Source organism: Comamonas sp. FUJ_7 (genome assembly GCF_057369555.1).
The window spans coordinates 1-55,036 of record NZ_JBXXZI010000012.1; the positions used below are offsets into that span (position 1 = coordinate 1).

General features: G+C 59.5%; 60 protein-coding genes and 1 other RNA gene (1 of these 61 cut by a window edge). 38 read left to right on the top strand and 23 right to left on the bottom strand.

Features of this window, described 5'->3' with window-relative positions; translation table 11 throughout:
• Positions 1-54 precede the first annotated feature (54 nt).
• The 4 genes from AC2I9W_RS15545 to AC2I9W_RS15560 all read left to right on the top strand — a co-directional run bounded on the left by AC2I9W_RS15545 (position 55) and on the right by AC2I9W_RS15560 (position 3,046).
• Positions 55-237, top strand: coding sequence for a CsbD family protein (locus tag AC2I9W_RS15545; RefSeq protein ID WP_486410829.1), 183 nt, complete (start codon positions 55-57; stop codon positions 235-237).
• A gap of 755 nt (positions 238-992) precedes the next feature.
• On the top strand, positions 993-1,724 hold the full coding sequence (locus tag AC2I9W_RS15550) for a hypothetical protein (RefSeq protein ID WP_486410830.1): 732 nt from the start codon (positions 993-995) through the stop codon (positions 1,722-1,724).
• Entirely contained in the window at positions 1,721-2,350 is a 630-nt protein-coding gene (locus AC2I9W_RS15555; protein WP_486410831.1) for a hypothetical protein, read from the top strand. The genes AC2I9W_RS15550 and AC2I9W_RS15555 overlap by 4 nt, the downstream gene beginning before the upstream one ends.
• A gap of 3 nt (positions 2,351-2,353) precedes the next feature.
• On the top strand, positions 2,354-3,046 hold the full coding sequence (locus tag AC2I9W_RS15560) for a hypothetical protein (protein WP_486410832.1): 693 nt from the start codon (positions 2,354-2,356) through the stop codon (positions 3,044-3,046).
• 311 nt (positions 3,047-3,357) lie between these two features.
• Here AC2I9W_RS15560 and AC2I9W_RS15565 read toward each other — a convergent pair whose 3' ends face one another.
• The 13 genes from AC2I9W_RS15565 to AC2I9W_RS15625 all read right to left on the bottom strand — a co-directional run bounded on the left by AC2I9W_RS15565 (position 3,358) and on the right by AC2I9W_RS15625 (position 10,649).
• Complete coding sequence (locus AC2I9W_RS15565) at positions 3,358-5,214, bottom strand: DNA cytosine methyltransferase (protein ID WP_486410833.1); 1,857 nt, start codon at positions 5,212-5,214, stop codon at positions 3,358-3,360.
• A 57-nt stretch (positions 5,215-5,271) separates the two neighbouring features.
• A complete protein-coding gene (locus AC2I9W_RS15570) occupies positions 5,272-5,532 on the bottom strand; it encodes a hypothetical protein (protein ID WP_486410834.1) in 261 nt (86 codons plus the stop codon).
• Entirely contained in the window at positions 5,526-6,017 is a 492-nt protein-coding gene (locus AC2I9W_RS15575) for a hypothetical protein (RefSeq protein ID WP_486410835.1), read from the bottom strand. Before AC2I9W_RS15575 ends, AC2I9W_RS15570 begins: the two co-directional genes overlap by 7 nt.
• Positions 6,014-6,178 carry a hypothetical protein gene (locus AC2I9W_RS15580; protein WP_486410836.1) on the bottom strand — a complete coding sequence of 55 codons (165 nt, stop codon included), beginning with the start codon at positions 6,176-6,178 and terminating at the stop codon, positions 6,014-6,016. The genes AC2I9W_RS15575 and AC2I9W_RS15580 overlap by 4 nt, the downstream gene beginning before the upstream one ends.
• A gap of 37 nt (positions 6,179-6,215) precedes the next feature.
• Complete coding sequence (locus AC2I9W_RS15585) at positions 6,216-6,545, bottom strand: hypothetical protein (RefSeq protein WP_486410837.1); 330 nt, start codon at positions 6,543-6,545, stop codon at positions 6,216-6,218.
• A 105-nt stretch (positions 6,546-6,650) separates the two neighbouring features.
• Complete coding sequence (locus tag AC2I9W_RS15590; protein ID WP_486410838.1) at positions 6,651-7,337, bottom strand: BRO-N domain-containing protein; 687 nt, start codon at positions 7,335-7,337, stop codon at positions 6,651-6,653.
• Positions 7,338-7,664: 327 nt separating this feature from the next.
• The gene (locus AC2I9W_RS15595; protein WP_486410839.1) at positions 7,665-8,069 is read right to left on the bottom strand and encodes a hypothetical protein; all 405 of its coding nucleotides are present in this window, start codon (positions 8,067-8,069) and stop codon (positions 7,665-7,667) included.
• Positions 8,066-8,269, bottom strand: coding sequence for a hypothetical protein (locus AC2I9W_RS15600; protein WP_486410840.1), 204 nt, complete (start codon positions 8,267-8,269; stop codon positions 8,066-8,068). Before AC2I9W_RS15600 ends, AC2I9W_RS15595 begins: the two co-directional genes overlap by 4 nt.
• 143 nt (positions 8,270-8,412) lie before the next feature.
• Positions 8,413-9,255: a DUF2303 family protein gene (locus AC2I9W_RS15605; protein WP_486410841.1), complete on the bottom strand. Its 843-nt coding sequence runs from the start codon at positions 9,253-9,255 to the stop codon at positions 8,413-8,415.
• Positions 9,256-9,330: 75 nt separating this feature from the next.
• Positions 9,331-9,684 carry a hypothetical protein gene (locus AC2I9W_RS15610; protein WP_486410842.1) on the bottom strand — a complete coding sequence of 118 codons (354 nt, stop codon included), beginning with the start codon at positions 9,682-9,684 and terminating at the stop codon, positions 9,331-9,333.
• A gap of 192 nt (positions 9,685-9,876) precedes the next feature.
• Positions 9,877-10,011, bottom strand: a complete 135-nt coding sequence (locus AC2I9W_RS15615) for a hypothetical protein (RefSeq protein ID WP_486410843.1) — start codon at positions 10,009-10,011, stop codon at positions 9,877-9,879.
• A gap of 11 nt (positions 10,012-10,022) precedes the next feature.
• Entirely contained in the window at positions 10,023-10,259 is a 237-nt protein-coding gene (locus AC2I9W_RS15620) for a hypothetical protein (RefSeq protein WP_486410844.1), read from the bottom strand.
• Between the two features lie 15 nt (positions 10,260-10,274).
• Positions 10,275-10,649, bottom strand: coding sequence for a DUF7673 family protein (locus tag AC2I9W_RS15625; RefSeq protein WP_486410845.1), 375 nt, complete (start codon positions 10,647-10,649; stop codon positions 10,275-10,277).
• Positions 10,650-10,769: 120 nt separating this feature from the next.
• On the opposite strand from AC2I9W_RS15625, the gene AC2I9W_RS15630 reads away from it, so the two are divergent.
• Positions 10,770-11,000, top strand: coding sequence for a hypothetical protein (locus tag AC2I9W_RS15630; protein WP_486410846.1), 231 nt, complete (start codon positions 10,770-10,772; stop codon positions 10,998-11,000).
• A 394-nt stretch (positions 11,001-11,394) separates the two neighbouring features.
• On the opposite strand, the gene AC2I9W_RS15635 is transcribed toward AC2I9W_RS15630, so the two are convergent.
• The 4 genes from AC2I9W_RS15635 to AC2I9W_RS15650 form a co-directional block, all read right to left on the bottom strand.
• Entirely contained in the window at positions 11,395-12,117 is a 723-nt protein-coding gene (locus tag AC2I9W_RS15635; protein ID WP_486410847.1) for a hypothetical protein, read from the bottom strand.
• 591 nt (positions 12,118-12,708) lie between these two features.
• On the bottom strand, positions 12,709-13,587 hold the full coding sequence (locus tag AC2I9W_RS15640; protein WP_486410848.1) for a hypothetical protein: 879 nt from the start codon (positions 13,585-13,587) through the stop codon (positions 12,709-12,711).
• A gap of 5 nt (positions 13,588-13,592) precedes the next feature.
• The gene (locus AC2I9W_RS15645; RefSeq protein WP_486410849.1) at positions 13,593-14,480 is read right to left on the bottom strand and encodes a hypothetical protein; all 888 of its coding nucleotides are present in this window, start codon (positions 14,478-14,480) and stop codon (positions 13,593-13,595) included.
• Between the two features lie 28 nt (positions 14,481-14,508).
• Positions 14,509-15,138: a LexA family protein gene (locus AC2I9W_RS15650; RefSeq protein ID WP_486410850.1), complete on the bottom strand. Its 630-nt coding sequence runs from the start codon at positions 15,136-15,138 to the stop codon at positions 14,509-14,511.
• Positions 15,139-15,269: 131 nt separating this feature from the next.
• Here AC2I9W_RS15650 and AC2I9W_RS15655 point away from each other — a divergent pair, with 131 nt between their 5' ends.
• The 27 genes from AC2I9W_RS15655 (at position 15,270) to AC2I9W_RS15785 (ending at position 43,273) form a co-directional block, all read left to right on the top strand.
• Positions 15,270-15,509 (top strand): helix-turn-helix domain-containing protein, encoded by a 240-nt coding sequence (locus AC2I9W_RS15655; RefSeq protein ID WP_486410851.1) that lies wholly within the window; start codon positions 15,270-15,272, stop codon positions 15,507-15,509.
• On the top strand, positions 15,502-16,008 hold the full coding sequence (locus AC2I9W_RS15660; protein WP_486410852.1) for a hypothetical protein: 507 nt from the start codon (positions 15,502-15,504) through the stop codon (positions 16,006-16,008). The genes AC2I9W_RS15655 and AC2I9W_RS15660 overlap by 8 nt, the downstream gene beginning before the upstream one ends.
• A gap of 126 nt (positions 16,009-16,134) precedes the next feature.
• Entirely contained in the window at positions 16,135-16,653 is a 519-nt protein-coding gene (locus tag AC2I9W_RS15665; protein ID WP_486410853.1) for a phage regulatory CII family protein, read from the top strand.
• A gap of 417 nt (positions 16,654-17,070) precedes the next feature.
• Entirely contained in the window at positions 17,071-19,542 is a 2,472-nt protein-coding gene (locus tag AC2I9W_RS15670) for a DUF5906 domain-containing protein (RefSeq protein WP_486410854.1), read from the top strand.
• A 311-nt stretch (positions 19,543-19,853) separates the two neighbouring features.
• On the top strand, positions 19,854-20,114 hold the full coding sequence (locus AC2I9W_RS15675) for a hypothetical protein (protein ID WP_486410855.1): 261 nt from the start codon (positions 19,854-19,856) through the stop codon (positions 20,112-20,114).
• On the top strand, positions 20,104-20,922 hold the full coding sequence (locus AC2I9W_RS15680; protein ID WP_486410856.1) for a hypothetical protein: 819 nt from the start codon (positions 20,104-20,106) through the stop codon (positions 20,920-20,922). Before AC2I9W_RS15675 ends, AC2I9W_RS15680 begins: the two co-directional genes overlap by 11 nt.
• The gene (locus AC2I9W_RS15685) at positions 20,919-21,524 is read left to right on the top strand and encodes a hypothetical protein (protein ID WP_486410857.1); all 606 of its coding nucleotides are present in this window, start codon (positions 20,919-20,921) and stop codon (positions 21,522-21,524) included. The genes AC2I9W_RS15680 and AC2I9W_RS15685 overlap by 4 nt, the downstream gene beginning before the upstream one ends.
• A complete protein-coding gene (locus AC2I9W_RS15690; RefSeq protein WP_486410858.1) occupies positions 21,521-23,461 on the top strand; it encodes a phage terminase large subunit family protein in 1,941 nt (646 codons plus the stop codon). Before AC2I9W_RS15685 ends, AC2I9W_RS15690 begins: the two co-directional genes overlap by 4 nt.
• Entirely contained in the window at positions 23,458-23,814 is a 357-nt protein-coding gene (locus tag AC2I9W_RS15695) for a Mor transcription activator family protein (protein WP_486410859.1), read from the top strand. Before AC2I9W_RS15690 ends, AC2I9W_RS15695 begins: the two co-directional genes overlap by 4 nt.
• A gap of 68 nt (positions 23,815-23,882) precedes the next feature.
• On the top strand, positions 23,883-24,101 hold the full coding sequence (locus AC2I9W_RS15700) for a phage head-tail joining protein (protein ID WP_486410860.1): 219 nt from the start codon (positions 23,883-23,885) through the stop codon (positions 24,099-24,101).
• A 10-nt stretch (positions 24,102-24,111) separates the two neighbouring features.
• Positions 24,112-25,647: a phage portal protein gene (locus tag AC2I9W_RS15705; RefSeq protein ID WP_486410861.1), complete on the top strand. Its 1,536-nt coding sequence runs from the start codon at positions 24,112-24,114 to the stop codon at positions 25,645-25,647.
• 101 nt (positions 25,648-25,748) lie between these two features.
• Positions 25,749-27,857 carry a ClpP-like prohead protease/major capsid protein fusion protein gene (locus tag AC2I9W_RS15710; RefSeq protein WP_486410862.1) on the top strand — a complete coding sequence of 703 codons (2,109 nt, stop codon included), beginning with the start codon at positions 25,749-25,751 and terminating at the stop codon, positions 27,855-27,857.
• A gap of 41 nt (positions 27,858-27,898) precedes the next feature.
• On the top strand, positions 27,899-28,264 hold the full coding sequence (locus AC2I9W_RS15715; protein WP_486410863.1) for a capsid cement protein: 366 nt from the start codon (positions 27,899-27,901) through the stop codon (positions 28,262-28,264).
• Positions 28,265-28,268: 4 nt separating this feature from the next.
• Positions 28,269-28,583 carry a hypothetical protein gene (locus AC2I9W_RS15720; protein WP_486410864.1) on the top strand — a complete coding sequence of 105 codons (315 nt, stop codon included), beginning with the start codon at positions 28,269-28,271 and terminating at the stop codon, positions 28,581-28,583.
• Between the two features lie 4 nt (positions 28,584-28,587).
• Positions 28,588-28,998 carry a hypothetical protein gene (locus AC2I9W_RS15725; protein WP_486410865.1) on the top strand — a complete coding sequence of 137 codons (411 nt, stop codon included), beginning with the start codon at positions 28,588-28,590 and terminating at the stop codon, positions 28,996-28,998.
• 21 nt (positions 28,999-29,019) lie between these two features.
• Complete coding sequence (locus tag AC2I9W_RS15730; RefSeq protein ID WP_486410866.1) at positions 29,020-29,811, top strand: phage tail tube protein; 792 nt, start codon at positions 29,020-29,022, stop codon at positions 29,809-29,811.
• A gap of 91 nt (positions 29,812-29,902) precedes the next feature.
• A complete protein-coding gene (locus tag AC2I9W_RS15735; RefSeq protein WP_486410867.1) occupies positions 29,903-32,794 on the top strand; it encodes a phage tail tape measure protein in 2,892 nt (963 codons plus the stop codon).
• Entirely contained in the window at positions 32,794-33,177 is a 384-nt protein-coding gene (locus AC2I9W_RS15740) for a hypothetical protein (protein WP_486410868.1), read from the top strand. The genes AC2I9W_RS15735 and AC2I9W_RS15740 overlap by 1 nt, the downstream gene beginning before the upstream one ends.
• Before the next feature lie 13 nt (positions 33,178-33,190).
• Positions 33,191-36,751, top strand: coding sequence for a hypothetical protein (locus AC2I9W_RS15745; protein WP_486410869.1), 3,561 nt, complete (start codon positions 33,191-33,193; stop codon positions 36,749-36,751).
• 34 nt (positions 36,752-36,785) lie between these two features.
• The gene (locus tag AC2I9W_RS15750; RefSeq protein WP_486410870.1) at positions 36,786-37,964 is read left to right on the top strand and encodes a hypothetical protein; all 1,179 of its coding nucleotides are present in this window, start codon (positions 36,786-36,788) and stop codon (positions 37,962-37,964) included.
• On the top strand, positions 37,964-39,373 hold the full coding sequence (locus tag AC2I9W_RS15755) for a LamG-like jellyroll fold domain-containing protein (RefSeq protein WP_486410871.1): 1,410 nt from the start codon (positions 37,964-37,966) through the stop codon (positions 39,371-39,373). The genes AC2I9W_RS15750 and AC2I9W_RS15755 overlap by 1 nt, the downstream gene beginning before the upstream one ends.
• Complete coding sequence (locus tag AC2I9W_RS15760) at positions 39,370-39,813, top strand: hypothetical protein (RefSeq protein WP_486410872.1); 444 nt, start codon at positions 39,370-39,372, stop codon at positions 39,811-39,813. The genes AC2I9W_RS15755 and AC2I9W_RS15760 overlap by 4 nt, the downstream gene beginning before the upstream one ends.
• A gap of 23 nt (positions 39,814-39,836) precedes the next feature.
• On the top strand, positions 39,837-41,726 hold the full coding sequence (locus AC2I9W_RS15765; protein ID WP_486410873.1) for a hypothetical protein: 1,890 nt from the start codon (positions 39,837-39,839) through the stop codon (positions 41,724-41,726).
• Positions 41,723-41,959 (top strand): hypothetical protein, encoded by a 237-nt coding sequence (locus tag AC2I9W_RS15770; protein WP_486410874.1) that lies wholly within the window; start codon positions 41,723-41,725, stop codon positions 41,957-41,959. The genes AC2I9W_RS15765 and AC2I9W_RS15770 overlap by 4 nt, the downstream gene beginning before the upstream one ends.
• Before the next feature lie 38 nt (positions 41,960-41,997).
• Positions 41,998-42,294, top strand: a complete 297-nt coding sequence (locus AC2I9W_RS15775; RefSeq protein WP_486410875.1) for a hypothetical protein — start codon at positions 41,998-42,000, stop codon at positions 42,292-42,294.
• Positions 42,291-42,761 carry a lysozyme gene (locus AC2I9W_RS15780; protein WP_486410876.1) on the top strand — a complete coding sequence of 157 codons (471 nt, stop codon included), beginning with the start codon at positions 42,291-42,293 and terminating at the stop codon, positions 42,759-42,761. Before AC2I9W_RS15775 ends, AC2I9W_RS15780 begins: the two co-directional genes overlap by 4 nt.
• Entirely contained in the window at positions 42,758-43,273 is a 516-nt protein-coding gene (locus tag AC2I9W_RS15785; protein WP_486410877.1) for a hypothetical protein, read from the top strand. Before AC2I9W_RS15780 ends, AC2I9W_RS15785 begins: the two co-directional genes overlap by 4 nt.
• A gap of 6 nt (positions 43,274-43,279) precedes the next feature.
• On the opposite strand, the gene AC2I9W_RS15790 is transcribed toward AC2I9W_RS15785, so the two are convergent.
• Positions 43,280-44,923 (bottom strand): recombinase family protein, encoded by a 1,644-nt coding sequence (locus tag AC2I9W_RS15790; RefSeq protein WP_486410878.1) that lies wholly within the window; start codon positions 44,921-44,923, stop codon positions 43,280-43,282.
• Here AC2I9W_RS15790 and rimO point away from each other — a divergent pair.
• Positions 44,922-46,319, top strand: a complete 1,398-nt coding sequence (gene rimO, locus AC2I9W_RS15795; RefSeq protein WP_486410879.1) for a 30S ribosomal protein S12 methylthiotransferase RimO — start codon at positions 44,922-44,924, stop codon at positions 46,317-46,319. The two genes, AC2I9W_RS15790 and rimO, sit on opposite strands and share 2 nt — an antisense overlap.
• A 570-nt stretch (positions 46,320-46,889) precedes the next feature.
• Here rimO and ffs read toward each other — a convergent pair.
• Positions 46,890-46,985: signal recognition particle sRNA small type (gene ffs, locus AC2I9W_RS15800), an RNA gene on the bottom strand.
• A 103-nt stretch (positions 46,986-47,088) separates the two neighbouring features.
• Here ffs and dnaX point away from each other — a divergent pair.
• The 3 genes from dnaX (at position 47,089) to recR (ending at position 50,363) form a co-directional block, all read left to right on the top strand.
• Positions 47,089-49,197, top strand: a complete 2,109-nt coding sequence (dnaX, locus tag AC2I9W_RS15805) for a DNA polymerase III subunit gamma/tau (protein ID WP_486410880.1) — start codon at positions 47,089-47,091, stop codon at positions 49,195-49,197.
• A 27-nt stretch (positions 49,198-49,224) separates the two neighbouring features.
• A complete protein-coding gene (locus AC2I9W_RS15810) occupies positions 49,225-49,557 on the top strand; it encodes a YbaB/EbfC family nucleoid-associated protein (RefSeq protein WP_158392060.1) in 333 nt (110 codons plus the stop codon).
• A gap of 215 nt (positions 49,558-49,772) precedes the next feature.
• Positions 49,773-50,363, top strand: a complete 591-nt coding sequence (recR, locus tag AC2I9W_RS15815) for a recombination mediator RecR (protein ID WP_486410881.1) — start codon at positions 49,773-49,775, stop codon at positions 50,361-50,363.
• A 117-nt stretch (positions 50,364-50,480) separates the two neighbouring features.
• Here the strand turns inward: recR and AC2I9W_RS15820 are convergent, their stop codons facing one another.
• Positions 50,481-51,986 carry a transglycosylase SLT domain-containing protein gene (locus tag AC2I9W_RS15820; protein WP_486410882.1) on the bottom strand — a complete coding sequence of 502 codons (1,506 nt, stop codon included), beginning with the start codon at positions 51,984-51,986 and terminating at the stop codon, positions 50,481-50,483.
• The gene (gene gloB, locus AC2I9W_RS15825; RefSeq protein WP_486410883.1) at positions 51,986-52,759 is read right to left on the bottom strand and encodes a hydroxyacylglutathione hydrolase; all 774 of its coding nucleotides are present in this window, start codon (positions 52,757-52,759) and stop codon (positions 51,986-51,988) included. Before gloB ends, AC2I9W_RS15820 begins: the two co-directional genes overlap by 1 nt.
• Positions 52,760-52,778: 19 nt before the next feature.
• On the opposite strand from gloB, the gene AC2I9W_RS15830 reads away from it, so the two are divergent.
• Both AC2I9W_RS15830 and rnhA read left to right on the top strand, forming a co-directional pair.
• Complete coding sequence (locus tag AC2I9W_RS15830; RefSeq protein WP_486410922.1) at positions 52,779-53,615, top strand: class I SAM-dependent methyltransferase; 837 nt, start codon at positions 52,779-52,781, stop codon at positions 53,613-53,615.
• Positions 53,612-54,061: a ribonuclease HI gene (gene rnhA / locus AC2I9W_RS15835; protein WP_486410884.1), complete on the top strand. Its 450-nt coding sequence runs from the start codon at positions 53,612-53,614 to the stop codon at positions 54,059-54,061. The genes AC2I9W_RS15830 and rnhA overlap by 4 nt, the downstream gene beginning before the upstream one ends.
• A 179-nt stretch (positions 54,062-54,240) precedes the next feature.
• On the opposite strand, the gene AC2I9W_RS15840 is transcribed toward rnhA, so the two are convergent.
• The gene (locus AC2I9W_RS15840) at positions 54,241-54,567 is read right to left on the bottom strand and encodes a thioredoxin family protein (protein WP_486410885.1); all 327 of its coding nucleotides are present in this window, start codon (positions 54,565-54,567) and stop codon (positions 54,241-54,243) included.
• Positions 54,568-54,614: 47 nt separating this feature from the next.
• On the bottom strand, positions 54,615-55,036 hold the 3' end of the coding sequence (gene moeA, locus AC2I9W_RS15845; RefSeq protein WP_486410886.1) for a molybdopterin molybdotransferase MoeA. 949 nt of this gene lie beyond the right edge of the window; 422 of the gene's 1,371 nt are visible here — the last part of the coding sequence; its start codon lies off the right edge, out of view; the stop codon is at positions 54,615-54,617.

Consider the following 55,036-nt stretch of genomic DNA (forward strand, 5'->3'; position numbering starts at 1 on the left):
CCTACCTTTAAGGCATGGCTGCATGTCGCAGCTTTTGTTTACTAGGAGGCTCTCATGAATACCGATCAAGTCAAAGGTACGTTGAAAGATGCAGCTGGCAAAGTCCAGGAAAAATTTGGCGAACTGATTGATAGTCCAGAGCAGGAGGCCAAAGGTATTGCCAAGCAGGTTGAGGGCACAGCACAAAAGAAGGCTGGTGACCTGAAAGAGGCGGTCGAAGATGCTCGCAAGAAATAACGCAAGAGCCTAAGCTGCTCGTTGCAGGAGCATCTCTCGCAGATTGCAATACTGTTGTCACAGATCTCTGGAAGGATACACATCGCTGGGCTCTGGTTGTAGCACTGAACGATGGCTTGACCCCTGGCGCCAATCCCGAGCCCCAGTCAGATTGACTGGGGCTTTTTTGTGGCTTGTGCAAGTCGCAGGCGGATTGAGTGCATGTGTGGCTTGGGCCGCTCAGGCGGGCTGCGAAGGCAAATGGTAAAATGCCTCAATCGCTCTGCCTGACCCGCGTTAAGAGAAATGCCTGTGCTTTGTCACTGGTGAGTTTCGGTTTCGCAGGTTTATCGCATGACTGGCGCTGCAGTTTGGATGCTGTAGCGCTTTTTTCGTTTATTTCTGCGTTGCTGCTGATGCCTTGTCAAAGGCAGAGTAATGGAGCACGCCTGCTGATGGAGTGGCCTCGATGCCATCGCCGTTTTGCGCATAGAGGCTACTGCCGCTGGAACATCAAATGACTTCAACCAATTCTGAGAGCACGCCGCAGACAACAACTCCTAAGGTGGGGTTCGTGTCGCTGGGCTGCCCCAAGGTCACTTTATTTAACTAGAAAGCGTAGTGTGTAGGCTCCTTGGGTGTATAGATTTGTTGCTTATTGGTGGAAGCTAGGGCATTCGGACGAGTGAGAAAAGCGCTGCTTGCATTACTATCGTGCGGATAGAGGTGACGTCGTTTGATATCGATGTCCGGCACGCATCAACACTGGAGCATTTATGACTTTTTCCTCCCTCGCCGAATGGCAATTGGAGGCAATTCGACTGGTTTTTCTGAGCAACACTCCCATTGGTGCAGCTCAAAAAAATTGGTGGCAAATGGCGATTGGGAGCCCTCCTTCAGCGATCTCGACCCGCCCTGCGCAGATGGAGCACCAGGAAGTAGGTAATTTTGAAGACGCAGAGCTGGCGATGGCAAACAGATTCAACCATGTTGAATGGATGCTTCGTTCCCAGCCGTCGCCTCCCGTCTCAGGCAAACTGCCGAGTCTTGGCAGCGGAGATGGTGCGTTACACCGGATCGATGAGCCTATGCTGCGATGGGTTCAGGAGAGTGGGCTGACCTTTCAGCGCCTTGCCTTCTGTCCTATTTTTTTTCGTCCTGCGGATAACTTGGTTGAAGCAACTCAGGTTGCTGCGAGGTATTTCCCCGGTTTTAACGGTGCTGAGGTTGAGGATCTTGGGGGGCAGTTCAATATCCCCAAACAATCGGAAGCACTGCCAGACGTCAGAATCAATAGGATTCTGAAAATTGCTACTGGACAAGTTCAAACCTTTACCATTGGACCCAGTCCTATTCCTGTGGTTGAGAGTAAATTCGTGACCCGTGTTGAATTGGATTTCAACACTGCATTCCAGCGTTCTGAGCCGATACCGATAGATGTTTTTCCAGCCTTGCTAGCAGAATTGCAAAGAGAAGCTGTCAAGGCTGTATCTGAGGGATTGCTATGATTGGCCATCATTTATCCATGTCAGGCGTGGAGTACGCTAATTTGGTCCCGGCCTCATTTAGCGTTCCGCGTTCGCCAAACTTAATGGACTGGCTATCGATTTCCACCGATAGTGATTCGAATGATTATGTGATTGATCAGATGTTCGATGAAAAAGAATTCGTAAGCTATGCTGACGAAAATATTTCAGCCATCTCAATGCATAATGTGGTCAGTAGTGCATTTCATAATGCAATATCCCAGTCATATGTCTTTAAAATTAACTTTAACTCAATCCGCTTGTCTGAGCTCCGCCCTATTGAGGGTATTTCCTTGCTTGATGCGGTAGAGGCTGCCGACAAAATTGCGGTGTGGGAAAAATCAGGCCAAGAACGTTTGGCTTCATTTTTTGCCGTGTACTTTGTAGAGCGAAGCCATAAGCATTTGGCGTTTGAAGTCATAAACAAGCTTCTCTTACGTTCAGATGTTGATAAGTTGTCTGCATGGTCGCTTGTCGCATTGCTGAGATCCTCCTTTCCTGCTCGTAAATTTCTCCCAGCATGGGAACCATTGTTGGATGCCGTTCGCCGAAAACTTGATGACTCTGGAGAGAATGCAGCGAAAATTCTTAGAGGTCTAAGGCCCTGATCTATGCCAGTTTCGCTACAGGAAATTGAACTCCAACACAAGCAAGATTTGCACCTCAAGATAGCAATCGGAGGTAGTCACGTTACGAGGGTAGAAGGACAGCGTCATCTTGCTTTCGTTGTAGGAAATAATTCTGGTGAGAATTTTCTATATCATCTAGGCTCGCACAATAAATTCAAGTGTGAATTGCTTGTAGAAGGATATGCGGCTAATGATGAGGATTTTCTAGATCCATATTCTGCGAATGCAATAATCGGATTTCTTGCTACGCTGTACGATGAGTCCAAGGGGCGAATTCCTTACAGTATTGAATATTCAGCTGGAGAATATTTCGCTGACTCTGGTGCTCAGCTTAAAACAGAGCATGGGGACGGGCTAACATGTGCTACGTTTGTTCTCGAGGTTCTTAGTCGTTATGGAAATATTGTTCTTGATCGATCGACTTGGCCGCAGGATGATGCTGAAAATGCTAAATGGCAGCAGTGGATAATTAACGCTATTGCGAGAAGTTGTCAAGGGGAACCAATCGATACTTTTTTGGCGCAGGTTAAGAAGATTGGTAATGTCGCACGATTCCGTCCAGAGGAGGTGATGGCTGCTACATGCGAGTTTGAAGATGAGCCACTCACATTTCAGCAAGTTGCTGGGCCTGCTCAACAAGTTGTCGATCAAATGCAACTGCTTGGAATTGGTTAATGATAGGTCGTATATTCGTAGCATGGTGGATTTCGAGTGATATTTAATTAATACAAACAGTCGCGTCTGTTCGGGTAAAAAATGGCTTGTCCTGAAGTTAGGACAGGCCATTTTTTATTTCTTGGGAGGGTGCTCTTTGGATGATTTTCTAAATGGCGATTACACAGTGGGCTTCCCGAGTGATACTCAATGAATACAGTCTAGCGCACATGCGCCAGCCAACAAAAAAGGGCCTGTCCGTAGAAGCGGACAGGCCCTTTTTTGTTGGCTTGGGTGCAACTATTAAATTGTTCTTAATGGTTGACTAGTAATCAGGCAACTTTTTGCAGCTGGCCTGCTTCGCTGTAGTTCGCGTCCACGATCAGCCGCATGGGTAGGGGACTGACGCTGTTTCCAGCCATTCGCACCTGGGCGGTTTTGGTCAGCGGCTTGCCTGCGGCCGTGCGGTCAATCACGTAATCAGGCGGGAAGTCCTGAGCGTTGTAGAGCTCACGCGGCACCAGCATGCGCAGCGTGATGTCCACGATCACCCAGGGCTCGCCCTTGAGCCATACAGTTACCAGTGCCAAGCGGTCCCGCGTGGTGATGGTGGTCATCGGCTCGCTCAGCTCCGCCCACTGGCCGCCGTTGGCGTGGTAGCGCATGAGGAATGCCGCGCAGCGCAGGGCGCCCGCTTCATCGTCCTGGCTCAGCTCGTAGCGCACCAGGGCATGGTGTTCGCCGCCAGCTGTCACTACCGGTACCGGATCGGTCATGGCTTTGCCCGTGCTGCTTCGGCGCAAGGTGGTCAGGTGGGCCACGGCCAGCTGCTGCTGGCTGCCACTGGTGGTGACCGTGGACATGCCGTCGCGCAGATCGCGGGCCGGGGTGGCATTGAAGCCGCCATTGGCCTGCACCATGAACGCTGTAGCCAGGCTCTGGCCGCCGCCGCTGGCAGTCACTGTGCCGATAGGACCGGTAATGTCGTTGGCGCCGTGGCTGCGGCGCTTGGTTGCACCCTGGCCCTCTCCGTGGCCGGCTTGCACGAGGTAGGCTGACGCCACCGCATGCTTGACGCTGCCTGCAACTACAGTGCCGATGGCAGATTGAATATCCAGGGCACGGGGCTCTTGGCTCTGCCGCTCACCGTAGCCCACTTGCACGATGTGCGCAGACATCAACGCAGTCTCGCCACCCTTGGCGGTGGTGATGGTGCGCATCGGGTCTTGTACGCTGTACGAAATGTCCCGAGTGTGGGTGACCGGCGTGAAAGCGCGAGCTGCACCTTCAACAATGAACGGTTCCTTGCTACCCAGCACATACTTCTGCATGCCGTGGGCAATGCGGCGCATGGTGGCCTCGGCCAGATCCTTCTTGCGGCCAAAGATGCTGGTGCCTGGAATGCTCCAGTCGATGCAGTCGGCGGCAGGCTTGTGCGGCTTGAGCTGGCCTACGGGCTTTTTGGCGTGGGTCTTCTCGGGCCAGACAATGGGCATGCCGTCGCGGCGGGCAACCAGATACAGGCGAGTGCGAGTGCTGTGGCAGCCCAGGTCGGCATTGCAGATCACGCGCCACTGCACCTGATAGCCCATATCGCGTAGGCCTTGGATGAAATGGCGCCAGTTGTGGCCCAGGCGTTTTTTGTCGGGCACCAGAAACTGGTTGTTGCGCGGCACGCGCTCGCCTGGGGCGGCCACGCGATAGGTGGCTTTGCCCTTGGCGTCCTTGATCTTGTCCAGGGTGATGACGCGGCCTGTATCCGGGCAGCGCTTGGCGATAAGCGGCGACCACTGCAGCATCTGCTCCACGTTCTCCAGCGTGATCACATCCGGCTGGGCAATGCCGGCCCAGCGGTGGACCACCCAGGCCAGCGAGCGAATCTCGCGGCTGCGCGGCTGGCCGCCCAGCGCCTGGCTGTGGTGGGTGCAGTCCGGGGAGGCGTGCAGCAGGCCCACGGCCTGGCCGCCAGTGGCTTGGCGCGGGCAAATTTCCCACACATCGGCGCGGTAGTGGCGCGTCTGCGGGTGGTTGGCCTCATGCATGCCGATGGCATCAGGGTCGTGGTTGATCGCAATATCAACGTGGCGGCCGATGGCCTGCTCAATGCCCGTGCTGGCACCGCCGCCGCCGGCAAACAGGTCAATCACCAGCTTGGCAGACAATGCCAACACAAATTGAGGGGTAAGCATAGGGCTCCAGAAATTAAAAAGCCCGCTCAGTGGCGGGCTGTGAAAACAGTGGGCTGCTTATGCGGCCTTCTGTATCGGTTGGATCGGATTGCTGATCACGCGCAGAAAGCCTTGGCCCTTGAGCGTGTTGCGCAGGCAGTTGATGACCGCTGCCTCGAATTCGCGCGCGACTTCCGCGCCGATGGCGGCAATGCTGCCGTCCGGGCCGATGATGGCGAGTTGGCCGGGCTGGCCATTGATGGTGACCTGCGGCGGGGTGTGGCTCACGGCCTGGACGCGGATGCCTTCGATGGCTCCAGTGGGTTGTTCACCTAGCATGGTGCAGCTCCTTTTTTGCGCCTGCGCTCCATCGCTGCAAGCACGCGGTTCATGGTCTTTTCTGCTTCGATCATTTGCTGAGGGCTGCTGGCGTCCATGATGGTGCGGGCGTACTGCAGCCCCTCGGCTACAGCGTGCATGCCGGGGCCATCAAATCCCCATTTGCCCGTGCTCTGGTAGCGCTCGCGCAGCTGGTTCATGGCGTCGTGTGATGGCTCAATCAGTTGCGCCAGCTTCTGGTCGATCTCGCAGGCGCGGGCCATGGCCAAGTTGAGCGTCTTGCCCACGCGCACAAAATCGTCTTCTGAGGTGCAACCGTCCTTGAGCCGAGTGAAAGCGTCCCACGTCTGGAAGTGATCGCTGGTTGTCTCGCCCGGCTCGTAAGGACGGCAGTGATTGAGTAAATGCAGCGGGTACAGCGACTGATCTTTGGTGGCCGGCTGGCCTCGCTTGTACTTTAGGGCTCTGCGTTCGGCGCGGTTCATGCGCTAGCTCCCAAGGTCTGCGGTAGTGGAATGCACAGGTTGTAGTGCGCCAGCCAGTGCAGTCCGCAGGGGCTGTAAAAGGGGTAGGGGCAGGCGTCATTGGGGGTCTGGCCTGCTGCGTAGGCCTCGCGTGCCTCGCGCTCCACTGTGGTCTTCAGCATTCTGAAGCGCCCTTTGACGGATTCGCAGTGGTCTTTGTCAGGCACAGGCCGCCTCCCTGCTGCGTGGCGGCACCATGGCGCAGCTGACGATGTTGGCATGTACCTCGCTGCGCGGCGGGCGGCAGTTAAGGGTGTGCACACGGGCGCGCTCCAGTTCTATGACCATGGCAGCACCCGGCACAAGGGCCTGCTGGTGCTCTGTCCAAAAGCGTTGTGCGCTGTGCCCGCTCCATGTGACGCGCCAGGGCTCAGTGTGATGGCTTCCGATGCGGTCATAGACCAGCATCTGCAACTGGAATGCACCGCAAGCTGCGTTGCTGGCCTGCGGTGGTGTGCGGCTGAGAAAAACGGTGCCGGTGTGGCGCATGGTGGCCTCCTTTCTGGAGCGCAAAAAAAGCCCGCACGGCATGCACCGGGCGGGCTGATTTTTAAATGAAATTGGCTATAACGCTTATCTGGTAAGCGCTTGAGGCTATCGAAGTTGAAGCGATTGTTGCGCGTAGCCGTGCTGGGCAGCGCGGGCGCTAGTGCGTTCTGCCATGCGCTGAGTGCAGGCGGCGGCAAGGTTGGCCAAGGTGATGTCGGACACCACCAGATCGGTGCGGATGGCTTTGGCCAGCTGTGCCAGCGTCATCGTCATGGCGCCTTCTTGCAGTGGCACGACTTGCGGCACCAGTGTGTTGCCGCTGCCCGCAAAGCCGAGCAGCAGGCGGGTGAAGTGGGGCGGGGCACCATCTTTAAGCACCGCATCAAACACGGCCTGATACACCTGCGCCGTGGCCGCATGGGCCAGTTGGCGAGCCAGGTCAATGCGGCTGGTGGCCGGTTCTTGCGCTTGCTGGTAGCCGCCGGTCTGGCGAATGCTGGGCAGTACCTCGCTGGTCACCCACTTGGCAAACTTGCGCGCCTCGGGTTTGCGGCTGCGCAGCACCAGGGCGTAGAGGCCGGATTCGCTGATGATGGTTACTTTTTGATCGCCGCCGGGGGTGCGCACAATCTGCGTACCCTTTTCGTCATCGTCTAGATGGCGTGACGCATCAGGTGCATTGCGATAACCAAGCGTTGTTGCAACGTCTGTTGCAACGAACCAAGGTTGTTTGTTATGGGTAACGACTCTGACAGTGTGTGTGCCGAAGTTGAAGGGGGTGATGTCAGCCATTGCGGCCTCCGTGAGTTGTGCGTTTGCTACAACCACCGCCTTTGCTGCTAACCAAATGGCGGTGACTCGAAGGGGTTAGCAGACCGGACAACCCTGCGGCAAACCGGCGAGCCTTGCGGCTCCCCCTCCGAGCCACCATAAAACTGGGGCCACAGACGACAAAGCCGCACGACTGCGGTTCAGGTGCGGCTTTGTTGTCACCGCTAGATTGTTTCAGGCTGCTAAACCCGATCACGCTTTACTGGCGTGACGGGGTGGAGTGTAGCGGAAGCCCCGCCCAGATGCAAAAAAGCCCGCGTGTGCGGGCTTTTTGTTGGAAGGGTGTCACTACTCCGCGTTGTCTGACCTGTCGTTGCGTGCCCGGTAGGCTTGGAATCCCATGCCGCCGGCAAAGGCGACCACCACTTTGATGATGTCCATCACCAGTGCAGTTTGGCCCACATGAATGCAGTAGACCGAAAACGCCAAAATGAAGAAAACAATGATCAGGGCAAAACGCTGTGTGCGGCGCTGTCTAGTGGAAGTCTCTTCGCGCTCATGGCGGCGGTCGCGCTCTTGGGCATCAATCGATTTATCTGCCAGCTTTTGGTTGTGATCGAGCTCGCGCAGCGAGATGTCGGCCTGCTTGAGCTCAAGCGCCAAACGTTGCTCTTGTACCGCGAGGTAGCGATCCAGCGTCTCTTGGGTGGGCTGTATTGCTGGGGCAGGAGGCTTGCCACTCTTAGCATTCATCCGGGCAAGACCTCACGAAGCATGGGAGTGCGGTATTCAACTTCAAAAGAGCCAAAATCATTCGCGCCGATGCGTGGGGGCACGAAGCGTGAGCGAGCAACATTGTGCGCCTGCTCTTTGGCGATACGAACGAAGCGCTGTGCAGACACCCGCTCATGCTTGACAGGTGTCAATTCTATGGAGGTGATGGGCTTTTTCATGGCTCAAATATTAGCATGTTGCTAGGCACCCCTAATAGGGGAGATGAATAGTGCGCAAGTGGAGTGTCTTGAGGGTGGAGGCATCTGGCAAGCGCCCGGCGTGCAGGCGCTTGGCGGATGCCCCTCATGCGAGGGGCGGCGGTTTACTTCTTGCCGTAAGTGCCGATCAGCACGGGCACGTTGTTCTCAACGGCTTCGCGGATGTCGGCGGCAAACTCGGTGGCCATCTCTTCAATGACGGTTTCCCAGGCCATGGGGCGCAGCACCAACATGGGCTTGCCGTCGGTCAGCACGCTCAGGCGCAGCACGAACTCGCGCTCTTTGAGGTCGGGATAGGGCTTGCACTTGAATAGGAAGTGGCTTGGCAGAGTCTCTTCGCTGCTGGCCTTTACGCTCTCAAAAGCAGAGCGCGTTGCGCTGAGCGACTGCTCTTCGTGGTGGATTTTGTTGAGGCCTTCAATCGTGATGCTGCGCACGGCCTGAATGGCTTTGCGGATGTCGATCTCTTGGCCGTCTGCCTGTGCCTTGAGGATGGGGGCCCAGTCTTCCAGCCACTCGGCGGTTTCCTTCTGGTTGCGCTGGCGCTCGATCACCGACTTGAGAGAGGCAAATGCTGCTGTGGCCTTGGGTGCCAGTGCGGCAACATTGGCGCAGTGGCCGGGTGCAGCAGGTGTGCCCAGGTCCAGCACAGCCTTGCCTTGCATCTGGTCAGCATCGACAAAAATGGTGCAGCCATCCTGCTTGTGCAGCTCCACATAAGCCACAAAGTCGTTGATGAAAGGTGTCGTCATCAGGCCAGCAGCACGGCGACGCGTGGGCAGGTAGTTCTCCAGATCGTGCAGCTGGAATCGTTCTGGAAGTGCAACGGCTCCGTTATTGGCGGTCAGGCCTGCAGCAAGGGCTTTGCCTGCTTGGTCAATGACCTTTTCGGGTGCGCTTTGAAAGTGCGCTGTTTGTATTTCGCGTTGAGTGGATGCGTGTTCCATTGAGGTCCTTGGTTACAAAAAATGAAAGCCCGCGAGGCATCGCGCCTGGCGGGCTGGTGGTTGGGTGTGGAAGGCTCAGGCCTTGGTCGGCACGCCGGGGATATTCATCTGGTTGGCGGGCATCAGCGACATCACACCGTTCTTGCCCACATGCATGACGGTCTTGCGCGTGGCTTCCTCGCTGCGCTTGCCGTCGGCGGTGGGGCGCTGAAACTTCAGCGTGTGTGCCACGGTCACTTGATGGGTGCCGGGGATGCGTGACAGGTGCAGCTTGACGGTGACCTCGCCCACCTTGTCGTAATCGACCACGCCCGCGGCGACTTCGCCCAGGGCCACGGACAACATGCGGTCAAACTGGCCGCCGTCCAGGTCGGTGATGAACTCGCTCACATCCGTCTGTGCAGCGCTCGTGTTGGGGACTTGATGCATGGCTTCTCTCTCCAGGGTTGTGGCTTGCGCCGGGTTTAAATTTGATAGCGCGCACCGCACGCTGTTTCTCAGTTTGAAAGTAGTTTTCTATGGAAAGCACTGAGCTGCTTGCGCTGGCTGCTTTGCTTTCCATAGCGCGCAGCAGCCGGCTGCGCTGGTGGTCGTGGTGCTGCATTTGCTGCAGCACGCTGTCTATCGAACGCATCGGCAGCTGATCCCGTGGCCGAGGTGGCCCAGCTCGGCCAGGCCTTGGTCGATGGCTTCTGCTGCGGTGTCTGCGCGGCGCTCTATGGAAAGAGGGCCGCAAGTCAGGATGAAGGTGTGCATGGCCAGTCCTTTCAGAACAGGGGAAGGGTCAAGTGGTTGGTGGTCCCGGCTCGCACGCGGCGCACCTGCATCAGGGCGGGGCGCTTGCGCTGGGGCTTGGGGGTGGCTTCCTCGATGGCCGCCTGGGCCGCGATGCGCTCACGGGCCTTGGCGAAGGTGTCGGCCAGATCGGTGCGCAGGGAGTCGCGGTACACAAATGCCGGGCTGGTGCACGGCACGCTGGGCAGGGTGATACGGGTTGCTTGCATGTTGGTCTCCGGCGGTTAAAACGGGTTGGCCAGCGTGATGGGCGGCACCTTGCTCAGATGGCGTTTTGCGCACTTGCCTTTGAGGTTCCAGCGGTGCGCCAGATGCTCAAAGCGAGGGCCAAAGTCGGTGCGGCCGTACATGGCATTGAGGTGCTCATGCACTTCGCGGGTCAGGTGTGCGTCAAATCGCATCAACGCCAGAGCCATGGCTAGGTGGCGCTCATCCAGCAGGCGCAGATCTGTCAGGTCAAACTGAAAGCGGTGGCCGTTGTAGAGGTTCAGCAGCAGTGCTGCCGCAATGCGTGCTGCGCCATGGCAGTGACCATCGGCAAGGGTGAAAAAGTAGGCGAGGATTCGGCGCGGGTCTTGCTCTTTGGCGGCTTCGCTCATGGTGGTCTCCTGAGGGAAAAGAAAAGCCCGCGCTGTTGATGTGCAGGCGGGCTTGATGACTCGTCACAATTGCGGCTGCAGCAAACGGCTGCAGAGACACAAATCAATAAGGAAGAACAAATGCTTGATGTGACGATGGTGAATGGCAAGGCCAGCGATCAGGCGGCCAACTGGATGCTGGCTGCGGTACGTGAGCTGGATGAGCGCTTTGGCGAGGGATATGCAGAACGCAACCCGGTACTGGTGGCCGCCATGGTGCAGGCCGCATCAGCAGACCAGCACTTTCAGGGTGTCAATGTGCTGGCCTTGGCTGTGCAGGAGTTGGCAGATGCAATGCGTGCCACAAAGTAAATTCCAGCAGGGCCGCAACTGCTTCCATGTGCCGAAAAACGATCGTTTTCGCAGCATTTGTCAATGATCTTGCCGTTAACGGGGTTGATATCGTTTTCAGGCCGGATGCAACGATCTGAGAACTTGCCTGTGCCATCGTTGTAGTGATGCTTGCAGTTGATGCACAGATGGTTTCTGGCCGCTTTGGGGTGCTGTTGATTCATAGTGGCTTTCTCCGGTTAGGGAAAAGAAAAAGCCCACGCAGCTGTCACTGGGTGGGCTTGGGGTGAAAAGAGCCGCTGCCTTTCGGCGATGCCGGGGGAAGTAAATAGGAGGGAGGGCGGAGAGCCCCGGCGCGGCGAAAACGAAAAAGCCCGCGAGACGGTGTCTGGCGGGCTGAACTAGGGTTGATTTTTTAAAGCTCTTTGGGCGCTTTTATTCTTTCGCCATCTTCAAAAATAATCTCTTCGGGAGTGAACGAGGTTTTGTACTTGCCTTCTTCGGCTTCCCAAAGCGCTCTGTGCTCTTTCATAAACTGGTTGTAATCGCGAACACCAGTCCAAGTGTGTGTTTGGCCAGGAAGTATTTTCTCTGTGACAGAAAAATTCACTGAGCCGATCTCTTTGTCAAAAATATCAGTGAAAGTGATGCGCCCGGAAATACCAGCCATGTTTTTTTGTGAATCATTCTGGATTGCAACTACAAAGGCTTGCTGGTCGCTGTATCGGCGGGCGTCATAGTTTTTGGGAATCCTGTCAAGCTTCACAAGTGCAACGGTGGCTGCTGAGTTGATTTTTTTCTGTGCCTCAAGTGCTTCTCTGCGAATTTTTTCTTTCAAGGCAAGCTCTTCTGCTGCTTTGATTTTTTGCTCCTCTTCCCATTTCTTTTGGTTGGAAATGGCATCGCCAATAGTCATTCCCAGAGGTATGCCGTTGCCTTTTGTAAATATTTCAGACATTTTTGCCCTCATCACAAAGGCAGTGAAGGCTTGTCTCTCTTCTTCAGAGAGTTTTTTTACCGATGGTGCTAGCTCTTTGTCCCATTGACTCATGTCAGTGGGAATGATGGTTTCTTGTGGCTTTGAACAGCCTGAAAGTGCAATGACGACAGCTAATGCAATAAATGTGGGTTTAAACATGCTTTCTCCTCCAATTGAGAAGCATAACCAACTATCCGCATTAGCAAACTGTCATTTCTTGATTGAACTTATCAGAGTGCACAAGGTGCTATCAGCCCGATAGCACCTTGCACTCCAACCGTTACCGCGCCACGGCTGGTGTCAGGCGCTGCACACTCGCAGACCTGCGAAGTGCTTAAAGCAGACCACTGCTGTGAGCCTCGACACACGCCGTTCAGGGCATGCCCGGCGTGCTCGGCTCAGGGAGCAGTGATTTACCCGTCTTCGCACAAGGCCTGCAGCGGGTGGGAGCAGATTTCCGATGGCATCGCGACGCTTCTCAGCGGGGCGTGCTGGACACATTTATCCGGTGACGGTGTTAAAGGACCGGGCTGGTGCCCGGTCGATGCCGCGCTGCCCATCGCTTTGTTGTTTGCGATGGGTTGATTGTTCGACAAGGCTAACAAATAGTCAATAGATAAAGCTAACAAACTGTTTGAGTAAGCTATTTTTCTTTGACTCTGTTAGCCCAGAGATGCCGTTTTCTTGGGGAGTGCTGTGGTGTAGATGCAAAAAAGCCCGCGCGGGGCGGGCTGTTTAAGGGTGGGCAGCTTAGATCACAGCGATGTCTTCGAGGATGGCTTTAGTGATATCTCGATCACTTCTAAGAATTTTGAGGTCCGCCTTGTGCTTTTGAATCAGCCACCCGATGCTGTCGATGTCTGTTTGAATGCTTTGCTGGTCTTCTGTTGTGAGAGATGCTGTGCCTTCTGGAGGCTGGAGCAGATACAAAACATTTCTGTGATGTGGGTAGGCCTCGCTGGCCATGCTCATGGCATTCGCGCCACTGGTCAGAGATGCGTTTCGGTGGTATTTGGTTTTGTACCAGGCGGAGACGACAGCCCCGTTCAATTGCTGGTCGCTATCGACCACTTGTAGGTCAATTTGAATGCTTGCGGTATCGAGACTGATGCAGGTTGGCTCGGTGCGCCAAAAATCTGGGGCCTTGTTGGCAAGCTTCAAGTGCCTGGAGAGCAGCTTGCGGACGTTGGTGCGCAAGCTCTGTGTGGCGTGCTGATGGTCTTCTCGATCAGGGCGGTCTGCACCGCGCTCGTGCTTACCGAGGGGCACGATGCGATCAAATAGGTCATCCACCATCTGCTGCTTGCTGCTGCCGCGAATGAACAGGGCAGGGCTTAGCTGAACATTCCAGTTGGCAGGAATGCGTTTGCCCTCGAGCAGGGCATATTCAATTTGATCGGCAAGAAATCTGGCGTTATCTGCGGCATCGGTGTCGTACAGACATTTCAGTCCTGCAAAGTTTTGCAGCAGACGAACGGCGGGCTGATCTCCATCATTCGCATAGAGCACTACGCCAATGTTCAGCCATTCTTGGGCCGAAAGGTCAAGGCACATGCGTATCGCGCACCACTTGCCAGAGGCCCCAAGTCTGGGCTGCGCTGGTTGCGTGGCAGAGATTAGGTCAAACATGTTGCTTAAACGTGGAGGATGCCAAATCGTTTGTGAAGTAGTTCACTCATGAGGTGAGTGCGGGAGCGACTGTACAGAAAGTTAAGCCATTTTGCACTCTGACCGGGTAGGAGACGGCTGCACCAAAACGCCAGTTCAAAAGCGCTGCGCTTAAAGCCCTCCTGCATGATTTGGGCGAACTGTAGGCCGCTTTTGCATCCTTCTGAAGTAACTTTAGGATTGTTTCTGTTGAGAACTAAATAGCTGTGCCGATGAAGCAGGTTGGCGAAGTCAAGTTCAGCTAGGTCGCCAGAATCAGGCAGCACATGCACAGGTAGTCGCTCCTTGTCGTGGCCTAAAAGACCGTGGTCAATCAAGTAGAAGTCATTTGCGCCTTTGCGAAGCAGGTTGAAAGGGTGGCGGTCAGGGTTTGCAACCGCTTCGTCAAAAGCGATCGTGTGGTTTGCATAAGACCAGTCGGCTTGTTCTCTTACCAGGGCATCGGTATCGTAAATGCCTCGCACTGCTGTGCTTGAGATTGCCTCCGTCACAAAGCACATCAAATACCCATTGCTCTCCGCAGGGGGGAGTTGGCCATGCGTGAAAGCAGGCATTTCATTAAGCGCGATGGGGATGAAGAAGGCACGTTCGGCACATGGCAAGCCGTAGCTCTTGGCCAGCAGCCAGCCGGTAACCTCGTTGAGTGTGGCTATCGAGCCGGGCAGGTCTCTGGTGGAAAAGGGTTTGGCAAAGCCTTCAAAGGCGTTGCCATCCGGTGACTGAAACTGGGCGCGAAGAACGGGAGAGACATTTTCATCCTGGCCGTTCGTCCAGTTATACGCAGTGATGAATTGATCTGGCTGATACAGACCGACTTGAAAATGCTGTGGCTGATAGGCAATGGAGATGGTCACAGGAGCAGCAGTTGATTGTTGATTGAGGTCAGCCGTCTTCCCACTTGCCCAGTACCGTGCCCAGCACCTTGAAGGGCTCGCGAATGGGCTCATGCAGAGGGTTTAGGGGTTGCAGCCACTGGCGGCCATCTTCGTTTTTATAGACCTTGAAGGTCACATCATTGCTGTGCAGCAAGCAGGCCACGACACGCTCGCCATTGACGGGGTCGCAGCGTTCCGGGTCCACAAAGATAAAGCAGCCCTCGGGGTAGCTGCGGGTTGCACCGCTGGGGGCTGTCATGCTGTCGCCGCGCACACGCAAGGCAAAGGTCTGAGCGCTGTGGCTGACAGGGCAGTCCATCCAGCGCTCAGCGTCGCTGGCATCAATGGAGCACACGGCCTCGCACCAGTTACCGGCCTGAACCCAGGACACGAGAGGAACCTTCCCGCGTAGGCGTGGGCCGGGCTCAGTGTTGTTGTGATTGGCCACGGCCAGATCTTTGGTGAGTTCTTTGCTGCCAATGCCTTCGGCCAGCCATGCAGGTGAAATTTTTGGCGCGAAGGCCGCGCAGATTTTCTCGGCGTTAGTTCGGCTGATGCTCACAACCTTTTCAGGAGTGTTGAACCAAGCGGAAACAGTTGGTCGACTCACTTCGCACACTTCGGCAATGCGTGCCATGAAGCCTCTCTCCAGTGGTGGAGGGAAAACTTCATTGAGGCGTTCTTGAATTGTGCTCATTAGTCTAGCCTAACTATTTATTTGTTTGCTTGGGCTTGCTTGATTGGTTAGCTTGAGCTAACATTAGGCGCATGAATGTTCATGCAACCAAGGTCATAGAGGTGCTCGGCGGCACGGCTGCAGTGGCGCGTCTGTGCGATGTGCGCATGCCCAGCGTCAGCGACTGGAAGCGCGATGGCATCCCTCGCGCACGAATGATGTTCCTGCGCGCCGCGCATGGCGAGTGCTTGCAGGGCATTGATCTGGCTGCCGCAACGGCTGCTCGTCGAACTTCATCTGTGACCTTCGACAAGGAGGCGGCCCATGGCTGAGTCTTTACCAGTTCCTGGCGAAGGGATCGGGGCCGATTTTTCGGCGGGGTGCAGCCGGGGGGGCAAATTCAATCTGAACGGTGGTATTGCAGGCGCTGCAGATGCACGCACGACCTTGAATGCGCAGGATGCTCTTGTGCTGGCGAATGTCGAGGCACGGCTGACAGAGGAAGTGCGCGGGCTCGTCGCTGCGCTCAACCAGTTCGGCGGACGGGCGCAAACCATAGGCGTAGAAGTCCCCGACGGCGCCCACTTTACAAAGCTGGTAACGAGCTTTCTCGGACTGCTGGGCTTCCAGCTCGCGCACGCGCTCGGCAAGGGTTTGGATAAGCCCATCTTTTTCGATGACGGCGCCGAGTACCTGCGTGAGCTGAATCTGTGCCTGAGTGATTTTGTCCGTGAGATCGATCTGGATGGCCGCCGCTTTCTGGCGGTCGCGTTCATCGACAAGCAGGCGAGCGAGTTGAGCAGCTCCAGTGACGGAGCTGACCAGTGCTGATACGTCCATTTATGCCTTCCCTCCTTGGTGTTGTTGATAACGGTGTGGTAGCCGCCATCGTAACCAAGGCATGGGAGGGCGCCTTTTTGAGTACAGGCCAGCATGGCTTGGTGCATTGAGGTGTTCATGCGATCTAGTGTCTCAGTCGGCCTCGCAGAAAAAAACGGTGAATATGAAGCCGAGGGCAACATCCCGTCAGATACCGATGTCATCGATGCGGCGTATTTGATCGCCCACCACCACCAAGGTGGCGTGCGCGATCTGGCGCTGCGCATGGGTGTGAGTGCCAATGTTCTGCAAAACAAGCTCAACCCCAATAACACCACCCATCACCTGACGCTGCGCGAGTCCATTGCGCTGCAGGTGATGGCGAACAACCCGGCAATCCTGCACGCGATGGCTGCGGAGCTTGGCTACACCTGCACACCCGCCATCCCCGACCAGTCCGGCGGCGATCCTGTCGAAGCCTTTATGGCCATGCAGCGTGAGGTGGGGGAGTTCACCGCTGCCGCAGCTGATGCGCTGCACGGCAATGCCCAGCCCAGCCGCAATGCGTTGCGCCGCGTCAAGCACCAGGCCAATGAGCTGATGGCTGCCGTGGGCCACCTGGTGGCCACGGTCGCAGCCCGTGTACCGAGGGGCTGAGTTTGTTTTCAACGCACACCACACATCAACACCAGCGAGGCCGGGCACTGTCAGCCCGCGTGGCCTGTGGTTTTGTCTCCCCACTGTTTCTCGCTGGTGGTGGTGTGCGTTCTTTCTTTGCCACGGCAATGGCGGCCAACACGCTCAGGGGTGACAGCCTGGGTGCAAGCACTACAAAAGGCATAGCAATGATTGACCGAACACAAGGCCGCGGCGCGTCGCGTCGTGCTTTCCCGTTCCCCGCCCCCCTTCAGGACGGAAGAGGGCAACACGATTTGTCAGTATGTGGGCGCTCGACCCTGAGCGTGCAGGATGGGCAGGGGCAGCAGCCAGGCAGCGGGTCCTCCCTGGCTTTCCTCAAAGCGGGTAATTCGCACCTCGTTGAGTGTGTAGTCAGTGAGGCTGGGAGTTACTGACATGGCCTCGAACTATGACGACGTTCTGAGGCAGCTTCAAGTCGCAGGGCTTGATGTTGACTCCCTGGAGATCGGCCGCCTGCGCCGCTGCCGCACCGAAGACGGTGGGCGCGAGAAGCGCGGCTGGTATCTGCTGCATGAAATTCGCCTGGACAACGGCAACGATCTGATCGTGGGCAGCTACGGCATCTGGCGCGGTGCGGAGAACAATGCTCAGAAGGTTGAGATCAAAAAGAGTGAGGTCAGCCGCGAGCAGGCCGAGGCGCTGCGCAAGCGCCTGGCTGACGATAAGCGCCGGGCCGAGGCGGAGCGTAAGGCTGAGGCCGAGCGTGCCGCAGCCCGTGCAGCCGCTGCCTGGAAGAAATGCACGGCCACGGGCGACAGCGAATACCTGCAGCGCAAGGGTGTGGCGGGCTACGGTGTGCGCTACTCGCCCAGCGGGGCCATGGTCATTCCGCTGCTAGATGCCAACAACAACATCCACGGCCTGCAGATCATCCGCGGCAAGAACCGCAAGCCCGGCACGCAAGAAAAGGAATACTGGCCCGCTGGCCTGATCAAGAAGGGCCGGTTTCACCTGATCGGCATGCCCACGGCGGGCGGCCTGCTGCTGCTGGCCGAGGGCTATGCGACTGCGGCCAGCCTGCATGCCGCAACCGGCTTGCCCGTGGCCGTGGCCTTTGATGCCAACAACCTGGTGCCCGTGGCTGAAGCACTGCGCGCCCGATACAAGGGCATTCGCATCCTGGCCTGCGCCGACGACGACAACACCCAGAAGTGCCATGCCGAGAATGCGGCCGAGACCGAGCGACTGGGCAAGCGCGTGGAGTGCAAGGCCCGAGTCTGGGTGGCCGATGGCCCGAAGTGCCCGCACTGCGGCGAAGACCACAAGGCAGGCAATGCCGGCGTGAGCATGGCCAGCACCTGTGCCATGCAGGTGGGTGGCTCCTGGCTTGCCCCGGCCTTTGCCGACCCTGTAGCCGTGCGCGATGCTTGGCTGAGCAAAGGTGACAAGGCCAACGACTTCAACGACCTGCACCTTGCCGAGGGCCTGCATGTGGTGCGCGACCAGATTGAGGCCCGCCTGCTGGCTATCGGCTGGCGCTCGCGCAGCGCGGCGCAGGCCTTGCCCCGCACACAGGGGGGCGGGGGTGCTGCTGCACTGGCGCCGCTCAAGCCTATCGATAGCCTGGATGAGCTGCTGGAGCGCTATGCGCTGGTGTACGGCCAGGGCGGCGCGGTGTTTGACCATGATGAGCACCGCCTGGTCACGCTGACCGACATGGGCCATATCTGCCTGAGCCGTGACCTGTACCGCACCTGGAGTGAGCACCCGGACCGCATGATCGTGCGCCCGGAGCAGGTGGGCTTTGACCCTGCCGGCACTGACCAAAGCATCACCTGCAATCTGTGGGATGGCTGGCCCACCAAGCCCAAGGCGGGCAGCTGCGAGAAGCTGCTGGACCTGCTGTGGCACATGTGCTCGGCCGAGACCGAAAAAGACGATCTGTATATGTGGGTGCTCAAGTGGTTGGCCTACCCGCTGCAGAACCCCGGCGCCAAGATGAAGTCGACCATCGTCATGCACGGGCCGCAGGGCACGGGCAAGAACATGTTCTTCGAGGCGTACATGGACATCTTCGGCAAGTACGGCTGGACGATCGACCAGAGCGCCATCGAGGATAAGTTCAACGACTGGGCCAGCCGCAAGCTGTTTCTGATCGCTGACGAAGTGGTGGCGCGCTCTGACCTGTACCACGTCAAGAACAAGCTCAAGGCCTTCATCACCGGGGACAAGATTCGCATCAACCCCAAGAACATGGCGGCCTACTACGAGGCCAACCACGTCAACATGGTCTTCCTCTCAAACGAGGCCATGCCGGTGGTGTTGGAAGAGGATGACCGTCGACACGCCGTGATCTGGACGCCCGAAAAGCTCTCGCCCGAGTTTTACAAGGCGGTCAAGGCCGAGATCGATGCCGGTGGTGCGGCCGCGCTGTATGACTTCTTGCTGCAGGTGGATCTGGGTGACTTCACCAACGCGACCAATCCGCCCATGACGGATGCCAAGCGCGAGCTGATCGACCTTAGCCTGGACAGCCCCAGCAAGTTTGCCAAGGCCTTTGAGCGTGGCGATATCCCTTGCTTCCCGGGCAAGACCGAAAAGCAGCCGCTGATGACACCGTGCCTGATGACCGATATCTATGAGGTCTACAAGTGGTGGTGCAGCTCCACCAATGAGAAAGCGCTGCCGCTGCCTCGCTTTTCCAATGCACTGGATCGCAAGCACCGAGCCAGCCTGGGGCGTAAGCGCTATCGGGATGCCAATACCTTGAGCGTCAAGCAAGCTGCCATCTGTCATTTCAGTGGTGGTCATTCGTGCCCCGAAGGGTTGGAAGAGTACGACTGGATTGGTCAGCGGGTGATGGGCTTCAAAAACGCACTGCGTGACCTCAAGGGGGGTGTGGCATGAGCGCGGCTGCGGTGGCTCGTCCTGTTTTGTGCGCTATGTGCGGCAATGTGTGCGGCATGGTGTGCGCTATTAAGTCGTTGATTTTTAAGGGCTGTGCGCTATGTGCGGCATCACCCCTTACGGGGGTGCAGGCGGGCGCGTGCACACACATGCATGCAGGCATGCGCATGTGTGTGCATGTTCATGACGCACATAGCGCACATAGCGCACACCTCATACACATCAATCACTTACGTCATCGTCATGCCGCACACATTGCCGCACACCATGCCGCACACCTCTCTACAACCCCATTTTTGAAAGAAGAAGAGATGGAAGAAGAAAAGAAGAGGGTGATTGCCTGCACGCCTGAGAACGCTGGGCAGATGAAGCGCGTGGTGCAAGGCTGGCCTCAGCTGCATGGCCTGGTGAAGCAGCTGCAGGCTGCTGACCTGTTTCCCGGCATGCGCGCCATGCAAATCACGCTCACAGGCAGCGCAGAGTTCGTGGGCAAGGGGTTGGATGCACTGGACCCTGAAAAGCGCTCTGAGGCCGTTTTGACGAATCAGCAGGAGGTGAGTGATGGAAATTAAACTGAGCGCTCAGGTGGTAGGGCAGGCGCAGCTGCTGGCTCAGCTGCATGGCCTGACGGGGGCCAAGGCGGCAGGGGCGTATGCCAGGGCCCTGAATGACACGGGCTTCGAGATTCGCCGCGCCATGCAAGATGAGATGCGCGCAGTGTTTGATCGCCCTACGGACTATGTACTGCGCAGCCCTAGAGTGCGCATGGCCAAGGCCAGTGATTTGAGCGTGACCATTGAGCCCACCTATATCGGCGGCAAGGGGATCGACCCGCAAAAAATTCTGGATGCCCAGTCCTGGGGTGGGCGCCGGCGTGACAAGCGCAGCGAGGTGGCGCTGCGCCGCGCCGGCATCCTGCCTAACGGCTACCAGACTGCGATCCCTTCCACACCATACCCCGGCACCGATGACGGCAAGGGCAATCTGAAGGGCTCGTTTTTGGTGCAACTGATCAGCTACTTCCAAGCGTCCGGAGAGCAGGGCTACAGCGCCAATATGACGAACAAGCGCAAGGCCTCTATCCACAAAGGCAACAAGCGCACCACAGGTCGCCGCTATTTTGTGGCCTACGGCAAGCTGCGAAGCGGTTCGCGCACCACGGCCAAGGGGGACTTTGACTCGCGCACATCGCACCTGGCCCCGGGCATCTGGGCAGCCAGTGGCACCGGCGGTGTGGACGTGCGCCCCGTGGTGATGTTTGTGAAGGCTGGCCGCTACCAGCCGCGCTTTGAAATGGACAAGGTTGCCAAGCGAGCCGACGCCGAGAACTATCTGGCCCGCCGCATTCGCTTTCGCATTCGGGAGGCGGCAGGCGTATGAGCGAGATCACCACTCCCGAGAGCATGAGCCTGAGCCAGTTCAACAAACACATGGGCTTCAAGGGTCGCTATGTGTACCAGCTGCGCGATGAGGGTCGTCTGGTGCTGGCCGCAGATGGGAAGTCTGTGCTGGTGGCCCAGTCCATCGCTCGCATTCAGGCAACCAGGGACCCCAGCCGCGCGGCCGTGGCTGAGCGCCATGCCCAGACTCGTGGCTACGAAATTGGCGGCACTGAAAATACAGGGGAATGTGGCTCTAACGCAGATGGGGAAAGCGTTGGTAGCTATGATTTTCAAGGCGGAAAAGCCAAGAAAGAGCACTATGCTGCCCTGCGTGAAGAGGCTGCGTATCACAAGGAAATCGGTAACCTGATGGATGCCGATGAGGCCATAGGGGCGTTTGCTGACGCAGGTGCGAAAGTGGCGGCGGTATTGGATGCGGTGCCAGCCACCGTGGGGCCCATGTTGGCGGGGCTTGACCAGGCTGAGGTCATTCGCGTGTTGACTGAGCAGATGGACATTGCCCGCTCTGAGCTGGCGGGCGCCATGAGCAAGCTGGCCGAGGAAATTGCCAGCCGCCGTGCGGGAGGGGGTGAACAGTGAGAGCTCTGAGCAACAAGCTGGCCAAGCCCGAGCGCGCCCTGAGCGCCATGGCCCGTGCGCTGACTCCGCGCAAGCGCCGCACTGTCAGCCAGTGGGCAGACCAGAATCGCGTGCTATCCACCAAGGGCAGCAGCCTGGCCGGGCAGTGGCGCACCAGCCGCAACCCGCCTCTGCAGGAGCCCATGGACGCCTGCAGTGCCAAGGCTGGCGTGCGCGAAGTAGCGCTGATGTTTCCTATCCAGTTCGGCAAGACCGAGGTGGAGGTGAATGCGCTGGGCTATGTGATGACCGAGAACCCCGGCCCTGTCATGGTGTGCCTGCCGGGTGAAGTCAGCATGGACAAGTGGGTCAACCAGAAACTCAACCCGCTGATCGATGAAACACCTCTGGTGCGTGATGCCCTGCGCAGCGTCAGCAGCCGTGACGCCAGCAACACCAAGACCTTCAAGGACTTTGTGGGCGGCCAGCTCTATATCGAGCACGCGGGCAGCCCATCGCGCCTGAAGTCCACCACGGTGCGCTTTTTGCTGGTGGACGAGCTGGACGAGTTCGCCTCCAATCTCAAGGGCGGCGATGACCCGCTGGCCATGCTGGAAGGGCGCACCAGCGCATTCCCAGCCACCAGCTTGCGCGTCTATATCAGCAGCCCCCAGCTCAAGGGACAAAGCCGCATTGAGGACAAGTTCCTGGCTGGCGATCAGCGTCGCTACCATGTGCCTTGCCCGCACTGCGATCACATGCAGCACCTGCAGTGGTCTGGCCTGCAATGGTCGCCCGACTTCAGCCGGGCCTGGTATGTGTGCCAGGAATGCGGCAGCCACATCGATGAGCACCACAAGACGGCCATGATCGCTGCAGGGCGCTGGGTAGCGGGCAACCCCGTCGCACTGCCTGGTCTGCGCAGCTACACCATCAACTGCCTCTATTACCAGTTTGGTCTGGGCCCCACCTGGGCCGAGTTGGCCCGTATGTGGGTCGAAGCGCAGAACGATCCGGCCAAGCTCAAGACCTTCATCAACGACCGGCTGGCCGAGACCTGGGAAGACGCGAGCATGCGCGCCGTGCGCCACAACGCGATTCAGGAGCGGGCAGAGCCTTACCTGTTGCGCACCGCACCGCGAGGCGTACTGTGGGTGACAGCGGGCATTGACTCTCAGGATGACCGGCTGGCGGTGCACCTTACGGGCTGGGGGCGCAATATGTCTTTCTGGGCGCTGGACTATGTGGAGTTGCCCGGAGATCCAGCCGCAGGCGCTGTGTTTGTCGCTCTGGCCGAACTGCTCAACAAGCCGATTCAGTGTGAAGCCGGTTACAGCCTGCCTGTTGAAGCATCGGCAATCGACATGGGTGGCCACCGGGGCGAAGAGGTCAAGCACTGGGTGCGTCAGGCGCTGGTGCGAAGGCCCATGGTGATTCAGGGCGCCATCCCCAATAACGCGCCGGTGCTAGGCAAGCCTCGTCTGCTGGATGTGACCCACGGTGGCCGCACAGACCGAAAGGGCGTGCGCGCCTATTACGTGGGAACGGTGGCAGCCAAGAATTGGCTGTATGGCCGCCTGAGTGTGGATGCCGACCGGGAGCAGTCTGAGCGGCTGACGCACTTCAGCGATGAGCTCGATGGCTTCTATTTCAAGGGGTTGGTCAGCGAGACCTACAACCCCGCCAAAAACCGCTATGAGAAGAAGCGCGGCACTCGTAACGAGCCCTTGGACACATTTGTTTATAGCTTTGCTGCAGGCCATCACCCCGAGCTGCGACTGCATCGCAAGCGCGCTGTGGACTATGAGCTGCGTGAGGCCTACCTGCAATCTTTGATCGGCGGCGCTGACCCTGTGCAGGTCGCGGTGCCAGCCGATGTCCCAGTAAAGCGCAAGCCAGTGCCAGTACGGCCGACCCCCAACCCCTTTGCCTCAGATGAATGGAGTACCCGCTTATGAATAACAACACGATGACAGCTGGCCAGGCGGAAGACTCGGTACTGCAGCTGCAGTACGACCTGGTCGAGATCGCCACAGCAGAGCTGGGCATGCATGAGGTGGAGGCCTCACGCGTGGCAGTGGCGCTGGTATCGGGGCTGCGCAAGCGCTACGGCGGCGAGCGCCTGGGGCGACGCGGCCTCTACATTCCTGCGCCGAGCAAGCAAGAGCGCAATGAGGCCATCCGCCGTGACTTCGACGGCACCAATGCCGATGCAGTCATGAAGCGCCATGGCATCAAGCGCAGCACCTTCTATCGCGTGATTGGAAAGGGCAATGGCATTGGGGTCTGCAGCCCGTCTGCTCCGAAATAGTCCCATCTCTTCCCATGACTTGGGACGCGAAGCCCCGTAGTTTCGCGTCATTCTTTGCAGAGGAACCCATGGCACTGACCCAACAAGACCTTGACGCGCTGGATGAAACCATTGCCAGCGGCACGCTGACCTGCACTTTCAACGGGCGCACGGTCACTTATCAGACAACGGCTGCACTGCTGCAGGCGCGAGCCCATGTGGCCAGCGTGCTCAAGGCGCAGAAAGGGCGTTGTACCTCGTCGTTCTGTGGCACCTCTTATGGGCTGGCAGACTTCAGCAGAGATTGAGAGGCTGCACATGTTCAACCCTATCGACAGCATTACAGCCTGGTTCAATCCGGTGGCGGCAGTGGAGCGGGCCAAGGCCCGCCAGACGCTGGCCCACTATGAGGCTGCAAAGCCTGGTCGCCTGCGCAAGGACCGCAACAAAAACCCCGGACCTAACCAACTGGTAGAGCGCAGCGCTGTGGCCCTGCGCAACCATGCTCGTTACCTGGAGCGCAACCACGACATCACGCGCGGAGTGCTGCGAACCTTGGTCAATAACGTCGTTGGTCCGGGTGGCATTGGTATAGAGCCGCAGCCGCGTAGAGCAGATGGAAGCATTCACACCGAATATGCGGCGGCTCTGCGCGCTTTGCATCGCAAGTGGTGCCGCCGCCCCGAGGTCACGGCCAAAATGCACTGGGCTCAGGCCGAGCGCATGATGGCTTACACATGGCTTCGAGATGGTGAGGGCTTTGCGCAGCAGGTGGTGGGGCCAGCGGCAGGGCTGCAGCACGCCACTGAGGTGCCATTTAGTCTGGAGCTGATGGAGCCGGATTTCATCCCCATGAACTTCTCCGACTTGAGTCGCAACATCCGCCAGGGTGTGCAGCTCAATGCCTGGGGCCGGGCCACGGCTTACCACTGCTTCAAGCGCGACCCGCGCGAGGCTGGGGCTTGGGTCACGCCTTATGATCTCAAGATCGTGCCGGCGGCCAATATGCTGCATGTCTCCACCATGGACCGGCTGCATCAGGTGCGTGGCATCAGCGAGTTTGCCAGCGTGCTCACACGGGTAGAGGATCTCAAAGACTACGAAGAAAGTGAGCGCATCGCCGCCAAGGTGGCTGCCAGCATGGGGGCTTATGTCAAGCGCATCCCTGGGCCAGATGGTTATGAGCCGCCAGATGGCAAGGTGCAGGAGGAGCGACACCTGCGCATGCAGCCGGGCATGATCTTTGACGGCCTGCAGGTGGGTGAAGAGATCGGCATGATCGACACCAATCGCCCTAATCCCAATCTGGTAGCGTGGCGAAGCGGACAGCTGCGCGCCTATGCCGCTGGTGTGGGTGCCAGCTTCAGCAGCATCAGCCGCGACTACAACGGCACCTATAGCGCTCTGCGCCAGGAGCTGGTGGAGCAATGGGTGCACTATGCCGTGCTGACCGATGACTTTGCTGGCCAGTTCAGCCTGCCGGTCTATGAGACCCTGGTGCGTGTGGCGCATCTGTCTGGGGTGCTGCCTATCCCCAAGGATGTGATGCCGGGCACCGAGGCTGAATGCCTACTGGTGGGCCAGCAGATGCCATGGATCGACCCACTCAAGGAAGCCACTGCTTTTGAAAAGCTCACGCAGGCGGGCTTCACCAGTGAGGTGGAGGTGATTCGGCGCCGTGGAGGCAATCCTCGTGAGGTCATGGATCAGATTGCTGAATGGCGCAGGCTGTCAGCTGAGCAGGGACTTCGATTTACCAGCGATGGCGCCAATGCCAGCGCAGTCAAGCCGGAGCAGCCCGATCCAGACCCTGATGCCGAGGAGGGTGTGAATCTCAGAAAGCCGCAGCGCTGAGCTGTAAATAGTCCCATTCCTTCCCATGAAATGGGACGGACAAAACCAGAAACTGCCTGCATTCCGCCAACCCGGCGACAACGAATGCAGGCAGTTTTCTTATGAGCACATCCCAAAAGTGGTACGCCATCCGCCGCAAGACCGCACAGGCAGCGGCTGCAGCAGGCGTGGTGTCTGCCGCTGAAATCCTGATCTACGGCGATATCGGCGAGTCTTGGTGGGATGAAACCACCAGCGCTCGCGACTTTGTGGCTGAGCTGCAGGGCCTTGATGTCCAGGCCATCACCGTGCGCATCAACAGCCTGGGCGGCAGCGTGCCAGATGGCTTGGCCATCTACAACGCCATGAAGCGTCACCCCGCCACCATCACCACCGAGATCGACGGCATGGCCTTCAGCATCGCCAGCCTGATCGCCCTGGGTGGCGACAAGGTCTGCATGGCTGAGAACGCCGTTTTCATGGTGCATGCGCCATGGACCTATACCGGCGGCAACGCTGCCGAATTGCGCGCTACGGCCGATCAGCTCGACACCTGGGCCGCCGCCATGACCACCAGCTACGCCCGCAAGACCGGCAAGGCCGACGAGGTTGCGGCTCTGATTGCCGATGGCAAAGACCATTTCTACACCGCCGCCGAGGCGCTGGCCATGGGTTTTGTCGACTCCATTACCGATGCATCGCCTGCGGTTGAAGCCGCCATGCGCGATATGCCTGTTTCCCGTTTCCGCTCTCTGCCTGCAGCTGTGCTGCGTGCGGCGGGCATTCCTGCGGCCGCCGCCGCGCAATCCGCTCCTGAAGAGGAACCCATGAAGAAACCCCGCAACGCACACGCCGTGGTGCAAAACGCCATTGGTGCGTCCGGCGCAGCTGATGCAGGTGGCGGAAGCGCCACTGCTGTACCTTCTGCTGCCGCCGTCCTGGCCGCTGACCAGGCTCGCCGTGCCGGCATCCGTACCGCCTTTGCTGCTTTTGCAGATCGCCCAGGCGTGAGCACCCTGCTGCAGCAGTGCGAAGACGATCACTCCATGACCCCTGAAGCAGCCGGCTCCAAACTGCTGGCCCACCTGGGCTCTCAGGCAACGCCAGTTGCGGGCGCTCACATCACTACGGTGGAAGACGAAACCGACAAGCGCCGCGACGCCGCCGTCAGCGCGCTGCTGGTGCGCTCGGGCTATGGCAGCAAGGAACAGGTTGCCGCTCAGGGCTCCAACCCTTACCGTGGCATGAGCCTGGTCGAAATGGCCCGTGCCTCTCTTGAAGGCCAGGGCGTCAGCACCAAGGGCATGGACAAGCGTGCCCTGGTCGCGGCCTCGTTCACGCAGTCCACCAGCGACTTTCCCATTCTGCTGACGGATGCCATTCACCGTGTGCTGCTCAGTGCCTACTCGGTGCAGGCCCTGACCTGGCAGCGCTTTTGCAAGCGTGGCGAGGTGACGGACTTCCGCGCTCACCACCGCTTCCGCGTGGGCTCTCTGGGCAACTTGCAGCCCAAGAACGAGCTGGGTGAGTACAAGAACGTCTCCATCCCTGATGGTGAAAAGTCCTCCATTGCAGCTGGCACCAAGGGCTACATCATCAACCTCTCGCGCGAAATGATCATCAATGATGATCTGGGCGCATTCACTGACCAGGCTGCCGCCATGGGCCGCAGCGCTGCACGCACGGTGGAGGCTGACGTCTACAAGCTGCTGACGGAAAACGGCGGTCTGGGCCCAGTCATGGAGGACGGCCTGACCCTCTTACACGCCGATCACAAAAACATCGCTGCAACGGCCGCAGCACCATCCTCGGAGGCTTTCGAGGCGCTGCGTGTTTTGATGGCCAAGCACAAGGATGTGTCTGGTAATGACTTCCTGGACTTGCTGCCAGCTATCTGGTTGGGCCCGATTGGCCTCGATGGCGTCGCCAAGATCGTTAACCAAGCTCAGTACGAAACCAGCACCGGCAAGAACCCGCTCACACCCAACATCAGCTTGGGCACATTCCGCGACATCGTCGGTTCGCCCCGTCTGGACGGCACGCGCTATTACGCGCTGACCGACCCCAACGAATGCGCTGCGCTGGAAGTGGCGTTCCTCGACGGTGTAGACACGCCTTTCATTGAGCAGGAAGACGCTTTCGATACCGATGGTGCCCGCTTCAAGGTGCGTCTGGATTACGGCGTTGCCGCCCATGATTACCGCGGCATTGCATCCAACGCTGGCAAGTAATTGCTGGGCCTTGCATCAACGCTATCTAAGGAGTAGCAAAAATGGCAAAAAACCATGTGCAGCCCGGCAAGGTGCTGGACTATGTAAATGAAACTGGAGCAGATATTGCCTCCGGTGACGTGGTCAAGGCGGGCGCCCTGCTGGGCGTTGCGCTCAAGGACATCCCGGATGGTGACACTGGCTCCGTGGCCGTGGATGGCGTTTTCGCCGTCCCCAAGGTTGCGGGCACTGCCATTACCCAGGGTGAGGCCGTGGTGTTCAAGGCGGCTGCCAAGGCTTTCACCGTGGGTGAGGCTGCCGCTGGCGATGTGTCCGGCGCTGCCGCTGTGGCCTTCAATGCGGCTGCAGCTGGCGACACCGTGGTGAACATCAAGTTCACCGGCTGCCCAGGAACGGTTGGCGCCTGAGGCCATGCGCGCGCCGGACCCTTTCAAACGAATCCACGACCGTGCCAATGCGGTCGTGCTGCGTCACCTCTCCAACGCCTCTGCGCGCTGGAGAGGTGGGGAGGAGTTCGGCGTGCTCTGGGACGCAGAAGGGGAAGATGGGTTTTCAGAGGCCTTTACGGCTGAACGTCAAACCGTCTCCCTTTGTGTTGCTGATGCAGATGGCATTACGGAGGGCAGCACTGAGCTGGCCCTCAACGGTAAATCCTGCCGCGTCACCAGCTCAGTCGTCCCGGATGCCAGTGGCTGGGCCACTTTCACCATTGTGTTTACGGAGTAGCCCCATGTTGATGCTGGAGTCCTTGATTGCCAAACGCTTGCACGAACTTGGAGCCTTTGCTGGCTGGCAGGTGCGTCAAGGCTGTCATGACGTCAATCGCATTTCGGTGCCTGCTGTGGATGTGCGCATGGGCGGCGCTTCTGTCACGCAAGCACGCAAGCCTGCAGTGTCGCTCCAGCCGGAGTGGTCTGTCAGTGCGGTGGTCAGGCGCGGTGACGAGGCAGCTCAGCAGCTCGACACTGCGCTCACTGCAGTCATTGGCAGTTTGCACAACTGGCGGCCATCCATTCCTGGAGGTCGGGGCTGGACGGAGTTGCAGGTGGCTCGTGTGCAGCCCATGGACTTTTCTGACGTGGCCCTGGTTGGCTACGAAATCACCTTCACCACTGTGGCCGTGTTTGACGGTCAGTCCTGATCAACTTTAGCGGAGCAGCCAATGCCCATTACTCACGCCAAAAGCGAATACCTTATTCCCCGTGGTCGCGCCTATTTCGACCCTTTTGATGCCAACGAACGCCTGACGGGTGAAATTGATCTGGGTAACTGCCCAGGCATCAGTCTGTCCATTGAGACAGAGAAGGCTGAGCACTTCAGCAGCCAGACCGGCTTGCGTGAAAAGGATGGCAGCTGGGTGGTGCAGGTGCAGCGCACCGGATCTTTGCAATGCGACAACTTCAGTCCCAGCAATGCGGCGCTGTGGCTGACTGGTTCGCATGAGGTCAAAACTCAGGCGGCAGAGACTGTCTCCGGTGAAGAGCGCACAGTCTTGCCTGGACGTCAGTACCAGCTGGGTTCAACAGCATCCAACCCTCTGGGTGTGCGCAATGTGTCCGATATCACGGTCGAAGCCAAGGCGGGCGGCACTGCTTATGCGGCTGGCACGGACTTCAATGTCGACACCGAGACGGGGCGAGTGCAGATCATCGAGGGCGGTGCCATCACGCAGGCGACGGAAGTTGTGTTTGGCTACAAGACCGTGGCTGGCAAGTTCGAGTCCGTCAAGTCCGGTGCCAAGTCCGAGTTGACGGGGGCGCTGCGCGTTGTATCTGACAACGCAGCAGGCGGTAACCGTGACTGGTATTTGCCCAAGGTCACGCTGACCGCTGGCGGCGACTTGACCCTGATTGCTGAGGGTACAGACGTTGTGGTGATGGAGTTTGAGCTCGAGGCCCTCAAGCCCGCCAATGCCGAAGCCATCTATTGCGATGGCCGACCAGTAGCGAACTAATTTCCCAAAAGCCGCAACCGCCCGACTTGCTGTCGGTGCGGTTTGCAGTGTGGCCTGCCTGGCTATAGCGCAAACCGTAGCAATCACTCACATGGCATTCAAACCCATTCAGATCGTCATCAATGCCAAGGATAACGCCTCGGCAGTGCTAGGTCGTCTTGAGAAAAACATCAAGACGATTGGCGTGGCGGTCGCTGGCTACTTCGGCATCAAGGCATTTGCTGGAGGTATCCAAGGGGCTGCTGAATTTGAAGCGGCCATGAGCCGCGTCAAGGCAGCTACCGATGGTACTGCTGAAGAAATGGCCGGCCTGACCAAGGCCGCTCAGGATGCCGGTAGCAACACCAAGTACACCTCGGTGCAGGCCGCTGCGGCGCTTGAGAATCTGGCCAAAGCAGGTCTGAGTGCCAACGATGCCATCAAGACGCTGCCTGCTGTTCTGGCTCTCGCCCAGGCTGGTGATATTGAGTTGGCCACCGCCAGTGAGTACGTGACCAAGGCCGTGATGGGCATGGGTCTGGCCTTTGGCGATGCCGGTCGCGTGGCCGATGTGCTGGCCAAGGGGGCCAACGCCACCAACACCAGTGTGGATGGCCTGGCCCAGGCGCTGAGCTATGCGGCGCCTGTGGCCAACTCTCTGGGCCTGAGCCTAGAGAGTACGGTGGCCATCATCGGCAAGTTTGCTGATGCGGGTATTGATGCAAGCCGCGCGGGTACGGCGCTTAACGGAATTCTGAGTCAGTTTCAGAACCCGCTGTCGTCGTTTCGCAAGGAACTGGGGGCAGCAGGCATTGTCACCAACGACTTTGAAGAAGCGCTGCGCGAACTGGCCGCCAAAGGTAAGGATGGCGAAAAGGCCATCAACGCCATTGGCTTGGAGGCTGGCCCTGCGCTGCGCGCCTTGCTCAACCAAGGCATGGGCTCGCTCGATGAGCTGACTGAAAAGCTGCGCAATGCGGGCGGCAGTGCTGAGGCCACGGCCAAGATCATGTCGGACAACCTGCAAGGCTCTATCAAAGGGTTGGGCAGCGTCTGGGATGCTGCGGTGCAGGTGCTCAATACGCCTGTGTTGCCGGTAGTCCGCAAGGGTGTTGATGATTTGACCGCTGCCATACGCCGTGCCATTGATGATGGAACGGTCACCAAGTTTGGTCAGGCTTTGGCGACTGCTTTTGAGAGCGGGCTGAAGTATTTCAAATCCTTTGCGGCCAACGTCAACTTTGATGCGGTGATCTTGCGCCTGCAGGTGTTTGCCAGCGAGGCGGGCGAGACCCTGCAGCGTATCGGCCAGTACGCCACCAACGCGGGTAACTCGGTGCAACTGGCCTGGGGTGTGATGACTGCGGGCGTCAATGGTGTGCTGACTGCCATCTACGGCCTGGGTACGGCGTTTGCCACGATAGCCTCCAAGGTGATGGAGGGCGTGGCCATGCTGCGCACGGGTCTGGCTTCTGTCACCTTTGGTGGTTTGAGCGAGAGCTTTCGCCTGGCTGCGGCCGATGCCGAGGAGATGGCAGGCGCTTTTGCAGCGTCTGCCGATGCCCTGAAGGCCAAAGCTGCTGAGTCCCTGCAGGGCATGGCCGATGGTGCCAAGACAGCGCGCGATGCCTGGGATGGGTTGACGGGGCAGGTGGAGGCCGTGGGCAATGCTGCAGCAGCAGCGGCCCCATCGATTGATGCGGTGGCGGCTGGCATCGAGGCCACGGGCAAGGCTGCGGCCAAGGCCGCCAAGGAAACAAAGGCCAAGGCCGAGGCGGATCGCGTTGCAGCAGAAAACCTCAAGCGCCTCAAGTCTGAGTACCAGCAACTGATCGCCAGTGGCAACCTGGATGCTGCAGGGCGCAAGCTGCAGGAAATTGCCAAGGCCCAGCGCGAGGCATCAGGCACAGCCGAAGACGCGGCCCACTCCACCGCGTTGCTGGAGCAGGCCTACAAAGACCTGGGCATGACCACCAACGAGGATCTGCAGCGCATGGCTGACCAGGCCCGTGCTGCGTTTGACCAGTTGGAGAAAGACGGCAAGCAGCCGCCGCTGCGCATTGCCGAGGCCTGGAAAGCCATGGCCGATAAGGTGATTGCGGCCAACGGCGGCATTGCACCTGAATGGCTCAAGACCCAGGCGGCTGTGAAGGGCTATGTGGTGCAGCTGGATGAGGCGGGCAAGGCCATCGTCAACACCGACCGCGCCACGCGCAAGGCCACCAGCTCCATGGCTACGGGCTTCAATGACCTGAGCAAGTCCGTGCGCGGCGCTGGCTCGGAGCTGGACCGCTTCAATGACCGCCATGGTGGAGAGCGTCATGGCGGTCCTGGCTCAGGTGGTGGGCATGGAGGGGGAGGTGGCCACTGGCCAGAGCGCAATGAGCGCGAATACACCGAGGCTGAAAAAGAGGCCATGCGCAACGGCCTGAGCAAGCAGGACATTCTTGCCGGAGGCTCATTGGCTGTGCGCAATGCCAACATCAAGGGCTCTCAGGGTGTCATGCAGCAGAACAGTGGGCCGCTCAATCTGGTGCCGCAGTTCCAGAGCCGTGAAGAGCTGGACGCCTGGTGGCAGCAGTGGCAAAACCAGTATGCGCAAGACAACCCTTTCTCGGTCAAGAGCAGTGGAGCCTTGGGCAACTACCAATATGACCTGACCCAGTTTGCCGTGAAGGAAGCAGGTCGTGCGATTGATTTGCAGCAGGCAGCGGCCAAGGCGCGTGAGAAGAAAGCACCCAAGCAGAGTCAGCTGCAGGCATGGATGCCGGCAGCGCCTGCCCAGCTAGCAGCGACGCAGGCACCGGCTCCTCCTGTTGAGGCACCAGAGCCTCCACCACCTCCGCCGCCGTCCCCAGCCTCGCAGGTCATCACTCACCGCCATGAGATCCGTGTGGGTGGCCGCCAGTTTGAGATTGGCACCGACGCCCAGGGCAGCGACCAGGTGCAGCAACTGTTGCAGGCGCTGGAGCGCTCGGCTCAGCTGTCCGGAGGAGTGCACTGATGGCAGGCCATTTTCTGAACGGCATCGAGCTGCCGCGCGGCATGTTGTGGGTGGACGAGTTCAACTGGTCCGCCGTTGAAAAAACCATAGAGCGCAGCATCACCGGCGCTCAGGTCATCGATGCGGCGGCCCGTGTGGCTGGTCGCCCCATCACTCTCGAAGCGGTGGAAGACCAGGGCTGGATTCGCCGCGCCACGCTGCTGGCTGTGCGGGCCTTGGCCGATGCGCCGGATGGCGAATACCTGCTGAAGCTGGCCGACGGTCGCGAATTCACCGTGCAGTTTGCGGCTGAAGACCCGATCGAGGCCCAGCCTGTCTCACGTCCCGAGCTGCCCGAGAGCACCCATCCCTATGTCGCCACGCTGCGGCTGATCACTGTGTAAAGAGAGAAGAACAATGGCAATTCAGGATGGCGATATCCAGCTGCTGGCATCCAAGGTCATGGCCGATGTGGACGAGGGCGGTGGCGGCCCCACGGGCAAAGTGATCGAGTGGAACCAGAGCAACCAGATTTTTGACGATGTGACCGAGATCGCCCGCGCCGGCGGCAAGGTCAGCATTCGCCAGGTGTTTACCAAGGTGCACACCCCCGACACCGAGCCGCTGCTGGATGCCAACATCATCGTGGATCAGTTGCCCAATGATCCCAATATCAGCATCACCATTGCGGCCTGCGACTTCTTTCACACGCGCAAGCAGATTGCCCAGGCCATTGCCAACTATCTGATTGCCGGTATTGAGTGGAACGGCATTCTGCTGGGCAACCATGTGTTCAATCAGCGCAATATCCAGCTGTTTCATCGGCCTGGCACCAGTGCACCGCCCATTGGCCGCACCTTGCTGCTGATTCAAAACGAAGGTCAGTCGGGCGAGAAGTTTCAATACGTGCGCATCACGCGTACCGAAACCGAAGAGCGCATCTTCACTTTCATGTCTGGTGGCACGCCCGTGGACTATCCGGCGCTGGTGACCACCTGCGAGATCAGCGACAAGCTGGGCGCAGCGTTTACCGGCAGCGAGCCCAACCGCACCTTCAGCCGTGAGGCCAATGCCGCCCGCGTGCGCGACACCACGGTGGCCGATGCCATGCAGTTCTACGGCGGCGCCGAGATGGTGCAGCCCTATGCACTGGGCGACACCAAGCGCCAGGTCAAGGTCGCCAGCATCTACACCCAGTTGGTGCCCAACAGCCGCACGGAAACCATCAACCTGGACCAGCGCCCGGCAGCGATGCGTACGCTGACGCTGGCCAGCGGCCCGCGTGAAGTGACTGTGGCTGTGGCGCCGCACACCAAGCGCTTCAAGGTCGGCCAGGAAAACCGGGGCTACAGCTGGACCAGCATCCTGCGGCCCTTTCCCAGCCCTGGCACGGTGGCCATCAGCTTCATGGTGCTGGGCACCTGGTACACAGCGACCGATGACGGCGCAGGCAAGCTGCAGGGCGATGCCGCCGGTACCGTGAACTATGCCAACGGTAATCTGGCCTTGACCCTGCCTGCACTGCCCGATGTGGGCAGCTCCATCATCATCCAGTGGGGCGAGACCACCGGTTTTGTGAACCGCAGCAGCAGCTTGCTGCAGGTACGCCAGCCCGAGTATCTGCTGCAGCTCGATCACGAATGCATCAAGGCGGGCACCCTCACGGTGAAGTGGGAGAGCGGCGGCGTGCTCAAGACGGCCACCGACAGCAATGGCGTGCTGCAGGGCGATGCCATGGGCGAGGTCAACTACGCCGCAGGCAAGCTGCTGATCAAGCCCAAGCCGGGCGTGTGGATCGATGCGCTGGGTGAGTTCTCCATCGAGTATCAGCACGCCACGCTGGTCACCAAGAATGTGACGGCCAGCCCCGATGCAGCAGGCTACGCCACCATTGCGCTGGACTCTGTCCCGGCTGCAGGCAGCGTCAAGCTGGAATGGGTGACGGTGCGCAATGTCACGGCCAGCAGCGGCGGCAGCAGCACGGGGGCCTCGGCCAACAAGGGCGAGGGCCTGCTGATCGGGGCCGAGTACTCCAAGGATCGCAGTGGCCGCTTCAGCCCCGCCAACATCGAAGGCGCGGGCTATATGCCCACCGTGCGCATCTACGGCACGCCCAATGGCGTGGACCAGAAAGCCAGCTACACCCGCACCACCACGGCCAGCAGCAAGACGCAGGAGCTGACATTCCACACGCTGACCGACGACGGCCAGGGCTCGCTGGGCGCTCGTGGCACGGTCAACTATGCGGGCAAGTCCATCACGGCCAAGCTGATCGACCTGGACAGCAGCACCGAGGGCTACCAGAGTGACTATGAGCGCTCAGAAGTCTTCGAGACCTCCACCATCCTGGGCGGCTCGGCCAACTACAGCAACAGCCAGAAGGGCGGTGCGAACGTCAACGTGGCGGTCTCGGAGCAGATCCTGGCGGCCAGCACGCTGCAGGTCACCTATGCAGAAGGCTTTGCCAGCGCTTTGACAGCGGTGCAAAGCTGGAAGCCAGAGGCGGTCAGTATCGACCTGTGCCCCTACACGGCGCAGTACGTCGTGCCGGGCTCGGTCCAGTTCAGCTGGATGGGCCACAGCTACATCGATGTGGACGGCGACATCATCCGCGACCGCAGTGGCACCAGTGCCGGCGTAGTGGCGGGGCGCATGGACTATGAAGCCGGCATCGCCTACCTGAGCGACTACGGCACCAGCCAACCTGCAGAGCTTCTTGCGTTGCAGAGCCTGTGGACCACGCGCAAGAGCTGGACCACGGGCAGCCTGTTTTTTCGCACGCCGAGCGCACCAGTGGCGGTCAACGGCCTGACGCTGAACCTGGCCGATGCTGCTGGCAACGCCATCACACTTACGGCTGATGGTGATGGCTACTTCAACAGCGGCAATAGCCGGGGCCGCATGGACTACCAGACCGGCGTGACGGAGCTGCAGTTTGGCGCCTTTGTAGATGCGGCAACGCTCACGGACGCCGAGCGTGCCGAATGGTGGTTTGACGCGGCAGACATCGGTGCTGTGCAGGCCGGCAAGATCTGGAAGCCGCACCCGGTCGATCCCACCACGCTGCGCTTTAACAGCGTGACCTATATCTACCTGCCGCTTGATGCCGACATCATCGGCATGGATCCGGTGCGCCTGCCGTCCGATGGGCGTGTGCCGGTGTTTCGCGTGGGCTACTACGTGGTTGTGGGTCACACCGGCCAGCTGCCCAAGGCGGTGCTGACCAATGGTCAGACCATAGACTGCGCCCGCCAGCGTCTGTCCCGTGTCTGGATTGTGGATGCTAACGGCGCCAAGGTGCAGCAGGGCTGGAGCGTGGATCTGGATGCCGGTCTTGTCACCATCAGCGATGTGACGGACTGGTCTCAGCCCGTTCAGGTCTTTCATCGCATTGAAGAAATGGCCCGCGTCTCGGACGTGCAGATCAACGGCACGCTGACTCTGACCAAAGCTCTGACCCATGACTTCCCTGTGGGCAGCGTGGTCAGCAGTGCCCTGTACGTCAACACCCTGCGAGCGCGCAACAGCCTGATGTTTGACCAGGCCAACTGGGATGGCGTGACGTGGGCTGATTCCGTGACAGGCAACAGCGCCCCAGCGCAATACAACGATACCGACTACCCCGTAGTAGTCACCAATGCAGGTGCAATCACCGAGCGCTGGATTCTCAAGTTCACCAACACCACCACCGTGGAAGTGATTGGCGAGCATGTGGGCAACCTAGGCAGCTTCCCCATCGCGGCCGACATTGCGCCCATCAATCCCAGCACTAGGACCGACACGCTGCCCGGTGTGCCGTACTTCACGCTCAAGGCCGTGGGCTGGGGCGGCGGCTGGGCGGCAGGCAACTGCCTGCGTATCAACACCGTGGGCGCCATGCAGCCTATGGCGGTGGTGATGTGCGTGCAGCCCAGCGAGGCGGCGGGTACCGACTACCGATTCAGCATTCTGACGCGCGGCGATATTGATCGCCCTTGAATAGCTCATCCAATAAATACAAGGACTTAAAGCAATGACTTCTGTTGTGGATACCTCGGTCAAGCACTTTTACTCGGCGATGGCTGGAGCGCCAGTTGTCTCGGGAGCAGTGGGGGCATTGATTGCAACTCTGGATGCATGCTTGGTGGATGGCTTTGGTGTCAAAGCGGTGGACAGCGCCACTGTCGGCAATGGCGTCTGCCGCCTGAGCTTTGCCAGTGGCAAGAGCGCCGCCGAGCTGCACGCAGTCATCCTGGTGGCCGGGGCCTCGCTTGCCGCGCTCAACGGCGAACAAAGAATCACGGCCGTCAGCAACAGCTGGGTGGAGTTCAAGACGAATCTACCTGATGGCCCAGTCACAGGCTCCATCAGTTTCAAGATCGCCCCGCTGGGCTGGGAGAAAGTCTTTGCCGGGAGCAACAAGGCGGTGTATCGCAGCCAGTCGCCCGCAGGCACTCGAATGTATCTGCGTGTTGACGACGCAGGCACCACGAACGCGCGTGTTCGGGGCTATGAGGCGATGTCTGATGTCGACAATGGTGTGGCGGCCATACCTCTTGAAGCCCAGCTCCCTGGCGGTTTGTTCTGGCCCAAGAGTGGCGCAGCCAGTGCCTTGGCGCGCTCTTGGTATCTGTGTGGCGACACGCGAGGATTTTTTCTGGCGATAGATCCTCAGGGCAACGGCAAATTGACTCTCGTGCATGCGGGTGATATTGCCAGCTTGAAGTCTGGGGACGCCTGGGGATTTCTGATCACAGGAAACCAGTCTGACCAGACCGCTTCGGTGGGCATACCCGATGCGTGCTGTGGGTTCAGCCACCGCAGTGCCAGAGGTGGTGCCTATCTGGCTCGGTCACACAACGGAATCGGTGGCTCCCTGGCCGCTCAACGCATTGGTTCGCATCACACGGGCACGACGGCGGATGTCTATGCGGGCAATGGTGGGTATGCGTGGGGGGCATATCCAAACGGAGCCAACAATGGGCTGATGATGGGTTCGTTGGAGCTGTTTGCTCAGTCAGCCATGCGTGGCACGGTTCCAGGAGTTGTACACCCCGTGCAAGACCTTGCCGCAAATTTCAGCACAGGTGCTCTTGTTGATGGGACAGACGATTTTGCGGCTCGCAAGCTGCTCGCGTTACGGGTTGGGTCGCCGACAGGAGCATCTTTCGGCACTGTGTTTGTAGATATTTCTGGTCCCTGGGGGCGCTGATGCAAGCCAAGCTCTGGCGCGTCGCTGCGCTATCACCCTGGGATGGCGGTGACTTGACGATCAATGCCTTGCAGCTGTACTCAGCATCCATACGTATTGATACGGCTGCCATCATTTCTTCCAGCCATCACCCCTCATCTGGGTCGCTATCGAGCATTGCCCAAGACTCGCCAGGCTCTACGGTGGTTTTTGCAGCTTCTGATGTGAAAAGCAGTGGTTTTTTTGTGCAATGGGAGTTCTCCACTGCGGTGGAAGTTGATGGCATGCGCATCGCAGGCGGCGATCTTTCAGCGCTGACCGTCTTTGCATTTATGGGCGGCGTATGGGTGTTGGTGCGTGATGTTCGAGGTCTGCGAGGGATATCCGCACTAACGCAGATTTTACCGTTCTGTGTACGAGATCCACGCGCCGGGGCAGTCTCCTGTATGACGGGAGATGCGGTGCAAGACGGGGTTACTGGCGGCTCCTGGACGCTCCCATCTGGGGCATCGATACAGACAGATATCAACCGGGGTGGTGTGCCTATGCTGAGGGTGCAGGGCTCCGCTTCTGTCAGCCTCGCTTCAACGGTTGCACCGTTTATGAATTGGACCGGCAGCGATATCACCGTCGAAGCAACCATTCTTTATGAAGCTCCGCCTACTGGAGACGCAGGCCTGCCACTGATGGTGTATTGCGGTGAATCAGCGCCAGGCATTGTGTATTGGTCTTTTGGCCCCAGCACGGATGACAGTCTGATCTTTTACTACTGGTCGGGCACTCAGAACTTTGTTCGAACTTCTGCCGGGGTCGTAAAACGCGGTCGACTGACGCACATTGCAATTTCCATTCAAGGTGCGAGTCTGCGTCTCTTTGTCGACGGGCGTCTCGTGCACACAGCTGCTCGGGCGACGTCCCCGGTAGGTGGGGGCAATGCATGGCCTTTGCGGATAGGTTGTACCAAGAATGCACAGATTTCGCTGGGGTCATTCGCAGTATCGGATGTGATTTTTACGTCTGCTGCAAAGTACACCACCGACTTCATTTTGGCGGAGCGTTGGGACAGCTCTAGCCGAACCCTCACGCCAACATCGTATGCAAGCACCGGAGCATCTTCTGTGATGCCGGATTTTGCAACGTCAGGACACCGAGCAGCAGTTGGCCTTGACATCGAGTTCGGCGGCAGTCACCGCATCTACGGCATAGTAAGCCGCAATGCGGACCCAGCCCATACCCCGTTACGGTGTCGGGTACGCCTGCATCGCAGCAAGGACGGATACCTGGTTCGAGAGACTTGGAGCAAGGCCGACGGCAGCTATGAGTTCACCGAGATCAGCGGTCGCTACGAATACGATGTGATCGCCTGGGATCACGAGTTGCAGTTCCGCTCCGTTGTGGCCAACAACCTGGTGCCCGAGGTCATGCCATGAGCGCCCCCGTAGTCAACGAATGGCGCGTCAGCTCGGCGCTGGCCAGGGCGCAACTGCAGGCCACGCTCACCCGCTTGGATGCGGGTACGGGCAATGCTTTGGTTCGTCTGTACGCCACGGCACGCCCTGACGACCTCGGCACGCCCGCCGCCCCCATGGCAGAAATCCCCCTGGCCAAGCCCTGTGGGCTGATCACCGTCGATGGCCTGCTCGATCTGATGCCTGCGACTGGCGAGGGTGTCATGGTGCTGCAAAGCGGCATCCCTCGCTGGGGCGAGCTGGTGGCGGCTGATGGGGCGGTGCTAGCCGACGGCGGTGTGACCGATGCTGACCACAGAGGCTGCTTTCAGGTGGCGGGCGGCAAGACGGCGGAGGGTGACGACTCACCCATGTTCTACGCGGGCGGCCTGATCACGCTGTCGGGCACGGCATTGGGCTAGGGCGAGAGAGCAGAAAGCACAGCATGGCAGCCGTTCCTCTTGTCTTTGACCAGCAACGCCACAGCACCGGCAACCCCGTGCCGCTGGTGTTTGGCGCTGGCGGCGATGTGCCGCAAGAGCGCTACACCGTCACGGCCGCAGGTCGTATCACCGGGCTGCGCGGCTCGGTGCGTGTGGCTGCGCTGGCTCGCGTGCGGGCGGCAGGGCGCATTACCCTGGGCCTGCGCGGTGCGCTGCAGCTGGGCTGGAATGTGAACGTCAGCCGCCCGGTCGTGGGCGCTGCGGCCGATTGCATTCAGGACGGACTGCCAGCGCGGGCTGGTGCGCAGGTCATCTGGCAGCAGGCCCAGCCTTTGCAGGCGGGCGTGACCGCTCTTTTGCAAGACGCCCGCAAAGTGGCCAGTCAGGTGCAGCAGCTCTGGCAGCAGGCGCAGCGCCTGGCGTCAGCAGAGCAGGGCTGTGTGCAGGACGCAGCCGCTGTTAGAGCCTCCATTCGCCAAAGCATGCAGCAAGGCCAGCGCCTGCGCAGCAGCGCGGGTGATCGCCTGCAGGACGCTACCCCGTTGCGCTTCGATATGCTGCAGGGTTTTGAGCAAGCGTTGCGCCGCCGTGGCCAGCTCGCCAGCACCTTCCAGCAAGGCCAGCCCATGTCTTCGAGGTTGCTCGTGCAACTTGCGCAGGGCATCCCGGTTCGGGTGGACTGGCGCGGGCGTTTGCAGCAAGCCATCAAGCCCGGCCCCGGCCAGTGGCGCCCCAAGCCAGACCCTGATGCAGATCGCTGCTATGTGCCCGGCCTGCCTGCGGCGCTGGTGTTCCGGCAGCCATGGTCTGCCGATAGCCGTCTGGTTTTTATCTGCTGCAAGGGCAGCGACCCAGAGCCGCAGCCCACGCCGCAATACGTCATTCCCCTGCTGCCCGTCTATATGCAAGTTCACCACCTCACGGCGCATCTGCTGCCAAGCCTTGAGCCCGTAGTGCTCACTGACGTCACCATTGCCGCCGACGACGACAGCTACTGCTGGAGCCTGTCTGCCAATGGCCCTGAGCATCTGCTCGATCAGCTCGCCCCCGTGGGTGGGCTGCCGCCACGGCTGCAGGTGGGCATTGACGGCATGCAGTTTGTGTTTGCGGTCACCAGCACGGCGCGCAGCCGCGCGTTTGATCGCCGCCGCGTGGCTGTGCAGGGCGTCAGCGTCACCGCCATGCTGGGCGCGCCCTACATGCCGCAGCAAAACTGGCTGGCCAGCGCCGACGCTACGGCCCAGCAACTGGCCGTGGCCGCGCTCGAGCACTCGGGCGTCAGTCTGGACTGGCAGATTGCCGACTGGCAGGTGCCCGCCGGTGCCTGGAGTTTTCAGGGCACGCCTCTGCAGGCGGTGCTGCGCGTGGCCGAATCGGTCAACGCTGTGGTGCGCAGCCACCGCACGGCAGAGCAGCTCATCGTTGCGCCGCGCTACCCGGTGCTGCCTTGGGAGTGGGGCGCGGCTGTGCCCGATGTGCAAATGCCGGCAGCCGTCATCGTCACCGATGAACTGCGCCCCGATCCGCGTGCGGAATATAACGCCATCTATGTGACCGGCGGCAGCGTGGGCGGCGTGCTGGGTCATGTGGTGCGCAGCCTCAGTGCGCGTGACAAGCTGGCTCCGCAGATTCAGGACGACCTCATCACCCATGCCGACGCTGCCCGCATGCGCGGCAGCTGGGCGCTGGCCGCCAGCGGCAACAAGTTGCAGCACAGCATCAGCATGCCCGTGCTCACGGGTGGCACCAACCCTGGCATCTTGAACCCCGGCCAGCTGCTGGAAGTGGCCGACACCGATGGCACCTGGCGCGGCCTGGTGCGCGGCGTCAGTGTCAGCGCATCGCTGCCCAAGGTTCGCCAGCAGGTCACCGTCGAAAGGGTGGCTGCATGAGCACCAACCTCTACAAGCGTCTCAAGGCCCTGCTGCCCGAAGCCCCCGTCATGACCGGGCAGATCAGCGCCGTGTTTGCCGACGGCACTGCCCAGATCACGCTCGAAGGCGGTGCGGGCCAGCTGCGCGTACGCAACCCGCTGGGCGCGGCCAATGGCGTGCGCGTCTATGTGCAAGGCGGTGCCGTCACTGGCCCCGCGCCCGCCATGCCCTATGTGCTGATTGAAGTCTGAAAGCCCAACAGATAAGCCCAAGAGAACAGGAGAGAGGAATGGACGACTACGGGGATGAGCTGCCAGCGGTCACGCGGCAGCAGATCAATGAACGCCTGGATAAGGGGAGTGAACGCATGGCATCGATTGAGCGTGATCTGAAAGCAGTCACACAGCAGCTGCAGGAGCGAAATCAACAACTTGCAGAGATGCTGGAGTTTTTTTCGGCCATGAAAGGCGCCTTCAAGGTGCTGAACTGGGTGGGCAAGGTGGCCAAGCCGCTGGCCGCCATCGTCATGCTGGGCGGAGCCTGCGTGGGCTTCTGGACGGCCATCAAAGGAGGTACAAGCCGATGAACTGGAAAGAAAAACTCATTGCCACCATTGGCGGCGCAGCCGTCGTGCTGGCCGTGCCGCTGGTGCAAAAGTACGAAGGCACGGTGCTGCGCAGCTACCGTGACCCCGTGGGCATCATCACCGCCTGCACGGGCCACACCGGCCCCGAGCTCAAGATGGGCCAGACCTACACCCGCCAGCAGTGCGAAGACATGCTCTACAAAGACCTGGCCAAGCACGCCGATGCACTGAGCTGCATCAGCCAGCCGCTGACCGACGGCCAGCGCGCCGCCTTTGTGAGCTTTGCATTCAACGTGGGCGAGGGCGCGTTTTGCAGCAGCACGCTGGTGCGCAAGGCCAATGCGGGCGACATCGATGGCGCGTGTGCCGAGCTAAGCCGCTGGACTTATGCCGGTGGCAAGCAGCTGCCCGGCCTCATCAAACGCCGCGCTGCCGAGCGTCAGCTGTGTGAAGCGGGGCTGGCATGAGCAGCCGCGCCTCATCGCTGAGCATGGGCTTGCTGCTGCTGCTGGCCTTTGCCGCGGGCTGGGTCGTCAATGGCTGGCGGGCTGATGGCCGCGTAGCCCGTGCGGAGAGTTCACAGTCGAAACAGGCTCAAATGCATGCGCAGAAAGCGCAAGTAGCTACAGAAAAGAAAGCGGCTGCCGTAGTCACCCACGCAGCCGCACAACAGGACAACACCCATGACTACACGCAAAAGCTCGCAACTCTGGAGGCTGGCCGCACTGCTGATGCTGCCCGCATTGCAGGCCTGCAGCACGATATCCGCAACGCCGCCACCCGTAACGCCCAGCTTGCCGGTGACGCCGCTGCCTGCCGAGATATCGCAGATCAACACCAGCGACTCGCAGCCCTTGCTGGGGAAGGCGCGGGCGTGGTTGGCCAGCTTGTCGGATTGGTCGAGCGCCGGGACGCCCAAGTCAACGCCCTGAAAGGGCAGGTGGAGGTTGATCGAAATTTAATTGATCGACTTCAGTAGCAGGCGTTATCCAAGCGCGAACTGTTCGCCATCCACCCAGTTGCCAGCTTTGTCCACTCTCAGCCAACGCGAAGTACCGCCTTTGCCAACCAGCATCAGGTCAATCTCATAGTCGCGCGATTTTGGCGTGTGATCAGGTCTGATGCCGTGGTGATAGACAACGATGCGCTCGAAGCTGTCAGCCACCAGCTGGCGGGCTTTGAGGCGAGAGGGGGCGTCTTGGGCTTCCACGCCGGCGGCAAGCTCGCGCCACATTACATCTGCGCCGTCGAGGTTGTTGCGGGCTAAAGCTGCAATCTCCCGTTCAGCCTGTGTGACGGCCTTTTCTGCCAGATCCAGATCAGCCTCCACTTGACGTGCACGGCGAGCGAAAACTAATGGGGCGCCCTCGCTGGCGGTGGCCAGCATCGCGTCTGTCAGTTTGTTTAGCTGGTCTTGCAGCTCATCTACGTGTTGTTTTGCAGCGTGCAAGCGTTTACGAGGGCCTTCGGTGCGATCAGCTCCATGCAGAGCTTGCAGATTGATTATGTCAGAGCAGTAGGACATGATGGCTCGCTCTACTGGGGCCACGCTGGTAGAGCCGGGCACAGGGCAGCCGCCTCCGTAGGCTGCAGCAGACGCGCAAAGCAAGCGTCTGTATCCGTCGCGAATGCGCCCATCAGGCAGGCGCGGCTTGGTTGCTAGGTTCTGGCCGGCCATCGGGCGGCCGCAGTATCCGCAGGTGGTGATGCCAATTCCGGTGATAACGTGAGGCAGATCTCCTTTTACGCGCCGGCGCCCGTTCTCTGCGGCCAGGCGTTGCAACTCGTTCCACTCTTCCTGTGAAAGTAGGGCTGGATAGTAGTTGGGCAGTAAGTAGAGCTCGCCATCGACGCTGACTTCTTTGCTCCCCATCAGTGCGTGTTGTTTGATGAGGCGATAAACCTGCTGGCTGTTGTTGAGTCCGTTGGGGAGCAGTCGTATGCCTTCTTGCTCCAGCACTTCCATGATTTTTAAGCCACCCATGCCGTCTTGGTACATCGCAAGCACGCGACGGACTGCTGCTTCGCGTTCGGGGATGAACTCCCAGCCATGCTCAGTCTCTCTGAGCCAGTGCGGATCTTTCCCTTGTCTGATGCGTCCTGTGTAAGTACCCGCAATCCAGTTTTCGCATAGTCGCCTGATGCTGGCCTTGACTCGCTTGCTTTTGGTGTCGCTTTCCTCGTGCGCACGAATCATTACCAGCAAGCTGTAGACCAAGTCCATGGGGTTTTCTTTCAGCCGCTGTCGGCTGTAGGTCTTCCCGTCGCTGGCGGTGACCACTGTGATGCCCGCATTTACAATCTGACCTAGTTGTGCCTGAGCCTGTAGTGGCTCTGCGCGAGATAAGCGGTCAAGGCCCTCAACTATTAGCACGGATCCCATCGGGACACGACCGTCCTCTACGGCTCTGAGGAAGACTCCTAATGCCCCAGATTTGATGTGCTGCTGATGGTAGGCAGATAGGCCTTCATCTCTTAAAGACAGACCGGTATCTAGTTCCAGGCCGTTTTCGGCTGCCCACTTCGCTGCATAGGCCAACTGGCGGTCAGTGCTGCCACCAGTTGATTGCCTTGGGTCTGAGAACCGCAAATAGCTATACACCAACCCATTTTTTGCAGATTGCCCCATGACTGAAACCATTTCCCAGAAAGATCAAATTCCCCGTATAGGTATGGTATCACTCGGGTGTCCCAAGGCACTCACCGACAGCGAGCTGATCCTGACGCAGCTGAGCGCCGAGGGCTACCAGACCTCCAAGACCTTTGAAGGCGCGGATCTGGTCATCGTCAACACCTGCGGCTTTATCGACGACGCCGTCAAGGAAAGCCTGGACACCATTGGCGAGGCACTGGCCGCCAACGGCAAGGTGATTGTCACTGGCTGCCTGGGTGCCAAGGCCGGCAAAGAGGGCGGCGCCACCATGGTGGCCGAGGTGCACCCCAGCGTGCTGGCCGTGACCGGCCCCCACGCCACGCAAGAGGTGATGGATGCAGTGCACACCCACTTGCCCAAACCCCACGATCCGTTTGTGGACCTGGTGCCCGGCAGCTTTGGCGATGCGGGCATCAAGCTCACGCCTAAGCACTATGCGTATCTGAAGATTTCCGAAGGCTGCAACCACCGCTGCACCTTCTGCATCATTCCGAGTATGCGCGGCGATCTGGTGTCGCGCCCGATTGGCGATGTGTTGAAAGAAGCCAAGGCACTGTTTGAAGGCGGCGTCAAAGAACTGCTGGTCATCAGCCAGGACACCTCGGCCTATGGCGTGGATGTGAAGTACCGCACTGGCTTTTGGGACGGCAAGCCCGTCAAGACCCGCATGCTGGAGCTGACCGAAGAGCTGGGCAACCTGGCCAAGCAGCACGGTGCCTGGGTGCGTCTGCACTATGTGTACCCGTACCCCACGGTGGATAACATCCTGCCGCTGATGGCTGAAGGCAAGATCCTACCTTACCTCGACGTGCCGCTGCAGCACAGCCACCCAGACGTGCTCAAGCGCATGAAGCGCCCGGCCAGCGGCGAAAAGAACCTCGACCGCATCCGCGAATGGCGCAAGATCTGCCCCGAGCTGGTGATCCGTTCCACCTTCATCGCCGGCTTCCCGGGTGAGACTGAAGAAGAGTTTGAGCACCTGCTCAACTTCATCCGCGAAGCCGAAATCGACCGCGCGGGCTGCTTTGCCTACAGCCCGGTCGAAGGTGCCACTGCCAACGAACTGCCCGGTATGCTGGCCGAGGAAGTGCGTGAAGAGCGCCGCGCCCGTTTCATGGCCGTGGCCGAAGAAGTCTCCACCAAGCGCCTGCAGCGCCGCGTGGGCCAGGTCATGAAGGTGCTGGTCGATAAGGCCGTGGGCCTGGGCAAAAAGGGCGGCGTGGGCCGTACCTATGCCGACGCGCCTGAGATTGATGGCGTGGTGCATATCCAGCCGCCTGAAAAGGCCAGCAAGACCTACAAGGTGGGCGAGCTGATCAACGTGCGCATCGTGGGCACGCAGGGTCACGACCTAGTGGGGATTCCTGTCTAAAGTGTGTGCTTGGCATCTTTTGCGGGTTGCAGGAGAGGATTAGAGGGCTGCTTTATGCGGCCCTTTTTCTTACTCAGAAGAGCTGAGAGATTTTGGTGCCAAATGTTGCTGCGATAGCGCCGCTCAGGTGTGCTGGGCCAGTGCTGACCTGCAGTCGAAAGGTTTTGGCAAACAAAGCTGGATGAGACCCCAGAGAGCTATTTCAATCGCAAAGCAGGTAATAAAGGTGGGTAAGGAATTGAGCGCGCACTCATTGCTGCTTGAGTCGCCTGAGAATGCTGCTGGCCATTGGAGCTAGTAAATAGATAGCGAGCAGTTCAAAAGCAATGCCTCCGAGGAGTGCTTAATTGGGAACGTCATGAACTGTAGAGTGAATACAAGCCTTGCGATCTTATATTCGCATCGTTGCAGTGGCAGAGCAGAAGCTCCAAATGTGTTCTCCTGGGTGGAGAAATGCAGGCGATCAGGAGCGAGAAATCATGCGCTCTGCATGTTTTCTGTTGGGGTATGAAGTTTGGAGAGCCTTTTGGGAAGATGCCTTCTTGCTTGATAAGAAGGTTTCCAGCTAAAGGTGACGAGCCTGATCTCGGCACTGGTTTCACAGTTAGGGCTGCTTGGTTCCCCACCTGACCCGGTTGGCTGCTTCCCCATGCGAGGAGGCCCGTCGCTCCCGATTATAGATGCAAAAGTGACACAGTCTTGTGACACAGGAAATGAGATTTCATGAGCAGCCTTCCTGGCAGGCCCCGGCCCCGTAGAATCAGAGACTATGTCTTATTTAGTGCTTGCTCGTAAATACCGGCCCCGTACCTTCTCCGAAATGGTGGGGCAGGAGCACGTGGTTCAGGCCCTGACCAATGCCTTGACGCAGCAGCGCCTGCACCATGCCTATCTGTTCACGGGCACGCGTGGCGTAGGTAAGACCACGGTATCGCGCATTCTGGCCAAGTCGCTCAATTGCCAAGGGGTTGATGGCAATGGTGGAATCACCGCAAATCCTTGCGGGGTATGTGCTGCATGCACTGAAATTGATAGCGGTCGGTTCCCCGATTACACCGAATTGGACGCTGCTTCCAATCGCGGCGTAGACGAGGTGCAGAGTTTGCTAGAGCAGGCTGTGTACAAGCCAGTTCAGGGGCGCTTCAAAGTCTTCATGATCGACGAGGTGCACATGCTGACGAACACGGCGTTCAACGCCATGCTCAAGACGCTGGAAGAGCCTCCTGAATATCTGAAGTTTGTGCTGGCCACGACTGACCCGCAAAAAGTCCCGGTCACGGTGCTCTCGCGCTGCCTGCAGTTCAACTTGAGACCAATGGCCCCAGACACGGTGCTTGAGCACCTGACTCATGTGCTGGACAAGGAAAGCGTGCCTGCCGAGCCCCAGGCTTTGCGCCTGCTGTCACGCGCCGCACGTGGCTCCATGCGCGATGCGCTGAGTCTGACCGATCAGGCAATTGCCTTTGGCAGCGGCCAGTTGCAGGAGGCGACGGTGCGCCAGATGCTGGGCAGTGTGGATCGCAGCCATGTGTTTCGCCTCATCGATGCGCTGGCGCAAGGCGATGGCCGCACGGTGGTGGAGACCTCGGAAGAGCTGCGTCATAACGGCTTGTCTGCAGCCTCAACCTTGGAAGAGATGTGCAATGTGCTGCAGCGCATGGCCGTTTTGCAGGCCGTGCCTGACATGCCACTGGATGACAGCGACCCGGAAGCGGCTGAAGTGGACCGCCTAGCCAGCCTGATGCCGCGCGACGAAACACAGTTGCTCTATAGCATCGCTTTGCATGGGCGTACGGAGCTGGGCCTGGCTCCGGATGAGTACGCTGCGCTGACCATGGCGCTGCTGCGGCTGCTGGCCTTCAAGCCAGAAAACGCCGAAGCCGGCACGGCTGAAAAAAAAACTCCAGCGCTGAGGCCTAATCGGCCGGTGATTGCTGCTCCTGCAGCTGTGCAGGGGGCGGCAACGATTGTGCGGACCTCGGCTGAACCTGCAAAGAATACTCCAGCGGAATCGGTGGCTCAGCTGGACTCCAAGTCCAAGCCATTGATCGAGACTGCTGCAAATCTGGAGTCTCCAGTGGCTGCCAAGCAGGTGAAGCCTGTGAAAAGTGCTTCTGAATCCATAGTGAATCAGGCAGCCGCTGTACCCATTCCTGCAGGAGAGAACAAGCCTGAAGAGGCGGTTGTTCCAGAGCCTGCGGCAGTGTCGCAGTTGCCAGCTGAAGCTGATGCCAATGGCCCTGATGTTGATGAATCCACCGATGAGTCCGTTTCGGACGCTTCAGGTCCGGATGAAGGTGCTTGGGCAGGCATGCCTGAGGAAGGCTGGGGCGACGATGGGCGTTGGAGCGATGATGCCGAGGTGGACGTGGGCTTGCCCGTGCACGCCCAGCCACCCATGGAGGCCGATGAAGCTGCCGCTCCAGAAGTCTCTGGCGGCTATGCCAGCACGGCGCAGAATGCCGCACCGGTGGAGCGCACGCCCGAGGGAGACTTGTGGTTTGGTGTGGTGCAGGAGCTGCTGGCGAGCGAAGCCGTAGTGGCAGTTGCACGGCAGCTGGCGCTGCAGTCGCAACTGGTGGCGCGAGATGGTGATTTGTGGTGTTTGCGCGTGGAATCCAGCTCGCTCAACCAAATGGGCACACGTGATCGTTTGCGGGCAGCGCTGGAAGCGGCCGGCCATGCGCGACAATTGCAGGTGGAGTTGGGGCCTGTGACAGATACTCCCGCGCGGCGCCTGGCGCTTGAGCGGCAAGCCAGTCAGTTGCTGGCCGAGGACATTGTCAAAAGCAACCCACAGGTACAAGCATTGATGCGGGACTTCGGCGCGAAAATCGTGCCTGGCAGCATTAAACCCATATCTATTCAGCCTGAATAAGGCGTTTCAACAAAAGAAGGAATTCTCATGTTCAACAAAGGACAACTCGCCGGTTTGATGAAGCAAGCTCAGGCCATGCAGGACAACCTGAAGAAGGCCCAGGATGAACTGGGCAACATCGAAGTTGAAGGCGAGTCCGGTGCGGGTCTGGTCAAGGTGGTGATGACCTGCAAGCACGACGTCAAGCGCATCACTATCGACCCCAGCCTGCTGGCCGAAGACAAGGACATGCTGGAAGACCTGGTGGCCGCAGCTTTCAACGCTGCAGTGCGCAAGGCTGAAGAGACCTCCAGCGAGAAGATGGGCAAGATCACCGCCGGTATGCCAGGCCTGCCCGGTGGCATGAAATTCCCCTTTTAACGGCAGCCAATACAAGCCTTGATACTTCGTTGCATGGTCTTGCCGCACCTCTGGTGCTGTCTGCGACCACGTGCCTCGTCTCAAACGTGAAGCTGCGCTTCACTGGCTCGTGTTGACCGCTTTGAGTGCAGAGTGAAACTTCCACATGCGCTCAATGGACAGGCGATCTGCGCAGTGGCAGATCGCTTTTTTTCTGGTGAGTGAAAGGACAAGCTGTGTCGGACATGCAATCTCTGGATGCCTTGATCGAGGCGCTGCGCAAGCTGCCGGGTGTGGGCATCAAGTCTGCCCAGCGCATGGCGTTTCATTTGCTCCAGCGCGATCAGGCAGGAGCCTTGCAGCTGGCGCGGGCGCTGGATTCTGCGGTCAATTCCGTGCACCACTGCCAGCGCTGCCATACGTTTACCGAAGGGCACATTTGCAGCATTTGTGACGATGCGGGGCGCGATGGTGCGCGCTTGTGTGTTGTGGAGGCTCCGGCCGATCTGGCAGCGATGGAGCGCACAGGGGCCTATCAAGGCTATTACTACGTGCTGATGGGGCGCCTGTCGCCGCTGGATGGAGTGGGGCCCAAAGAGATTGGAATGAAGCAGTTGCTGGAGCGTGCCTGCGACGGGGTGGTGCAGGAGGTCATCTTGGCGACCAGTTTCACGGTGGAGGGGGAAGCTACGGCCCATGCGGTCAGCGAAGCCTTGAAGTCCCGCGGCATTCTGGTGACGCGCCTGGCACGCGGAGTGCCCATTGGCAGCGAGCTGGAGTATGTGGACCTGGGAACAATTGCCCATGCCTTGGTGGATAGACGTTAAAAAAACCGTCCAATCGAGCTTGAGCGCTCGTCTGTAAAGCGCATACAACTATCAAATTCATGCTTCGATGAAAAAAGCCCGCAGGTTTTTGGCCTGCGGGCTTTTTGATAGGAACGCTTACTTGCGCTTTTTGGCAGGGTTTCCGCCGCGAGGCTTGGGCGCGCTTTTGCCGCCACGGGCGGTGCTACTGGCTTTGGCGTTGCTGCGGCTGCTGGTGGAGACTTTGCTGTTACCTCGCTTGCCGCCGCTGGCTTCGGCGCGCGCACTGCGGGCCGTGCGCGGGAGATAGGCAATCAACGTCTGACCGGCGCGTAGCGACGCTGTGGACTTGAGGTCGTTCCAGTCTGCAAGATTGGAGACGCTGACGCCGTAGCGCCTGGCCACGCTGACCAGCGTGTCGCGCTTGCGTGCTCTCACCGTGGTGCGAACGGTCACGACTTCGGGGGCAAAGGAGATCTGACCGTTGTCCGCCACATGGCCAGGGACATCGCCCTTGACATTGGCATCACGCGGCACCATCAGCGCAGATCCGGCCTTGATCAGCATGCGTGGAGGAATATTGTTGATGGAGCGCAGATCACCCTCGCTCAGGCCCACGCGCTGGGCAGCTTCGGCCACGGTGATGGTGGTGGGTACGGTCCAGACGGTCCAGCTGGCAAATTGTCCTTCGTTGTAGGCCTTGAGATTGCGACGAAAGACCTTGGCGTTGTCCCAGGGCAGCAGCACCTGGGGGGTGGCGCGCGCAAAGATCACGGGCTTATGAAAGCTTGGGTTCAGGGCCTTGAAGTCTTTGACGCTGACATCGGCCAGCTTGGCGACCAGTTCCACGTCGATGTCGTGGGGAATTTCCACAGCCTGGAAGTAGGGGTGGTTCTCAATGATCGGAAGCTCGGCGTTGAACTTCTCCGGGGCTGCCACAATGTTTTTCACAGCCTGCAGCTTGGGCACGTAGTTGCGTGTTTCCGCTGGCATCTGCAGGTCCAGGTAGCCCGTGGCTTGGCCCAGCTTTTCATTGCGCTTGATGGCGCGTCCCACGCTGCCTTCGCCCCAGTTGTAGGCGGCCAGTGCCAGGTGCCAGTCGCCAAACATGTTGTAGAGCTTTTGGAGATAGTCGAGCGCAGCGCGGGTTGAGGCCAGCACGTCGCGGCGGTCATCGCGGAATGCGTTTTGCTTGAGGTCGAAATAAGTGCCCGTGGCAGGCATGAACTGCCACATGCCGGCGGCCTTGGCACTGGAGACTGCTTGCGGGTTGAATGCGCTCTCGATAAAAGGCAGCAGGGCCAGCTCGGTTGGCATATTCCGGCGCTCCAGCTCCTCAACGATGTGGAACAGATATTTGCTCGATCGCTCCGTCATGCGCTGGATGTATTCGGGGCGCGTGGCATACCACTGCTCATGGTTTTGCACCAGGTCCTGCTCCAGATCGGGCATGGCGAAGCCCTTGCGAATACGCATCCAGAGATCGCCCGTGGCTTCAAGTTCAGCAACTTCGGAGTTGCCGACTTTGCCTTTGCCCAGCGGTTTGAGCGGGCCATCGGGATACATGGGGTCAACGCTGCTGGTGGTGGCGCAGCCAGTCAGAATCAGTACGCTGGTGAGCAGCAGGGTGGAGAGCAGTTTCATCAGAAAGCGTTTTTCCATTGGCGCAAAGAGGCAAGCACGCTGGCGGGCTCCTCGGGCCGGGTCTGAGAGTCATGCTTTACGGCTGCCGCGATGACATCGGCAGCACGTGTACGCATGAAGGGGTTGATGGCCAGCTCGGTTTGCAGCGTGGACGGAAGCGTGGGCAAGTCGCGCTCGCGCAATTGCTGGCAATGCTGCAGATACTGAGCCAGTTCCAGGTTGTTTGGTTCCACAGCCTGCGCAAAATGCAGGTTGGAGAGGGTGTATTCGTGTGCGCAGCACACCAGTGTGCTGCCGGGAAGGGCTGCCAGTGCGTCCAGCGAGGCCTGCATCTGCGCTGGCGTGCCTTCAAAAAGGCGGCCGCAGCCGCCAGAAAAAAGCGTGTCCCCGCAAAACAGCACGGGCTGGCTTTGCGCCTGAGCACTGAAAAAAGCGATGTGGCCGCTGGTGTGGCCGGGCACATCGATGACCTGCCAGGGCCCGCCCAGCAGATCCACGCTGTCGCCGCCTTGCACACGGGTTACAGGCTCGGGCAGGGTTTCGTAGGCAGGGCCCCAGACGGGCGCTGCCGTGGCCGCGCGGATGGTGTCGATGCCACCCACATGGTCAGCGTGATGGTGGGTGACTAAAATGCCCTGCAGTTTCAGGCCTCGCTGCGCCAATGCGTGCAAAACGGGCTCGGACTGGCCCGGATCGACGACGATGGCCTGCTCTGCATCGTGGAGCATCCAGATGTAGTTGTCGGAAAAAGCGGGAATGGGCAACAGGTTCATGAGCTGCAAAATTATAGAGATGCATCACTGGACGGATTCGGCCCTCGGCCACTATCTTCTGCAATGGGAGCAGCAACGCCTGGATGAGGCTGTGGCCGACATCTTTGGCTACCACGCCCTGCAACTGGGGCTGGCCAAGCTGCATGGCCTGCGAAGCAACCGCATGCCCCATCGCTGGCTGGCTCTGGACGAGATCGAGCCCGTTCCGGATGCAAAAGCAGGCACTTTAGCGCAAGCGGCGACAGAAGGCATGGCGGCGCAGATAGCGCCCGCGAAAAGCGCCCCCGATTTGGCGCCAGCACTGACACCTTCTTTCAGAACGGCTGCCGAGGCTTTGCCATTTTCCGAAGCCAGCCTTGACCTGCTGGTGATGCCGCACACGCTTGAAGCCTGCAGCGACCCCCATGCCGCACTGCGCGAAGCCGCACGCGTGCTGGTGCCCGAAGGGCGTGTGGTGATCAGTGGCTTGAACCCGGTCAGTTTGCTGGGCCTGCAAAGGCGTGTGGAGCGCAGTGCAGACCATTTGCCCGATCTGAGACTGGGTGTGGGCTACTGGCGTTTGCGCGATTGGCTCAGATTGCTGGGCTTTGAGATCGAAGCGGTGCAATTTGGCTGTTATCGTCCTGCCACTCAAAGTGAAAAGTGGCTGGGCCGCTGGCAATTCATGGAAGGCCTGGGCCACCGCTGCTGGCCTGTGCTGGGCGGGGTCTACTGTGTGGTCGCCGTCAAGCGTGTGCCAGGCATGAAGCTGCTGAGCCCGAATTGGCGCAAGCGCAGCCTGCCCGCAAGCCTCAAGGCTCCTGTGACCAGCAGGCAGTCGCCGGACACGATCTGGCGTAATAAGGAAAAAAATTGAATCAAGTTGTGATCTATACCGACGGTGCCTGCAAAGGCAATCCTGGCCCCGGTGGCTGGGGAGCCTTGCTGCAGGCCGGCACGGCCCAGAAAGAATTGTTTGGGGGCGAGCTGGGTACCACCAACAACCGTATGGAGCTGATGGCCGTGATTCAGGCGCTATCGGCCCTCAAGCGCCCCTGTGATGTGGTGCTGTATCTGGACAGCCAGTACGTGCGCAAAGGCATTACAGAGTGGATTCACGGCTGGAAGGCCAAGGGCTGGAAGACGGCCTCCAAGGAGCCTGTCAAGAATGCCGAGCTGTGGAAGCAGCTCGATGCGCTGGTGCAGGGCAGCGGTCACCGTATCGACTGGCGCTGGGTCAAGGGCCATGCCGGAGACCCCGGCAATGAGCGTGCCGATGCACTGGCCAACAAGGGGGTGGAGCTGGCGCTGAAAGACGGCTGAATCCCGTATCTGTGTATGTTGATTAAAAAAGGAGCGTGTAGCGCTCGCCAGTATTGAATTTCAGATTGTTTTGTATCTGAAACCAAGGACTAGCAGGCGCTACATGCTCCTTTTTTTTGCTTGTGCTTTCTTGGACTTCTGCGCAGAAGACCTCTGCTGACTTTCAGGAGGCAGGGTGGTCAGGAGGTCAGGCGCTGCAAAGCCTGCTGGATGGCTTCCTCGGATTCGGGGCGAACCAGGCGCTCCACTTCCTGGCCGTCGCGCAGGAAAATCAGTGTGGGCCAGAGCTTGACGCGATAGCTGCGCCCCAACGCACGGCCGGGGCCATCCTCCACCTTGATGTGGGCCAGGTCAGGGTATGCGGCCAGAGCAGACTGCAGCAGCGGCTGGGCACGCAGGCAGTGGCCGCACCAGGGCGTGCCAAATTCCAGCAAGCTCACGCCCTGTAGCGCGTCAATGGACTGCCGGGTGGGCTCGGTTGCCCGGTGGGTGGCTTGGTATGGCATGCAATGTTTTCCTGAGTGGGTGGAATAAGGATGCAGGCAGCGTGGCCTCAGATCAGTCCTCGCAGAGGCAGGATGTTGACCGTCTCGCCGGGCAGAACATGGCCGCGTGCATCGTCCAGCACGATGATGCAGTCCGCAGCCACCATGGAGCTGAGCACGCCCGAGCCCTGTGGGCCGGTGGTGCGTACGGTGGTCTGCCCCAGCGCATTGAGCTCCAGCACGCCGCGCAGGTATTCCGTGCGGCCGGTGCGCTTGCGCATGGGCTCGCTGCTGACGACCTGCAGCAGTGTGGCCGGCTTGCTGCGCTCTCCCGCGAGTATGGCCAGGGCCGGGCGCACAAACATCAGAAAGCTCACCATCGCAGCAACGGGATTGCCGGGCAGGCCCAGCAGCACGGCAGGGCGCTGTGTAGGGATGGGGGCACTCTGATTTTGGGAGCTGCTCGTGCTTGTCTTGATGGGGATTGGGG

Bases quoted from the DNA above. Each gene is read 5' to 3' on its own strand.
- AC2I9W_RS15695 (WP_486410859.1), top strand. From the start codon at position 23,458: ATGAATAACAACACGATGACAGCTGGCCAGGCGGAAGACTCGGTACTG.
- dnaX (WP_486410880.1), top strand. From the start codon at position 47,089: ATGTCTTATTTAGTGCTTGCTCGTAAATACCGGCCCCGTACCTTCTCC.
- AC2I9W_RS15710 (WP_486410862.1), top strand. From the start codon at position 25,749: ATGAGCACATCCCAAAAGTGGTACGCCATCCGCCGCAAGACCGCACAG.
- AC2I9W_RS15765 (WP_486410873.1), top strand. From the start codon at position 39,837: ATGGCAGCCGTTCCTCTTGTCTTTGACCAGCAACGCCACAGCACCGGC.
- AC2I9W_RS15675 (WP_486410855.1), top strand. From the start codon at position 19,854: ATGGAAGAAGAAAAGAAGAGGGTGATTGCCTGCACGCCTGAGAACGCT.
- AC2I9W_RS15575 (WP_486410835.1), bottom strand. From the start codon at position 6,017: ATGAACCGCGCCGAACGCAGAGCCCTAAAGTACAAGCGAGGCCAGCCG.
- rimO (WP_486410879.1), top strand. From the start codon at position 44,922: ATGACTGAAACCATTTCCCAGAAAGATCAAATTCCCCGTATAGGTATG.
- AC2I9W_RS15635 (WP_486410847.1), bottom strand. From the start codon at position 12,117: ATGTTTAAACCCACATTTATTGCATTAGCTGTCGTCATTGCACTTTCA.
- AC2I9W_RS15810 (WP_158392060.1), top strand. From the start codon at position 49,225: ATGTTCAACAAAGGACAACTCGCCGGTTTGATGAAGCAAGCTCAGGCC.
- AC2I9W_RS15745 (WP_486410869.1), top strand. From the start codon at position 33,191: ATGGCAATTCAGGATGGCGATATCCAGCTGCTGGCATCCAAGGTCATG.
- AC2I9W_RS15665 (WP_486410853.1), top strand. From the start codon at position 16,135: ATGCGATCTAGTGTCTCAGTCGGCCTCGCAGAAAAAAACGGTGAATAT.
- AC2I9W_RS15725 (WP_486410865.1), top strand. From the start codon at position 28,588: ATGTTGATGCTGGAGTCCTTGATTGCCAAACGCTTGCACGAACTTGGA.
- AC2I9W_RS15585 (WP_486410837.1), bottom strand. From the start codon at position 6,545: ATGCGCCACACCGGCACCGTTTTTCTCAGCCGCACACCACCGCAGGCC.
- AC2I9W_RS15590 (WP_486410838.1), bottom strand. From the start codon at position 7,337: ATGGCTGACATCACCCCCTTCAACTTCGGCACACACACTGTCAGAGTC.
- AC2I9W_RS15655 (WP_486410851.1), top strand. From the start codon at position 15,270: ATGAATGTTCATGCAACCAAGGTCATAGAGGTGCTCGGCGGCACGGCT.
- AC2I9W_RS15615 (WP_486410843.1), bottom strand. From the start codon at position 10,011: ATGCACACCTTCATCCTGACTTGCGGCCCTCTTTCCATAGAGCGCCGC.
- AC2I9W_RS15680 (WP_486410856.1), top strand. From the start codon at position 20,104: ATGGAAATTAAACTGAGCGCTCAGGTGGTAGGGCAGGCGCAGCTGCTG.
- AC2I9W_RS15755 (WP_486410871.1), top strand. From the start codon at position 37,964: ATGCAAGCCAAGCTCTGGCGCGTCGCTGCGCTATCACCCTGGGATGGC.
- AC2I9W_RS15560 (WP_486410832.1), top strand. From the start codon at position 2,354: ATGCCAGTTTCGCTACAGGAAATTGAACTCCAACACAAGCAAGATTTG.
- AC2I9W_RS15705 (WP_486410861.1), top strand. From the start codon at position 24,112: ATGTTCAACCCTATCGACAGCATTACAGCCTGGTTCAATCCGGTGGCG.
- AC2I9W_RS15565 (WP_486410833.1), bottom strand. From the start codon at position 5,214: ATGCTTACCCCTCAATTTGTGTTGGCATTGTCTGCCAAGCTGGTGATT.
- AC2I9W_RS15580 (WP_486410836.1), bottom strand. From the start codon at position 6,178: ATGCTGAAGACCACAGTGGAGCGCGAGGCACGCGAGGCCTACGCAGCA.
- AC2I9W_RS15840 (WP_486410885.1), bottom strand. From the start codon at position 54,567: ATGCCATACCAAGCCACCCACCGGGCAACCGAGCCCACCCGGCAGTCC.
- AC2I9W_RS15730 (WP_486410866.1), top strand. From the start codon at position 29,020: ATGCCCATTACTCACGCCAAAAGCGAATACCTTATTCCCCGTGGTCGC.
- AC2I9W_RS15610 (WP_486410842.1), bottom strand. From the start codon at position 9,684: ATGCATCAAGTCCCCAACACGAGCGCTGCACAGACGGATGTGAGCGAG.
- AC2I9W_RS15760 (WP_486410872.1), top strand. From the start codon at position 39,370: ATGAGCGCCCCCGTAGTCAACGAATGGCGCGTCAGCTCGGCGCTGGCC.
- AC2I9W_RS15620 (WP_486410844.1), bottom strand. From the start codon at position 10,259: ATGCAAGCAACCCGTATCACCCTGCCCAGCGTGCCGTGCACCAGCCCG.
- AC2I9W_RS15750 (WP_486410870.1), top strand. From the start codon at position 36,786: ATGACTTCTGTTGTGGATACCTCGGTCAAGCACTTTTACTCGGCGATG.
- AC2I9W_RS15555 (WP_486410831.1), top strand. From the start codon at position 1,721: ATGATTGGCCATCATTTATCCATGTCAGGCGTGGAGTACGCTAATTTG.
- AC2I9W_RS15550 (WP_486410830.1), top strand. From the start codon at position 993: ATGACTTTTTCCTCCCTCGCCGAATGGCAATTGGAGGCAATTCGACTG.
- AC2I9W_RS15570 (WP_486410834.1), bottom strand. From the start codon at position 5,532: ATGCTAGGTGAACAACCCACTGGAGCCATCGAAGGCATCCGCGTCCAG.
- AC2I9W_RS15625 (WP_486410845.1), bottom strand. From the start codon at position 10,649: ATGAGCGAAGCCGCCAAAGAGCAAGACCCGCGCCGAATCCTCGCCTAC.
- AC2I9W_RS15545 (WP_486410829.1), top strand. From the start codon at position 55: ATGAATACCGATCAAGTCAAAGGTACGTTGAAAGATGCAGCTGGCAAA.
- AC2I9W_RS15685 (WP_486410857.1), top strand. From the start codon at position 20,919: ATGAGCGAGATCACCACTCCCGAGAGCATGAGCCTGAGCCAGTTCAAC.
- AC2I9W_RS15785 (WP_486410877.1), top strand. From the start codon at position 42,758: ATGAGCAGCCGCGCCTCATCGCTGAGCATGGGCTTGCTGCTGCTGCTG.
- AC2I9W_RS15700 (WP_486410860.1), top strand. From the start codon at position 23,883: ATGGCACTGACCCAACAAGACCTTGACGCGCTGGATGAAACCATTGCC.
- AC2I9W_RS15630 (WP_486410846.1), top strand. From the start codon at position 10,770: ATGCTTGATGTGACGATGGTGAATGGCAAGGCCAGCGATCAGGCGGCC.
- AC2I9W_RS15715 (WP_486410863.1), top strand. From the start codon at position 27,899: ATGGCAAAAAACCATGTGCAGCCCGGCAAGGTGCTGGACTATGTAAAT.
- AC2I9W_RS15770 (WP_486410874.1), top strand. From the start codon at position 41,723: ATGAGCACCAACCTCTACAAGCGTCTCAAGGCCCTGCTGCCCGAAGCC.
- AC2I9W_RS15600 (WP_486410840.1), bottom strand. From the start codon at position 8,269: ATGAAAAAGCCCATCACCTCCATAGAATTGACACCTGTCAAGCATGAG.
- AC2I9W_RS15595 (WP_486410839.1), bottom strand. From the start codon at position 8,069: ATGAATGCTAAGAGTGGCAAGCCTCCTGCCCCAGCAATACAGCCCACC.
- AC2I9W_RS15740 (WP_486410868.1), top strand. From the start codon at position 32,794: ATGGCAGGCCATTTTCTGAACGGCATCGAGCTGCCGCGCGGCATGTTG.
- gloB (WP_486410883.1), bottom strand. From the start codon at position 52,759: ATGAACCTGTTGCCCATTCCCGCTTTTTCCGACAACTACATCTGGATG.
- AC2I9W_RS15775 (WP_486410875.1), top strand. From the start codon at position 41,998: ATGGACGACTACGGGGATGAGCTGCCAGCGGTCACGCGGCAGCAGATC.
- AC2I9W_RS15820 (WP_486410882.1), bottom strand. From the start codon at position 51,986: ATGAAACTGCTCTCCACCCTGCTGCTCACCAGCGTACTGATTCTGACT.
- AC2I9W_RS15650 (WP_486410850.1), bottom strand. From the start codon at position 15,138: ATGGCACGCATTGCCGAAGTGTGCGAAGTGAGTCGACCAACTGTTTCC.
- AC2I9W_RS15830 (WP_486410922.1), top strand. From the start codon at position 52,779: ATGCATCACTGGACGGATTCGGCCCTCGGCCACTATCTTCTGCAATGG.
- AC2I9W_RS15640 (WP_486410848.1), bottom strand. From the start codon at position 13,587: ATGTTTGACCTAATCTCTGCCACGCAACCAGCGCAGCCCAGACTTGGG.
- AC2I9W_RS15735 (WP_486410867.1), top strand. From the start codon at position 29,903: ATGGCATTCAAACCCATTCAGATCGTCATCAATGCCAAGGATAACGCC.
- AC2I9W_RS15670 (WP_486410854.1), top strand. From the start codon at position 17,071: ATGGCCTCGAACTATGACGACGTTCTGAGGCAGCTTCAAGTCGCAGGG.
- AC2I9W_RS15660 (WP_486410852.1), top strand. From the start codon at position 15,502: ATGGCTGAGTCTTTACCAGTTCCTGGCGAAGGGATCGGGGCCGATTTT.
- AC2I9W_RS15720 (WP_486410864.1), top strand. From the start codon at position 28,269: ATGCGCGCGCCGGACCCTTTCAAACGAATCCACGACCGTGCCAATGCG.
- AC2I9W_RS15780 (WP_486410876.1), top strand. From the start codon at position 42,291: ATGAACTGGAAAGAAAAACTCATTGCCACCATTGGCGGCGCAGCCGTC.
- AC2I9W_RS15790 (WP_486410878.1), bottom strand. From the start codon at position 44,923: ATGGGGCAATCTGCAAAAAATGGGTTGGTGTATAGCTATTTGCGGTTC.
- AC2I9W_RS15605 (WP_486410841.1), bottom strand. From the start codon at position 9,255: ATGGAACACGCATCCACTCAACGCGAAATACAAACAGCGCACTTTCAA.